We start from the raw sequence: 57,671 nt of genomic DNA on the forward strand, positions 1-57,671 counted from the left end.
AAAATAACTCAACGGACTGTAGTTTGTTACCCGCCTGAAAATGGTTGAAAGGTAGGTGATCGAGTAGCCGCTTTCCTGGGCCAAATCGTTCAATGTTAATTTCTTGTCGGAGTTTTGCTCCATATAGCGAATAAGCTTTTGCACCATTGGGTTTTCTTCTGAAAGGATATCGTCACCTGTTCGCGAAGCAAAAACAAAAGTAGCCAGCAAATGGCCAAAGGTGAAGTTGATGTAGTGCATATTGGCATTATTATACCCACGTGTCAAGTTCGCAAACAGCTCGTCAAAAATCATTTTTCGGTTGGCCACCCGGTTGTTAACCGAAGGAGCCAAATCGCGGACAACGGTAAATTCCTGCTCCATCATTTTCACTTTGCTCCCGTTGAAGTAACATTGTAACAGGGCGGTCGGCTCAATTTCACCCACCTGAAAACGATATTGAAAATCTTTTGGAATAATACAAAACTGCTCCTGGCGCAACCAAACCCGATCGCTGGCAATAGTTAACAGCAATTCTCCTTTGGTGCAATATAAAAGAAGGTAATTTTCGAGTGGGGTTTTTTGCTCCAATATCGAATTTTTACTCAATAGCAGTTCGGTTAATTCGCATAAATACAAATCTTTGGTAAGTTCGTCCTGCAGCTGAGATTCCACGATGAAGGCCGGAATTTTGGAAAATCGTTTCTTAATAATCATTGAGAACTTGTTCAGACTTAAAGAAAGTAAGATATTCCATCTTTATCAAAAAATGTACTATTTTTTTGAAGAGCTTTTGCCGATAAATTTGTGAGCAAACCGAATTAAAATCTGATTTATGAGTAATCTACTAAACCAACTTTCCGAATGTGTTGAATTTGGAAAAGTGAATAAAGCCGCCCCCTTTCCTCCACAGATGAAAGGGATGGATGGTGCCGATGAAATTACCCGCCAGGCGCTCGATACAGGCGTTTCGGCTCAGGATATTCTAACCAACGGATTAATGCCCGGCATGGAACGGGTTGGTGTCAAGTTCCGCGAAAACAAAGTGTTTGTTCCACAGGTTCTCATGTCGGCAAAAGCCATGAGTACGGCCATGGTACACCTGAAACCCTTTTTTGCTTCGGGCGAGGCAAAACAAAAAGGAACCTTTATCATTGGAACGGTATTGGGCGACTTGCACGATATTGGTAAAAATTTGGTGGCCATGATGCTCGAAGGAAATGGCTACAAAGTGGTCGATTTGGGTATCGACGTCAATACCGACAAATACCTTGCGGCTCTGGCCGAACACCCCGATGCAACAGTAGGGCTTTCGGCTTTGCTTACTACCACGATGGCCAATATGGAGCGTATCACAAAAGAAATAAAAGCTGCTTCGCCTTCGACCCTGGTTACTGTAGGCGGCGCTCCGGTGAATAACGATTTTTGCAGGAAGATTGGAGCCGATTATTACGCCCCTGATCCGCAGGGAGTGGTCGAATTTTTGAATTCTACATTAGCCGTTTAATCAGATGAAAGGACTGAACTTATTGGAACGAGCTTTCCGACTCGAGGAGTTGGAGCGAGCACCTTGGGTGCCTTTTGTTGGCGTTCATGGAGGAAGACTGATTGGGGCCGACGCTGAATCGTACCTGAAAGATGCCGGTTTGCTGAAGGCAGGGATTGAAAAGTCCATTGAACTGTACCGACCCGATGGTATTCCCGTAGTTTTTGATCTGCAGGTTGAAGCCGAAATTTTGGGCTGTAAGTTGGTGTGGAGCAAAGAAAATCCACCGGCGGTAGTTTCTCACCCCTTGCATGAGGGAACTCAACTCAGCAAATTAAAATTGCCGGAGTTGACTGACGGTCGCATCCCTGTAGTGCTTGAAGCTACGCGTGCCGTGAAAAATGCTCATCCCGATCTGGCTGTTTACGGGCTGATTACGGGGCCTTTCACCTTGGCGCTGCATTTGCTGGGCACCGAAATATTTATGAAGTTGTTTGAAGACCCTGACTACGTCGCCGAGTTAATGGACTTTTGTACGGATGTGGCTATTCGGTATTCCGAAATGTTACTCGATGCCGGTTGCGACGTGATTGCAGTGGTTGATCCAATGACCAGCCAAATCGATCCCATGTCGTTTGAGACTTTCGTGAGTCCTTACGTTTCACGAATTTTCGACTTTGTGCGTTCCAAACAGAGGTACAGTTCCTTTTTTGTGTGTGGACATGCGCAGCAAAATATTGAAGTGATGTGCGACTGCCGCCCGGATAACATTTCCATCGACGAAAATATTCCGCTCGACTTTGTAAAAGAAATTGCCCTGACCAAAGGAATCAGCTTTGGCGGAAACCTGAAACTGACCAGCGTGCTTTTGTTGGGCAATGAGCTGGACTCGAAAAAAGAGGCTGTAAGCTGTTTGGATCTAGGCGGAACGAAGGGGTTTATTCTGGCTCCGGGGTGCGACCTGCCAATGGATACACCGGTGCAAAACCTGCAGGCCGTGACCGAATTGGTGTACAGCGAATATGCCCGACAAGCCACCCGCGAAATGGAACATGCCGGATCGTTGGAACCCATGAGTCTCGATGGTCATTTTACACCGGAAAAAGTAGTAGTTGATATTATCACCCTCGATTCGGCCTCGTGTGCGCCTTGTCAGTACATGGTTGAAGCGGTAAAGCATGCAGCATCCGATTTTGGAGAACAGGTTGAAGTGATTGAACACAAAATCAAAAATATCGACGGTATCCGGATGATGATGGCGCTGGGAGTACAAAATGTACCCACCACCTGTGTGAACGGGAAAGTCACTTTCATTAGCCAGATACCACCAAAATCTGCCATTGTCGAAGTCATAGAGAAAGAAATGCAGGCATGAGCATTCCCTTGCAGTTGATAACTGGTTTCCTGGGAAGCGGCAAAACGACCTTCCTTCGCCAATACCTGCATGCAACCGCAGGCGGACTGGGGGAGGTCGCCATTATTCAGAATGAATTTTCGCCGGTCAATATGGACGGGCAAAGCTTGAAAAATGACTTTCAATACGAAATGCTGGAGGTGAATATTGGTTCTGTTTTTTGTGTTTGCTTGCTGGGATCGTTCATCGATTCTCTTCGCGCTTTTGCCGAAACTGTAAAACCTGATTTATTGCTGATGGAAGCCTCCGGATTGTCGGACACGTTGGGAGTAGGGCAGGTCTTTCAATCTCAAAAACTACGCGGGAAAATTTACCTCGACAAAGTATGGTGTTTGGTGGATGCGCTTCATTTCAACAGGGCATCGGCTTTGCGCCTGCGTCTCGAACACCAAATACGCAGCGCCGACATTGTTGTGCTCACTAAAATGGATTTGTATGAAGGCTCAGTAGAAAAAATTAAGGCCGAAATTCGAACATTAAATCCTTTTGCCACGTTTGTTCAGGCTGATCACGGACACATTCCCGAATATGGATTGAAAGGTAAACCCCGGTTTTTTCCGGCAGAAAGTCAGGCAGGAGGTCGTCCCGATGTTGAGTCGGTGGTGATACGCAGTTCGCGTGCAATTCGAAAAGAAGCGTTGATCGGCTTCTTAAAAGGATTGAATGGTCAGTGCATTCGGGCGAAAGGTTACGTCAGACTCTTTTCGGGGAAACGTGCTTTTTTGCAGACTGTTTTTGATCAGGTTGAATTGTCGGAACTGGAAGAACAGCAGGATTCGACCGAGCTGGTTCTCATCGGGAATTTCAACAAAAACACTAACTTACAGGTCAGCTTTGACGAACACTGCCGGTTATGATCCACGAACTTTCTTTTGTCTTTGATGAACTCACGATCGACTACGAGATGATTGCCCGGGAATTGGGCTATCCGTTGTCGGACATGCCCGAGCCTTTTCCGCAATACCTGGAAGAAGCCCGGCAATTTGCTTTGGCTGTTCCGGATATAGCCGGTTCGTTTTGCCTGATTGACCCGGTTCATTTTTCGGCTGACAAACGAAGTCTGAAACTAGAAGGGATGGAGTTCCGTGTTGGGAAAACCATCGCTTCGGAATTGGCGAATTCTGAGTCGATCGGCCTGTTTATCTGCACCGCAGGGAAGACTATTAGTGAAGAATCGGAGCGCATGTTGAAATCGGACGATCCGGTGTATGGTTATGTGCTGAATGTTTTGGGTTCGGCCATTGCCGAGTCTGTTGGGGATCGCGTGCAGGATCTAATTCGGATTGAAGCCGGCAATAACGGGCTGAAAATAACGAATCGGTACAGTCCCGGTTATTGCCACTGGGATGTGGCCGATCAGCACAAGCTTTTTTCCTTATTCCACGGAAAAACTGCCGGCGTCCGGCTCACCGGTTCAGCCTTGATGCATCCCGTAAAATCAATCAGCGGGGTGATTGGAATCGGAGAACAGGTGCAGTTTCACGATTATCAATGTAATCTTTGTCAGCTTGAGCATTGTTTTTACAGGGGAATGCATTATCAATGAGTCCTGTGATTCGGAGGTTTTTTTTTGCGAAAAGCCTCATGAACACGAAAAATTCGATCCAAGAGGCTTTTCTATAAGTATGGAATGGTATCCTATTCTTTTGGAATCCGGCACCTGTCCATGCGTCTGGCAAAATCTTGTAGAAATTCCTCGCGCCAGCGGCTCACTGTTTTGGCGCCAATATGGTTGCCTTCAATATAGTCTGGAGATGGAATGTCGGTCCACCAATTTGGATATTTGTCGGAGACTTGTGTCGCTATTTCGGGGGCGGGTATAAATACAGAAACCACTCCGGTTGAACCATTCAGTTCGGTCACGTTACTCTCAATTTCAAATTTGAACAGGCCATCTGCTTTCGGCGAATAGCGAAAACGCAGCGTGTTGTCGGGTGCAAAATAACCACGCAGGGCTTGATTGTCGACTTTCAGAAATGCCTCGGGCTGTTCGGGCAGTTTACCATTAATCGGCAGCGCCAGTTCCATGATGGCAAATTCCTGAATGCTGTCGTTCTCGGTCGGCATACGGTCGAACAGGTAAAAAGGACGTTCCCAGGCCCGAACATATTGTCCGCCCCAGCATGGCTGCGTGGGATCTTCGGGATTGGGGCTATTTAGTAACCAGGCAAGCGATGGCGTATCACCCATTTTGATGGTGCCTTCCAGTTGGGTCATGAAGAAATTGGCCATCGCGCCGCGGCCTGCAATATATTTCTCCGGGAAGCTGGTGTTGCTCCACTCGTCGGATTGATTGCCACCGGTAAACCAGCCACGATAGGTGGCATTCGACTCAATTATCCAGAGATTCGGAAAGCTATCGACAATGTACTGATAAGCATCCGGTGTCCATTTTTTATTGGGACCTCCAATGTAATACACACGCAGTTTTGGTAGAATATCGGGAGCATCGTGCAGCGCCTGGGCCAAATCTTCAATACCGCCCCAAACCAACACATAAAGTGGACGCGGGTCTTCGCGGCGGGCACATGTAATGATCCATTCAGAACCTTCTGTCGGACTCCCAACCCCGGTGTAATCTGCAACTGCTGTTGCTCCTTGTTTGCTAATGCTGCTTAGGGAGTCTGCCGTAGGATAGTTGCCGGAATAACTGACCAAATTCGGATAATCTTTCTCGTACTGATCAATGACGTCCAGAATATTCTTTTTACCTCCCAGCCCGAATGGCGAGGAGATGATCCCCTCCAGATCGATGGTGTCGGCATATAAAAACAGGTGGATCATGGATTGAAAATCATCCGGATCGGTTCCGCCAATATCAGACGAAACGATGATCCGGTAGCGGGATTCCGGAGTGCTTTTAGCTTCCTTTTGTGAACTGCACGATTCGATGATAAAAATGCCCGAAAGCAGCAGGCTAAAGGCGATGAAGAGCTTCTTGGTTGTTCTCATGTCTGAAATTATTTTACGTTGACAATGATTCGCTTGTAGCGGGTTAATCGCGGGGTTCCATGGTCGGTTACTTCCAAAATTAGGTGTATTGTTCCCACCCCGGGTTCCATTATCCGCGAAGTTGGCACCGTAAACCAAGCCTTTTGCTGATCAAAATTTCTAATTTCAATTGGTTGTCCGCTGCGGGCACTTGATACAGGGAAAGTACCGGCTTCGGCGTAGCAAAACCAATTGTACGACAGAGCATCGCCATCGGGATCGGACGAACCGACCGCGCTTAATTCTATGCGGTCGCCTTTTCTAGCTTCGATGAGTTTTTCTCCCTCAATTTTTACAACCGGAGGATGGTTGGCTTTTTCAACCGGCAGAATGGTCCAGTCCATCCGGGCTGCAAAGTCGTTTTGATAAGCTTCGCGCCAGCGCCAGATGGTTTCGTGGTTGCCATCGTGCCAGCGGCCATCAGTGCCCAAAACTTCATCGTCGGCATCCGACCAGATTGACCGGATTTCAGGATAAAGGTGCCATTTCTGCATGCGTGGTGTGTACAATTCGTAACGTCCGCCCCATCCGCCCCAATCGGGATGTTCGGGGTCACTCAAGCCATTGCCGATCAGATTCAAAAAGGAGGGTGTATCGCCTTCCATTAAAAATTCCCAGTCCGGGTATTCAGCACCAAGCGGACCTTTCCGGCGAATGTTCTTTTCGAGCCATTCGTTGGAAACCAACGTAAAATCGGCACCGTCGCAACGGGCGTGAAAGAAGTCGCCGCTGATGCCGCTCCAGGTGGCATGGTGGTATCCGCCTCCGGCATTAAAACCCGGACTCACGATATAAAACAGATCCGGGAATTCTTTGCGGATCCAGGGGCCGCTATCGTCCTGGTCGGAAATGGTGTAAACCCGCAGTTTGGATACAAATTTTTTCAATTCAGCCGGAGAACGGCTTTCCCGTACTTTCCAAAGTGCCTGAGCCAAAACATTGGGGCCGCCCCAGGCCGTTACCCATAGCGGACGTGGGTCGGTTTGGTCAACTGCCTGAATCAGCGCTTCTGATGCCGGAGAATCTTTCCCTTCGCCAACGGCTAACATACCATATTGGGGAAGTCCTTCGGTAATTTTGGAAAGAATAGTTTCACCGGTCGGAAAACCGGGTTCGTGTTTTTCCAGGTTGTCGCGTACTTTTCCATAAGCTTCGGCAATTTTCCGGATTCGTTCGGGCGCCACTCTGTTTTTCTGGTGAATAGAGGTAGTGGCTGCCAATCCTTCAACATCATACTGATTGGCATAAACCAGAAACCGAACCATCGACATGGCATCGTCGGGTTCGTTTTCAATGTCGGTTAACACGAATACCCGAGGTTTATCAAGACCGGAAGCTGATGTAAACACCAATGTAAGCGCGATCAAAAGCAAATTTCTCAAAGCTCTTTTCGATAAGGAAATCAATAGGTTATGCATGGTTCAAACTTTAAATTTTTAATCAATGCTGTTCAGGTATTTCTCCAACATCGTGTATCCGTCTTCTCCAGTTTTATTTCGGTCTGCTGCATCGTTGGGGTTAAGTTTATTCATTGTTTCCCAAGCATCGGGCATACCATCATGATCGGCGTCATCCGGGGCAGGAGCGCTTTTTAGTTCAGGCCATCCGCCCACATCATTCTGTGAATCAATAATACCACACTTCTTCGACGGATCAGCTACTTTATGATCCTTTTCATAGGTCGACCCTTCGTGAGTTGCATAACCATTTCGAACTTCGTCGATCGTCCGAAGATCTACTGTGTCGCGTTTTGGCAATGTAGTTCCGGCGTTTTTAAGAACAGCAGTAAAAGCGTCTTCAGGAGTTTGCTGATTGATTGCCATTGCCGGCCATGGTACATTCAGTTTAAGGCCTTCCAGGTATTCACTGCCATCCTGTGGCTGAACGCCTCCCAGCCAGTTATTTGCTGACACCCATGGGTTTCCTTCGACTATGTTGCCTGAAATATACCATTTGCCATAATCGTCTGCCCTGTTTCTAGACCAGGGAGCTGCTATGCGGTGAGCAATTTGACCCGGTTCCGTGGCAGGTCCGGCTTTGTAGTAGTTTGCTACCATGTTGATGGTAGCGGAGTTAAATTTGTCAGATGCACCCACCTGGACAACTTCTCCTCCATATGTTGACTCGTACCCCCAGTTGTAAACCACGTTGTTTCGGTAATCAACATTACCACAACCTGAAGCAAAGCGGGGATTACGATTGGAATGACTGGCAATTAAATTGTGATGAAAGGTGCTGTAGTCAGATCCCCAGATACCGCCAAAGCCGTGGTTGCCTTTGTGATGGTTGGACTTGTAAAGACTTTCTGAAATTATACACCACTGGACGGTCAAATTCTTACCGTGGTACACCGACATGGTTTCATCGATACTCCAGCTTGCAGACACGTGATCTAAAATAAGATTTGTAGTGAACCGGCTGCTTATTGCATCGGTCTCGTCTCCCGATTCATCTCCCAGTCGAACCCGAATATAACGAACAATAACCTCGTCAGCATCGATTAAAAGAGGTCGACCTCGCAGGGTAATTCCATCTCCCGGTGCAGTTTGCCCGGCAATGGTGATGTTCGGATTTTTAATACTCAGGTTGCTATCCAGTTTTATTGTGCCTGAAACGCGGAATACAACTGTCCTTGGGCCCTCAGCTTCAACAGCTGCACGAAGGCTACCTTCTCCTGAATCATTGAGATTGGTAACTTCATAAACGGTTCCACCGCGTCCTCCAACAGTATATTTCCCGTAACCTTCGGCGGTTGGGAATGCCAGTTGCTGGCTAAAACCAAATAAAGGGACGAGAAATAAAATGACGAGGATTATAGGATTACTAAGGTACTTGTTCATAATGATTAATTTAGATGGTAAAAATCTACTCTTTTGCTGGCCACTCACTTTTTAGCAGAAAGTGAAAAGTACTGTTGATCGCACCAAAATTAGTTTCAATTATTTCAATTTTGTCATTTTGCAACAGTCGAATCATTTCGGCGCCGGCATAAAGTACGGGGCCATAACCGTGCGTCGCATAGATGCTTTTGCCCCGATGATAGTAGTAAGTGTTGTCGTGTGCGAAAGTTGTGCCTTCGCAGGTTCCGTCAACCGCTCCGTTTGCAAGCACCCGCGACCGGGTGGCATTCCAGCCCGTAACGGCAACGGGGCCGTACACGTGGCTAATCCATCCTTCGTTTATGCCTTTGGCAATGGCATAAGTAAACATGGCAGTACACGATGTCTCGGTGTAGCTGTCGTTCTTATCCAGCAGATTATGCCAGAACCCATCGCCATCCTGCAAGTTGGCCAGGCTGCGCACCATCGACCGGTATATGTGTAGAATTTCATCCCGGCCCTCGTAATTTTCAGGCAAAATACTCAATACTTCGGCCATCGACATTAAAGTCCAGCCATTGGCACGTCCCCAGTAAAAGCGCGGGTCGTAGTCGCCCGAAGTTACATTCCAGCCATGATCAAACAATTCCATTTCAGGAATGTAAAGCCTCCCGGCCATTTGAAGCACCTGTTTGACCGCATCATCAAAATACTTGTTGTCACCGGTCAGAACACCCATATTGATTAGAAATGGAACACTCATATACATATCGTCGGCCCAGACCGACTCGTATTGCGGCCGGTTTCTAGCCAGGGTTCCGTCTTCCAAACGAAACTGGTTATGTGAAATGTGTTCTGCTGTCCGGTTGATCAAATTCAGATAGCTGTCATTTTTCGTTTTTAAATAGGTTTTAATCAATGAAGCGCCAATTGAGCCGCAATCGTCCAACGCCTCGAAATCCAAAATCCGACCCCAGCTGCCAATCTTTTCACTGTTGATTTTGTCGGCATTTTGCTGAAAATAGGGTAGGTTCTGAACGACATAATCGAAGAACTTGACGTTGTCGCCGACGAAGGCTTGGTCGCCTGTCACTTTGCTGATATAGTCGAACGCTGAAAGAACAACTCCGTGTGTGTACGAATATTCGCCCGAAAAACCGGGCGATGGCACAGCATTCGGGTTGAATGTGGTGAAATCGGTAATTTTTTTACCGGTTTGGGAATCAACAATGGTTTGCGGGCTGGTTGATTCATAGTACATTTTTACCCTGTTTAAAACATCTTTCACGCCTTCGGGTGTGGGCAGGACGTATGGAATTTCATATTCCGGAACACGACCCGGTGCATCTTCCTGAGCAAGCAATGGTTTATTGATTCCGGCTACAAGAATTAGAATCAAACCAATTTGGTACATCAAACGAGTCGTTGTATTTAAGGGTTGTTTCAATTTTAAATTCTTCATTGTATTTTTTTTCTTTAATAATTTATGTTTTCCATCTAAAAAGCATCAAGCACAAGTACCCAATCGTTGCCCTCACTTTTTTCGCCGGGCGGATCAAAGAGAACTTCATCTTCGTTGGCAAATTCTCCAATCGTTGTTGTTTCGCCGGTTCGAGGATCAAACCAGCCTGCCTTCACTTTTTCTCCTTCCAGCATTCCCATTTGAACGGTAAAGTTTCTGCCATTGTATGTATACACAAAAGCGTATTTATTGCCGCTGGTTGCTGCCAGGAAATCGTAATACATACCCTGCCTCTTTTCAACCAATTTTGAATTGGGCACGCGTTCAAAAAAAGGCCTCGATAAAATCAGTTCTTTCAGAAATTTCATCTGAACAGCTCCGTCTGCCATAAGTGCTGGTTGCCAAGGGAGTCTAGCACCATATGCTCCGGGGGCTTCGCCTTCCTTAAGAAACTGCATCACCGAATTATGGCCGTAGGTATGGCCAAAAGCGCCTTCAATCACCGACCAGTAAGCATATCTGCGCATGTCATTTTCATTCCATTTTGGCTGTAGCGTGTCGTGTAGTCCCTGCGGAATCAACTCGTAAGAAGGTTCTCCATCAATGGTCGGTTTTACAGGTGTCAAGAGGTAGTCTTCGCGAACATATTTGTAATTGTCCTGTCCGAAAGCTTTTTCAGAATCGTCCTGATCGTATCGCCGGTGGCCCGACTGGAACATATTAAAATCAAGCCAGTCTGCGTTGTGAAACCAGGTTGATGATTGTGTTCTTCCGAACGGATGAAATGTAATCAGGTGGTTCGGATCGGCGTTGTTGATTGAATTTCCAAGAGCCAGCCACACCTCCTGCTTACTGTCGCCACGCTTGTCTCCGCCATTCAGCCAGATGATGTTTTTCGAATTTTTGTAACGGTTCCCCAGCCAGGATCCGTAAGCGGTTGCCTGTTCAACGGAGATATCGCCTTCTGTAACATTAGACCCCCAGATGGGCACCATGGCAATATAAAGGCCTTTTTCATTGGCGATTTGAACCACGTAATCCAAATGATCCCAGTAATCGTAGGCGTTTGGTTCTTCAAAATCAATTCCCGAAGTTTCGAGCGGGAGCGAAATATCTCTGTTAACAACAGCCGAATCGCCATAGTAGTTAACAGGTTCTTTCAAATCGTGAATTACCATTATCTGTACTATATTGAATCCGTTTTGCCTGCGGTTTTCGAGATAGAGCTCTGCCTCTTCGCGGCTAAGTTTTTTTAACAGCAGCCAGCCAGTATCGCCCAGCCAGAAAAAAGGTCTGCCATCATTGTACTGAATAAAACGGCCGTTGGGTGATACGACAAGTTTTTCTTGCATATCAGAGCCAGAGTTTTGCAGACATCCACCCGCGAAAATCAGAATTATCAAAACGGCTAATCCTAAAATTTTTTTATCCATAGTTTTTCTTTTAATGAAAATATTACTTCTTATTCAACCTTCACTATAACACGGGCATACCTTGTAAGCGTGGGAAATCCGGAGTCTTTCACCTCACAAATAGTGTGGATATAACTACCTTTTTCAGCATCAACCCAGCGAGATGTTGGAATCTAAATTATTAAATACTGTCAACTAACAATTTAATTATCAACGGGAGTTACGGTAAAATGATCAATATTTACCAATCCTTGTACCTCAATGGCTATTAGCCTGATTACATTTTGCCCAGCTTTCAGTTTAACCTTAGTAGTTGTCGTTGTCCACGCTGTCCAGGCACCTGTAGGTGAAAAATTAAGTGAAGTTGCAACTGTTTCGTTGTTAATTTTTAATTCTGCCGGTCTGATATCCGGTTTTCCATGAACATAGCGTACTCCAAGCTGGTAAAGCCCTTCCTCTGGGGCATGATATTTCACCTCGATAAAACTACCTTTTTCGTTATCAGTATCGACATAACCTTCGCCTGTAAAACCCGAATGTGACCCTTTTTGCTGTGCAATAAAGTCCCAGCAACTGTGGTGGTCTTCTTTTCCGGTGAAATTTCCATCCTCCACTTCGAGTACCTGTGTTCGAGGAAGTGAGCCTGTTGGTATATCGCGAATTTCAGCGATTTTAATGTAATCCATATTAGGCAAACCACCTTCATTTAGTGCCTGAAGGCGAATAACGTTCTTACCTGTCTGCAAATTCACTTCAATAGATTCGGTTTTCCATGCAGGCAGAGCATCTGTTTGTTGCATTGTAAGTGTCGCAACCGAAGTACCATTAATTAATAATTCACCCGGTCGCGGGTCGGATTTGATGTGCGTATAACGAACGGTAATCCGGTGCAAACCCGTCCATTCTGCTTCGTAATTTACTTCTACAAAACTGCCAATTTCATTTTTCGTATCTACGACTCCTCTTCCTGAATGGGTGGAATGAGGCGCATCGGTGAGCATCACATTGTGCCAGCAACTGTGGCGGTCAATAATTCCTGAAAACGTTCCATTCTCAGCTTCAACAATTACCGGAACTGATTTCAAATGTTTAAAATGCCATTTGGGGTATTCCTCCTCAAGCAACGAAGTTGCCCAATCGCCATGATAGTTGTATCCGCTGCGGCGTTCATAACCCACTTCGGAGTAATTGTAACGAAACTTCGAATCCCTGTCGAGATACAGCGGGCGATTGGTTCCAAGTTCGTAAAAGCGTGCCCAAAGAAGCGGTGCATCAGGATCGGCTACAAGAACCCTTTCCGTCCGGCCATCGGTATTTAGCACATTATCCAGCCGAATACCTTTTATGGCAACAGCATTCAACCATGCAACTGCACCTTCAACCGCTCCGATTACTTCAGTAGTTGGATTTTCCAGCCCCATCAGGAAACTAACGATACCTACCGTTTCATCGCCTGAAATTGATGGTGGTTCGTAAGCTCTGGCCCATGCCGGCTCCAGCGTTTTCTCATCATATTGTGCACACCATGCAGTAAGATTATCATTTTGCCTGATTTGCGACTTTAAAATAAAATCGATTCCTGAATTTACTGATGCTTTGGCTTTTTCACGTCGTTTAGTATCAACAAACCTAAAGTTTTCACCGGAATCAGCAACCCCACGCAAAAGTCGCATAACTCGCATCATCGCATCGTCGTTAAAGGTAACGCGTGAGTAGTATGCGTCACCCCGCAATGGCCAAAACTGAGGCCAGCCACCATTTGGGTATTGGGCAGCAAAGAGATAATCGAGTCCGCGATCGAAAGCTGCCCGAAACTTTTTATCGCCGGTGGCAGTAATAACCCGTGCTAAAAATTCCATCGGCAGTGTGGTTGCTTCATTATCGATACTGTTGGCACGGCCTCTACCATCCGGAGGAATATCACCGGCTGTTAAAGGCGTACGGGCAAGGTCGGTGCTTTTCGGCCAGCCACCATATCCAGATTGGTACTGTATTACATTATTGGCTATGGCTATGGCTTCTTTTGACGAATACCATGATTTGGGGTGATTTAACACATCGGTACCCCATCGTTTTATTGGTTTTACACCTGAAATGAAAGGTTTTTCCATAAAACTTTCTATCATGCCTGCAATCTGATTGTGAGTCTGATCAGTCGGAGTAAAGCCGATTATGCATACATGTTCGTTGCCACTCATGCCATATATCTTGTATTTGTGCTCTTTTCCCGTTCGTCCGAAACTGTAAAGATCCATATTGTGAACATTATCTTTCAGAATCTGACGGTGGTTTTCATTTGGCGCATCATCTTCCGGAGTTTTGGCCATAAAAAGCACATTTTTAGCTTTGGGGTCGCCAATATAAAACCATTCAGGAGTAAAATCGTCAAACTCCCCATCCTCTGTAGGAATGTGTTTTTTACCATCGGCAGTTACGAAAAAATCAGCTGCATCAGAAGTTCCGCCAGGAACACACTCAAGTAAAAAATTGTATTCACCTTCTGATTTTAAAACTTTAATGGCAACCCGGTCGGTAAAAAACCAATACTGAAAAGTGAAGATACCATTTGTCGATTCAAGAACCACAAAATCGCCTTCTGTTATTCCATCAACGATTTTGGTAGTTGAATTGCTGTTTCGTCCCGCATGTCCAAAATTGCCAACGCTGTTTGGGAAACCTCGGTAGTCGCCATGTGGACCGGGTTCAAGGTAGGAAGCAATCCAGTCGTTTCCTTCCGGATCGACAAAACTTTTAAACCCTGAAACACCATTATCCTTCTCGAAATAAACAGTTCCCATGGACATTTCAATTTTGAAACATCCAACGCCGTGCCATTGCACTTCGGTTAGTTTCACGCTCTGGGTAAAACCTATTTCAGAATTTAATAAAACAATTAACAGAATGGCAATTTTATAAAAGTAATTATGCATAATATTTAGAATTAATTATCACTTAAGACTAATCCTGGGGTGCTAAATTTCTTTGAAACATTATAGAGAGCCAAAATGCCGCCGTAATGCCGCTTATCTGATTTTAGTACTATTTTACTGTGATAAGCACCCGCTGATATCTGGTCAACTGAGGCAATCCATTGTCGCTTACCTGACAAACAACATGGATGGTGTCGCCGGATTTTGCATCTTCAGGAATAACTAAAGAAGCATCCTGCATCTCAGCATTTACAATTACTATTTGGCCTAAATATGTGTCAACTTCCTGATACTGCCACCAGGTATAGCTCAGTTCATTGCCATCAGGATCGGAAGTGCCTTTTGCGCTCAATTGAATTTTACTGCCCGGCATTTCAGTAATATCCAGAGCATTTGTCAGGCTTACAATTGGTGGATGGTTGGCATCTTCAAAGGAATTTACACACCAGTCGGCACGCGCGGCAAAATCGTTTTGCAAAGCATCGGCCCAGCGGGTAATTGGTTTGAAGTAAGTATTCATCAGATCGGTATTTTCGGGATATTGCTTGCGCATATAGCTTCGTCCCCAGGCGGTTTCGGTGTACCATCTTCCTTCGGGATAACTGTAATTCGCTTCCGGAACGGGATCGAGCCAGGTGTTTTCTCGGACTTTTGCATATCGGCCGCCCCAGCCTCCATAGTCAGGAGATTCCATACTCCGCAGTCCCGTTGGGATGGTATAAATGAAAGCAGGGGAGTCGCCTTCCGAGCGGAAATCGCCTTGGGATTTTGCATCTCCGGCTTTAAAACCTTCCTTATCATTCCCCCCTTTATACGCTTCATACAGGGCGCAAAGCGGACCGTGATCTTCCAAAATATGCGATTTCATCCACTCGCTTCTAAAATAATCGATTTTATCGGCAGGCATAATCTTATCCCATTGGTAAGCCAAAGCCCAAAACTGATCGCAGATGATGGTCGGGATATTGAATTTACCCCAATGTGGACGGATGTATGCCTGATAGGTTGAATCCTGTTCCCAGATAAAAAAGAAACGCATCTTATTAGCCACTTCAGCCATCTTTTCCGGATGTTCTTCTTCGATGGTTTTCAGTGCACGGGCGATGGTGTTTGTACCTCCCCAGGCCTGAATCATAACAGGCCTGTTGTCAGTCTCGTCCAATAGTACTTTCACAATGTGCTGTGATCCCGGAGTAATAGAATCCATTTCGCCTTCGGTTTTGACGTTTCCAAGTAAGGTTACCGATTTTAGGTATTCGGGAGTAGGATAGTGCTTGCTGTGTTTGGTCAGGTTCGGGTAAACTTCGGCATAAGCGGCTAAATACGGATCAATCCAATTGTCGCCAGCCCATTTATGTCCATGCCAGTGGTATTGCGAACTGGAAGTAATTATCCCTTCGATGTCCCATTCATTGGCATACAATAAAAACCTGACCATCGAACACTCATCGTCAATTTCACCATCAGAGGTGACGATTACTCGAATTTTTTTTGTGTGTTCCGGAGGGCCTGCTAATGTTTGGTTAAAACAAAGGACTGTCCAAACTAATCCAATTAAAAAAGTGTAAAAATTTGTTTTCATGGCAGTTACTCTATGTTATTTTTCCAAGTCTGCTTATCGCACTGAAGTATAATCGTCTCACTGATGTTAAGAGTAGATTTATTTGAGTTAGTCGGTTGGTTTTTATTTGTTGAAGAGGGACACCCCGTAACATTGGGTGTCCCTCTTTCTTTATTTAAAGAATTATTATTAATATCCGGGGTTTTGATCTGCTTCTGTTAATCCATCATTTAGAATGATTGCATCTTCTGGTATTGGTCTCCAATCATATTTTGCATCGATATTAACAGTTCCGTTGTAGTCTGTGTTATACTTTTGTAACATGTACCGCAGCATTCCTGTACGTCTAAGCAACTGCCATCTGCCGTTAAACTCACCAAATTGTTCAAGGCCAGATTCAATCAAATAGGCTTCGAGGGCACCTTGCTCAGTGGTTTGACCAATCAGTTGGTTTGGAAGATTTGCTCCAGCAGCATCAACCTTATTTCCGGGCCGGTTAATTACAATCTGAACAACATTGGCAGCATCATCATATGATCCAAGGGCAATCAGAGCTTCAGCTTTCAGGAAGTAGGTTTCGGCTAGTCTCGCCAAAACAATATCTCGCATACTGGCTGTTCGATAGACTACTGTACCCGATGTATTCTCAAGATCATCAAATTTACGAACTACTGGTAAGCGTTCGTCTTTATTGCTGACACCAGCTACCTGGCCATAAACCTGCTCCAGATAATGAGTCTCGTTGTTAGTAATTGGGTATATGTAGATGTTGCTGGCCGGAGTTAGCCCTTGGGCGGCAAGTTCAGCCTCCCACGCTGCGGTGTCAGCCGAAGTGAAGTTTACATTGTCGGAATAAACTCTGGGGAAATACATTCTTACACTCTCGTTAGCCCAAGTAGACTCAGTATAGTAGTTATAATAATTATTTAACAGGAAAGGCATAAAGGTCGTTTGATACCTGGCGTCATTTGGTGTAAGATTCATGTATACAGCATGTGTCGGTAAATACCCTTGGGATGTTTGTTTCCGAAGAATAGTGGTTCCTGAGCTTCCTCCGCTGTAGGTTGCATAAAGAGTACACTGGTTGTTTCCGTCAGTATTAGGGTCAGCGATAGCACCAGATATACTGCTAAACTGAACTGAAAAAATTACTTCCTGGTTGTTTTCATTCGTCGGGTCCCATACATCGGCAAACGAAAGCTGTATACCGCCTTTGCTGGCAATAACGGCATCTGCGTAAGTAATTGCTTTTGTAAAATCAGCATCCGAACCAATATCCCATCCTTTTGTTAAATAAACTTTAGCCAAATAGTGGTTGGCAACATCTTGGTTAACTTGCCCGGATAATGCTAGCGCTGCTGTTTTCAAATCAGGTAGAACCGCTTCCATTTCTGAAATTATGAAATCGTAAGAGTCCTGAAGGCTAGAGCGGGGCATATTCAGTCGAACAACATCGGTAAATTCAGTATTGATAACAATTCCACCCATTTGCTCGAGTATCAGAAAATGGTAAAAAGCTCTCAGGAATCTTAATTCGGCCTGTGCAACTATTTTATCTCCATCGCTCATGTCTGGTAGATCGATGTAATACAGTCCTGCATTGGCATACTGTATACCTTTATAGCACCGTTCATACAGGCTTTCACACTCATCGGCATTAGCTTCAAAATTGTAGTCGGCATAGTTTGAACTGACTCCGTATCCTTTTAAATACAAGTCAGTACCGTCTAATTCCAAAATAGGTGTTTCCTTGTATAGCTCCCGCAACACGGAATAGGTTGAAGTTATAAGCGTTTGGTAGCCTGTTGTAGTACTGTAAAACTCATCATTTTCAATTCCTCCTTTATTATCCTCTTCCAGAAAATTGGAGCAGCCGGTAAAATTTAAATAGGAAAAAATAAAGAATATATAAATAACTATCTTTTTCATTTTAACTAATTTTTAAGATTTAAAACTCCACATTAACACCAAATTGGCATGTAATTGATGAAGGACCATTACCGTTTACAGCTGAAGTAGTGGTGTATTCTGGATCCCATCCAACATAGTTGCTGAAAACAACTGGATCAAGCACATTGAGGTATAATCTGGCCTTGCTCAAACCAATCTTGGAGATTACGTCCTTGCTTAAATTATAGCCAAGCGAAATATTTTTTATTTTAACGAAAGACACTTTTCTGTAATTCATTGCTTCTGCCGAATAATAAGGACCTTGGTAGCTACCGTATGCCGGATATTTTGCGTCAGTGTTTTCCTCGGGAGCAGGACTGAATCCAATACCTGTAATGTTTCCGTTTGTATCTGTGATTGGGTTATCCCAATCCGGCCTTGGGGCATCCTGTGGGTAATAATAGTCCTCTGGATCGGCCCACATCATTTGACTTCTGGAATTACGACTAATGGCATTGGCCGCAAACTGGTCTCGAACAAACCGACCAGTATTGGCGATCAAGCTTAAATTGAGATCAAAGTTTTTGTACTGCACAGATGTTGTAAAACCTCCGATCCATTTAGGATCGGGCGTACCAAGAATGATTTTATCATCGGTTGTAATTGCTCCATCTCCACTCGTATCAACGACCTTTGCATGTCCCGGGTTAGGATTGTAATTTGAAAAAAGCTGATTTCCCGCAGCTGCTTGTGCCTCCGGGGTTGAAAATACACCGTTAAACTGATAGTCGTAGATTACGTTAATCGGCTCCCCGATAAATCGATTTTCCCCAACAACGTCTTCCTTTCTGCCGTATAGCGACACGATTTCGTTTTTGTTTTTTGCAAAGGTGAAAGAGGTGCTCCATCTAAAGTCTCTTGTTTGAATATTTACGGTGTTTAATGATACTTCAATCCCTCTGTTTCTAGCAGAACCAATATTGTCTGTCATTTCCGATACACCTGATTCTATCGCCAGTTTTCTGTCCATTAACAATCCTTCTGACAATCGGTTGTAGACTTCCACTGTACCACTGATTCGTTCACCGAAGAATCCGAAATCTACCCCAAGGTTGTTTTCATTCGTTTTCTCCCAGGTGAGCTTTGTATTTACAGGCACTCCGGGAGTAAATCCACTAACCCCAGTATCGCCATAGTTGTAATAAATTGAACTGGTATACTCTGGCCCTAGGAAAGTTGTATAAGCACTAATATTATTATTTCCAGATTGTCCGTAGCTGTATCTGAGCTTTAAGTTCGACAAAAAGTTGGCTTTCAGGAAACTTTCTTCTGATAGTCGCCATGCAAGAGCGAATGACGAGAAGGTGGCCCATTTGTCGGCCAATTTTGAAGAGCCATCGTACCGCAGCGATGTTGTTAAATAGTATTTTCCTGCATAGTCGTAATTCAGACGTCCCAAATAGGACAACATCTTCACTTCCGAATAGCCAGAGGAGCTGTTGTTCAAATCTAATGTGCCGGAGAATAAATTGTACCATTCAGAGTTGTAGGGCAAGGTGTTTACACTCACCTCCAACGATTCCACTCGTGATGAGAAGACGCTATGGATACCAGTTAACTTAAAGTTGTGCTGGTTGTAGCTTTTATCGTAATTCAGGATATTATCCCAGGTATAATCAAATGTCTCAACGTTGCTCGATTCAGCTGCACGTTGGGACGCACTGGTTGACATTTCTGTATATGAAGCTTCTCTGTTTCGGGTAAACCTCGGTTGGATGACGGACTTGATAGTTACATCCTTAATTGGTTTTAACTGAATAAAAGCGGCTGCTAAAATATCATGTCGCCTTTGATTATCACTTCCATTTTCAATTTCCCAGACGGGATTGGTATTTCCGGTGAAGTTGTTACCCACTCCTCCCATGTTTGCGACCAAACCGGGCTGGATCAATAAATCACCTGCCTCATCGTATATTTTAAAAATTGGCGACATCCGGGTTGTCTGCTGATAGGCCTTTGAGTTTCCAGACTCAATGTTCGACTGGCTCATATTGGCAGTAGCACCGACTTCCACCTTTTCTGAAATTTTGTAATTCAAACTAAGTTTCATGTTGTATCTCTTCAGGTTTTCTTTGATGTAGATACCTTCTTCATCCTGATATCCGATTCCCATATTGAAACTCATTTTACCTGAATTACCTGCTACGTTCAGATAGTGATTATTCTGCATGCCATGCTGTAAAATCTCACCCAGCCAGTCGGTATTTTCTTGATCGTAGGCTCTGCGGGCTGCTTCAGGGTTAGCCATATAAATACCTGAAAGAACAATCTTCCAGTCCTCCATTCCGTTGTCTCCAGCATCCGGGGCATATTGCAAATAAGCATGTGAACGGTAATCAAACCAGTCTCTTCCCGTGTATTGCTTGGGCAAACGAGCTGAAGTTTTTATCCCAACAGAACCAGTGTATGATACAATAGCCTTTCCTTCTTTAACGTCGTTGGCATTTTTTGTCGTTACCAGTACAACACCGTTTGAACCTCGCGAACCGTAAATCGCAGTTGAGGAAGCATCCTTTAAGATGTCGATTTTAATGATGTCTGAAGGATTCAGAAAATTAATATTATCGGATACAATTCCATCAACTACATAGAGAGGTGAAACACTTGATTCAAAACTATTCAACCCTCGAATTTGGATATCAAAGGCAGCACCAGGTCTCGCAGAAGTTCGCGAGATGTTCACACCTGCAATTGATCCCTGCATGGATTCCAGAACTCCAGTAGCACCGCGGGCGACCAAAGCTTCTGCGTCGACTGTGCCTACAGAACCTGTCAAGTCTTTCTTTTTAACAGAGCCATAACCAACAGCCACAACCTCTTCTAGGCCGATTGTTTCTTCTTCCAACTTGACATTGACGACTTCTTGGGCTGTAACTTTTGCTTCGTTTGATTTCATCCCAATGAAAGAAAAAACCAAAACGTCTCCATTTTTCGCATTGATTCTATAGTTACCATCTCCATCGGTAATCGTGCCGGTGGCGGTTCCTTTTACAACAATCGTTACTCCAGGTATTGGCACGTTGTTACTGTCGGTAACTTTCCCTGTGATGGGTTTTTGCTGCCCGACCAAGGAATTTAACACCTCAGAAGAGATTTTCTCTGTGGCAAGTGCAATAATTCGCCCGTTAACACTGTAATTTACATCGGTATTATCAAAGACTGCATCCAATATTTCTTCGATAGATTTCTGCTCAAAATGAAGACTGAGTTTCCGGTCAACGTCAATATTCTCATTGTAAAAAAAGCGAAATTCACTTTGTTCCTCGATCGATTTGAGGATGTTTTCAACACTTGCGTTATTGATAACCAAGTTTAGTTTAGCAGATTGAGAATAGGTTTCATTTGCCAACCCGCTAATAACGCCTACAAAAAGCAGTAAAATAGTTAGTCTCATCTTTCTTAAAAATTGATGATCCTGTGACCACAGGCCACATTTAACCCGTTTTTTTTTCATACCTCTTTAATGTTTAGTTTAATAAATTGCAATCGTTAAATCAGATTTTAAGAAAGGACGGAAGCGCTAACCTCTGTCCCTTCGTTTTTTTAGTTATGCATTGTGTTTTTTAACTTTTATTTTAATAATTCGTGTTTTTTTGTCGTATGTATATTCAATCGGCAAGGTTATTTCGATTATTCCAAGTACCTCTGAAATTGTTTCCATCTCAATTGTTCCTGTAAACCATAAATTCTTGGTTTCTTTTAAATCCAATTCAATTTTTACATTGTACCAGCGTTCCAGCATTTTTACCACTTCGACCAGCGGCTTTCGCACAAAAATGAGCTTGCCGTCTTTCCACGAAACAAATTCGCCAACTTCAACAGCCTGAACCTGTAATTGATTCTTTACATTTAGAAAAGCCTGTTCGCCGGGTTTTAAAGTCTTTTTTCCTGATTTGGTGTTTACTTCCAGCGAGCCTTGTTCTAGCGTAGTGATAAAGTTTTCATTCGGGTAAGCTTTTACATTGAATTCAGTACCGAATACATGGATGTCTCCGTATGTTGTATTTACGATGAATGTACTAGCGTTCTTTTTGACGTCGAAATAGGCTTCGCCCTTCAGTTCAACCTTTCTGTTATTATTAAAATTTGCGGAAAATGCGATCTCGCTTTCCGAATTTAACCACACGTTGGAGCCGTCAGGCAATTCAATGTTTGCTTTTGCTCCGGCAGGGGAGGAAAAATGGTTGGTCAGTTCAGAACCTGCAGATAGATATAATGAATTGTAGAAAAATGCCAATGTTGTAAATAATCCAATGATGAGTACTGCAGCAAGGCGCAAGCTTATCTTGTACAACCGTATGGTTTTTGCTGGTTGCTTGTTCTCACTCAGGGCAATTTGTCGATGAATCCTCCCCAATAAATCGGTATTCGAGGGTGCATCAACCTGAGGCTTTAAAGTATCCCAGCTTTCTCTCATCAGGTCATTTAGAACCATGCTATTTTTCGAATTTCGGAGAATTTCTACGATAAGAAGGTACTCGTCAGGAGTACAGGTGCCATTCAAATATTTTACAAATATTTTTTCCATTTCATTCAATCTACTATATGTTAATACACCAAGTCGGTCGTTTACCCCTGCCCGAAAGAAAAATTAGCGAAAAATTATTTGAAAAAAGATCCAGAGTTCCAGTCCAAGACTTGGTATTCTCTTTTTTAAGAACTTAAGAGCATGGGTCATATGGTCTTCAACGGTCTTGACAGAAATGCTCAGTTCTGCTGCAATTTCAGGATTTGTTTTTCCTTCCTCCCTGCTCATCAGATAGATTCGGCGTCTCTTTTCCGGTAGTTGAAAAATGAATTCATTCACTTTCTCATTAAAATCACGATATTCAATTTCGTGTTGTGTCACGAACTCAGTGCTAACAGAATTAGAGAAGTGGTTCTCCATGAATTGCTCTGACTTTAGTCGCGATCGCATGTCATTTAGGAGGGTGTTTTTTGTAACAGTATAAAGGAATGCGTTGTAGGTGCCTATGTTTTTGATGTTACGACGATTCATCCATACTTTGACAAATACTTCTTGCAGGATATCCTCAATGCCTTCCGTTGTTTTCAAGAACATTTTGGAATAGAAATATAGCTTTGAATAGTATAAGTGATAGAGGCAATCGAAGGCACGTTTGTCATCGTTTGCCATATCTCTTAAAATTACAGCCAAATCTGTTGAGTTTTGCATCCTTTGTTGCATTGGTCCTGACGATAGAACGAAAATGATAAGAAACTCTACTTCAATCTTGTTTCGTATTTAGATCGTCAGAATAGGTTATTCTTCTTTCGCATTAAATTTTTCAATCACTACTGCCAGCAGAATCACAAATCCTTTGATGACTTGTTGCCAGAACGGAGATACGTTGAGCAGGACCAAACCGTTATTCAGCACACCAATAATCAATGCACCCTGTACGGTTCCCATGATGGTTCCTTTACCACCGGAGAGTGACGTACCTCCAATAACAACTGCGGCAATAGAGTCGAGTTCAAAACCGAAACCGGCATTGGGTTGAGCTGAGTCGAGCCTCGAAGTGACTAAAATTCCGCCAATTCCGGCCAATGCACCTGCAATAGAATAAACGATGATTTTAATTTTCTTGATTTTAAGACCGGAAAGTTTGGCTGCGGTTTCGTTGCCTCCGATTGCATATATATGACGACCCAGTGTGGTTTTGTTGGTTAGAATAACTGCTGCCAGAACGATAAAAGCTGAAATCCATACCGGCATTGGAATGCCCAAAAACCAACCAGTACCGATAAAAGCCATGTTGTCGCCAAGTCCGGTGATTGGAAAGCCGCCAGTTAACAGCATGGTGAAACCCCGGGCAATGGTTAGCATGGCAAGCGTTGCAACAAAAGGCGGTACCTTAAACCGGGTGATTGTAAATCCGTTGAACCAGCCAAGCAATGTTCCTACAAGAGTACCTCCAAGCAACGCGCCAAGCAAGGTGAATCCGATGAAGAGATTAGCATCGGTAAATTCGGCGCCAAATTTCAGCATGCCTGCTGTTACTGCTCCGGCAAGTGCCAGTATGGACCCAACCGAAAGATCAATGCCTCCGGTCAGAATCACCAGTGTCATTCCCACCGAAATCACCATGTTGACGGAAATCTGGCGCATGACGTTCCAGCTGTTCTCCGCACTTAGAAAACGGTCGGATAAAATACTTAAAGCGACACACATCACCAGCAAAGCAATGATGGATTGGAATTTAATTAGCTTATGTTTTAGTTCTGTTGTATTCATAGGTTCTTGATTTATTCTTTTTCTGCCAGAGCAGCTTTCATGATAATCTCTTCGGAAGCTTCTTCCCGGCTAAGTTTTGCGGTCAATTTTGATTCGGATAAAACCAGGATGTTGTCGGAGATGGCGAGTATCTCGGGCAATTCGGAAGAAACAAAAATGATCCCCATCCCCTGGGCAGCCAACTCGCTGATCAATTTGTAAATCTCACTTTTTGCTCCAACATCGATTCCCCGGGTTGGCTCATCCAGCAGCAAGACCTTCGGATTGGTAGCCAGCCATTTGGCGATCACCACTTTTTGCTGGTTTCCGCCGCTCAGCTTTTCTACTGCCATTTTCGGTGATGAAACTTTGGTGTTCAGTTTTCGGATAAAAAGTTCGCTGAGTTCGGCTTCCTTTTTATGATCGATGAAGTTAAATTTCGATAGCTGCTTCAAACTGGCCATGCTGGTATTTTTCGCCACACTCATATTCAGCACCAGACCCTGAAGTTTACGGTCTTCAGGAACAAGGGCAATACCTGCGGCAATCGCATCATCCACGTTGCGGATTTTTTGCACTTTTCCTTCGATAATGATCTGACCGGAAACGTGTTGTGGATAAAGTCCGAAAATAGCTTCCAGTACTTCCGTGCGTCCGGCGCCCATTAGTCCGCAAATGCCGAGAACTTCTCCTTCTTTTAAGGTGAAATTGACATCCCGGACCAGGAAATCATTTTTGTTTTCAGGATTGCGGAAATTCAAATTTTCAACGCGCAAGATTTCCTTGTCTCTTGCAGCATTTGTCTTTTGAAAGCTGTCTCTCAGGTCTCGTCCAACCATGAGCCGGATGAGCTGATCTTTCGTCGTTCCCTGCATTCGCCCCGATCCCATACTTCTTCCGTCGCGCAGCACGGCGTAGCGATCAGCGATCTCGAAGAGTTCTTTGAGTTTGTGCGAAATGTAAACAATGGCCACCCCTCGGGATCGGAGTTCGCTGATGATTTTGAACAGCAATTCAACCTCATGATCACTGATGGCTGAAGTCGGTTCATCCATAATCAAAACTTTTGACTCGAGCAGCAGCGCTTTAGCGATTTCGACCAACTGCTGCTGACCAACCCGAAGCTGATTTAATGGCGCTGATGGATGAACATCCAAATGAAGTCGATTTAAAAGCTCTTTCGCCTTTTTGTGCATGGCCGGGTAATCCAGCATGCCGAACCGGTTGGTCTTCTCGTTACCAAGGAACAGGTTTTCGGTGATGCTGAGATAGGGGATGAGGTTCAGTTCCTGGTGGATGATGACTACACCTTGCTGGCCGGCCTCTTTTGGGTTTTTATAGTTTACTTTCTCACCATTCAGAAGCACATCGCCCTCGTAGTCGGGATAAACACCCGAAACGATTTTCATGAGTGTCGATTTGCCTGCTCCGTTTTCACCAATGATAGCGGTTACCTCGCCCGGATAAATTTCAAGGTTAACATCCCGAAGGGCATAAACTCCCGAAAAGTCCTTGGAAACATTTTTGATCTCCAGTACCGGTGCCTGATTGTTATTCTGTTTTTCCATCGGAAATTATTGCTTTAACCGGAACGATACTTAATGCTTCAGGGATGTTTTCATCCTCTCGTAATTCAGCAAATCCGGCAAAATCGATTTGTTTTCCTGTGGCTGCCGATTGCTTCAACCGTGTAATGACTTTCTCTTTCACCAATTTGTTGATGGCCACCGACACATTGTTAAAATCGGTCATATTGACGAACTGATCAATATCAACTTGTCCGGAGCCATCGCGAACAGCGTTTCCAAAAATGAATTCTGTCGCAATTTTAATGGTGTCCCGATTGCAAACTACGGCAATGTATTCTTCCTGAACAGAACTAATTATTCCGTTGCCCTTTATACCGAAGTAGGCTGTTTTCGAAATGCCCAGCTTCTTTCCGTATCGTTGAAAAGCTTGCTCCGGATTTTGATTTAATTGTGTCATCAAAAGGGATGCGTCGGGAGCATCGGCGATGCTGGCAGGGAGACTTTCGGTCCAAAATTGATTGGCATATTCCGTCGCATTAAAAGCAGATGTCTTCGTTCTGAATTGATATTCCTGAAGGTTTTCGATGTTCAGCGAAAAATAAACAACTGCGAGAACTGACGCTGCCACCAGTGAGTAGTTCACTATTTTATTTTTCATATCAGTTCAATTTTCAGGTTGGTATTTCGAAACATTGTCGGCGGTAACCAATTCTACTTCAACCGGCATTTTGTGGTGGATATCGGTTTGTCCGTTTAGATACTGATCCGCTAATTCGGCTGACTTTTTTGCCATCAGAACCGGGAATTGCATCACCGTTGCTGCCAATTTCCCATCGGCGATGGCCTTAATGGCGTCGTTGGAACCATCGAAGCCAAAAACTTTGATTTGATCTGCTTTCCCGGCAGCTAAAACCGCCTGGTAAGCGCCTAATGCCATGGCGTCGTTTCCGCAAAAAACCGCATCAATATCAGGCTGAGCCTGCATGATTGTTTCCATCACATCCATCGCCTTGTTGCGGTCGAAGTCGGCACTTTGCTGAGCAACCATTTTCAGCCCGGGAAATTCATCCACGACACTGTGAAACCCGTTGGAGCGGTTCCAGGTATTGTTGTCGCCCACCAAACCTAAAATTTCAACATAATTGCCTTGCTGATTCATCTGCTTTACAAAGTATTCGCCGAGCTTGACGCAGCCGGTAAAACTGTCGGACAGCAATTGCGAAGCTGCTGCATCGCGTGAGTTGATTTCGCGGTCCATGCAGAAAGTCGGGATGCCGGCCGCTTTTGCTCGTTTGACATTTAAAACAGAACCATCGGCATCGGTGGGATTAAAGAGAATGGCATTGTATCCCATCGCGATGATATTGTCGAAGTGCTCGGCTTCCTTGGCCGAATTGTTCTGCGAGTCGAATACCTGTGCTTCGTAACCCAGTTCGCGGGCCCGTGCAGCTGCTGATTCGCCCAAAACAACAAACCAAGGGTTGTTTAGCGTTGAAATCACGACTGCCATTTTCTTCGGCTGGCCGACCGGTGCGCGGTTACAACTTTCAGTCACTGCAAAAAGTGACAGGAAGATTATAAAAGATAAGATTTGATTTCTGCTCATAAGAATTTTTAGTTCGGTTTAGTTTGACTATTATTTGATCAGTAGCACCCAGTCGTTTTGTTGGTCGGGTGGTGAGAACAAGATCGTTTCGTTTGTTGCCACTGAAATAGGAGCGTTGGTTTGTATATCGCCGTTTATGGTGTTTATCCATTTGCAGCTCGCGTAATTTCCTTTTTCGACTTGAAGATTGAAAGGCTTGCCGGCAATGGAAAAAACCAGATATTGGCGACTCGGCTCGGCCAGGCACCAAACCGCTTTGCTATCGCAACCAGACAAGAGTGAATCGGCCGGATTCATCGTGTAAAATTGAACTTCGGTGTTCATAATATTACTCAGCAGATCGATCTGGCGGGCCGAAGCTTCATAGGGGTTTCCGTCATCGAAGAAAGGCAATCCTTCGGGGCCACGCGCCACCAGCGAATCTTCGCCGGCATGTCCGCACCAGTTAAACGAGGCTCCGGCAGTTACACAGGCCCAGGCCGACTGACGTAAATCAGCCAACGTAGCGTTGGTCCGCTGTTGCCAAAAGCGGCGCCAGAGCGCGTTTCCTTCAATCATATAAACCGGTTTTCCGGGGAAATAGCCAGCTAGACAGGCCTCGTGGTGTGTCCAGGCTTCTTTCCAATAGGGGCGGTCAGCATTGCGGTCTTCCGAAAAGATGGAGTGGTTCTCAATAGCCGCAAAATTATATTCAGGTCGGTTGTACTCGTTTTCAATCGGGTGTTCATCTTCATAGGTACGCAGGTGGTCGAAAACATCATACTTTTGAACCAGTCTGGCCCAGCCCAATTCGGAATCCTCGCGGTTTCCGGGCACTTCCCACACAAAACCCCAGCCTGCAATATTGGCGTAGGGAGCCAGTCGGGCAACCGTGTAGCGAACCAGGAAGTCTTTTTCATCGTCACTCAGATTTGTCCATTCGGGTCCTTCGTTCTTGCTTCCGTCGAAACCCAAAAACAGGTGCAGTCCGATATTGCGGTCGTTCAGCCACGAAACATGTTGCTCCATCATTTTCCACACATCCAGCCGCATGGTGCCCGATGCATCTCCATCGGTGTAGAGCGCAAGATCCTGGGTTGGCGGCGGAGGGCCGTCATGGTAAATTTGGGTGAAACAGCACAGCGACAAGAGCCAGTTCACCTGCAAATGGTTGTAACCGCGGTCAATCATTGGCTGATAGACATTCGCGGTAACCCAATCGAATGGTTGAGCAATGGAGCCGTGACCGCTTTCGTAATATGACTTTAGCCAAACCGGATCGGTTCCGTTGTATGCCAGCCAACGCGGATTATCCTGATAGGCCCGCAGGATACCTTTTCCTGCATTTGTGGTGTCGCACACGAATGACGATTTGCCGCCGGGGGTGCCGTCGCTCCAGATCCATTGATATTGCCATTCACCAACTTCATCGGGAATAAAGCGGATCTTCCAAATCGAACCACTCTCTTTGTTACCTCCACCTGCTCCGTCACCGTCGAAAAAGCCTATGAATTCAGTCTTTTTCCCTGATGGTGCCGTAAAGGTGCAGTTCAGCTCAACATCGGTAAACCGGTTCGTATAGGGAGACTTATTTTCCAATGCCTGCTCAAATGTGCGGTAAAGGCCAACTCTTGTCTTCGGTTGTGTCGTTGTGCAACAGTAGGTAGATAACACGAGCGCAAGAAAAATAAGAATGCTGTTTCTCATCGTTGGTTTAGTTTTATTGGTTCAATATTGGACCGCGAACGGAGCCGCGATTGCCGGAAGAAGTTTGGAATAAACACCCATCCGGAGAGAGGAGAAATTGCCGGTTCTGAAGTCCCGAAGGACAGGCGACACAAAACCGGCAATTTATACTGGAGGAACGTTTAATATAGGCTCATTGGACGAGCGATGCCATCAATCTATGCACCCATTGGTTTTTAAGGTCAGTATTTTTTTGGCCGTTTGTGCTAATCCTTCGGCGGAAATACCATAGTAACCGAATATCTCATTCTGCGATCCGGTAACAGTATCTTCGTCGGGGATGCCGATAATCTTAAACGGAACAATCGCCTGGTTTTGCAGCAGCAGTGAAGCGCAGGCCTCACCCAGACCGCCATGAACACTGTGTTCCTCGACAGTGATGATGGCTTTGCATTTTTTCGCCAGGCGAAGAATGCTTGCTTCATCCAGTGGGCTAATGGTGTGCATACTGACTACTTCGGCAGAAATACCCTGTTCTTCGAGCAATATGGCTGCTTCGTAGGCCGGAGCAACAGTTTCGCCACAGGCAATGAAAGCGACATCGGTTCCTTCGCAAATCACCGATGCTTTACCAATTTCGAAAGTCTCGCTTGCGCGTGGCAAGTGCGGCATGTTCTTCTTCCCGAACTTGATGAAGACCGGTTTTTCAGATTGTGCGGCATAAGTGATTACCTGTCGGGTCTCAAAGTTATCGGACGGAATTAAGATCTGCATGTTATGGATGGCGCGCAAAGCGGCTATATCGTGCAGCGAATGATGGGTCGACCCCAATGCTCCGTAACTGACGCCGGCGCTGATGCCAATCAGGCTGACGGGTTGGTTCGAATAAGCCACATCGTTTTTCACTTGCTCCAGTGAGCGGGTTGCCAGGAAACAGGCCGGTGATACGGCAAATACCGATTTCCCGGTCGAAGCCAATCCCGCGGCAACGCCAACGAGGTTTTGCTCGGCAATGCCTACTTCTACAATTTGCTCGGGCAGTTTTTCGGCGTATGGAACGAGTTTGCCCGATCCGCGCGAGTCGCTGGTAACCGCCAATATATTTGGATTCTTTTCGGCCAACTCAATCAAAGTTGCTGAAAATTCTTCCAGGTTTGCTTTTCCTAAACTTAAAGGTTTCAGACTCATCGGGTTCTATTTATGAGTTTACGGTATTGAGTTGTTTCAAAATTTCAGTTTCCTGTTGGTCGAGTTCGGAAATGGCTTGCTGGTATTCTGCATCCGAAGGAACACCGTGGTGCCATTTTTTAACGTCTTCCATGAAGCTCACACCCTTTCCTTTCACCGTATTGGCAATCACAAAGGTTGGTTTTCCTGAGGCTTCGGGCGCTGCATTAAGCGCTTGGCGCAACTCGCTGATGTTGTTTCCATCGATTGAAACCACATGCCAACCAAAAGCCCTCCACTTTTCATCAATGGGATGGGGCGAACATACTTCGCTGTTACGACCGGTAATTTGGAGGGTATTGTGGTCGAGAATGGCCACTAGGTTGTCGAGCTTGTAATGAGCTGCCAGCATTGCGGCCTCCCAGTTTGAGCCTTCGGCCAGCTCGCCGTCGCCCAGCAATGTGAAAACACGGTAGTCGGCCTTGTCCTTTTTGCCGGCCAGCGCAATTCCTGCACTGATTGGCAATCCGTGTCCTAATGCTCCGGTGTTAAACTCAATACCGTTTACCTTGCGGGTAGGGTGTCCTACATATTTCGATTTGAATTTGCAAAGTGTTTCCAGGTCGGTTTCCGGGTAGAATCCCTTATCGGCCAAGACCACGTAAAGCGATTCAACCGAATGACCTTTACTTTGGATATAGCGGTCGCGAGCAGCATCTTTGAAGTTTTCAGGCGACACATTCATTACATCGTTGTACAGCACATTCAGAATGTCGGTGCAGGAAAGGCTGCCGCCGGTGTGTCCAGCTTTGGCGATTTTAATGTATTTCAGTAATGCTTTACGGTAGCGGACCGACTTTAGCATCAATTCCTGATCGGTGAATTTTTTCATTCAGAATAAATTAATCGATTACTGATGTTTATAGATGTCCCATCCCAAGTAGTTTCCAATGGCTTCTTCCAGAATTTCTGAAACATTTCCGCGGACCATGGCAACGTGGTGTTCGAACCCGTTTTTGCACATGTATTTCATCAGGTTTTGCAGGTTGGGGATTTCGCAAACAGCAATACCGCCATCCATACCGTATGGATCGTCAGTCATGATCCCTTCGCCCAGGTACGATTTTACCGAGCCTTTGGTATCGTCGGTTGAAATGCGAAAATAGGTCATGTTTCCGGCTGCCACTTTGCCTTTCACCGCGCCGAATGTGTCTTCGCTTCCGAGTACAGTTCCGAGTACATCGAGGCTTCCGATTTCGATATCGTTTTGGAAGAAGGACTTGGGGTAGTTGCTACAATGCGTACATACTACTTTATTACGGTCTTCGGCAAAGTTGTTGTTCCAGTCGAGGATGGCCGATGGAGTTTCCGCAGCCAAAGCCAGCGCGTACATCGAAATGGTTCCGGCCACATCGACCTCACAAGCCGACGGCATCAGTTTTTCTCCCATCATACTCATGGTAACACAGGCGGCGCAGCCGTAGTTTTTCTCGATTGATTCCCAGCATTGCAGGGCTGAAATGTCGATGTCGTTCTCATTAATCCAGTTTTCGACGGCCAGACCGAATCGGGCTTGCTTGGCGATTTTCTTTTGCGCGGTAATGGCGCAGCTCCCGTATTCCTGAATCGCTTTTACTTTGGCAACAACAGCCGGGTCGTTTTCGTCGATTTTGTTGGCCGCTGCAATAATTTCCGACATATCAACAGGTACGATGGTAATACCGTATTTCTGCAACAGTTTCTCGCTGTAGCGCATGGTTTGGAAACCGATCGGACGGGTTCCGATAGCCCCAACACGCAGGCCGCTCAATCCTTTTACCACTCGTGCAATGCCTGCAAATTTCAGCAAGTCAGCTTCAAATTCTTTGCTGTCCAAACTGTAGGTGTGGTAAATGGTATCGGTAAATTTAATATCGTACTGATAGAAGTTGTTGCATACCGAAAGCTTTCCGCAGAAAGCATCGCGGCGGCTTTTCACATCCACCTTGTCATTGTCGTCATCTACAGCAACCACCAGGACAGGTACTTTCAGCCCCGACATTTTGATGGAGTTGACCACTCCCAGCTCATCGCCAAAGTTGGGCAGCACGACCAGGATACCGTCGATGATATCGCTGTTTTTGCGGAACAGATCGGCACATTTTACGGCATCGGCATAGCCTTCAATGTTTCCGGTTGGCGTTTCGCTTTCTGCCAGGATAATATGTCCATAGCCCATGCTTTCCAACTTGGTGAGCACCTTTTTACGGGCGTCAACAGCCAATTGGAAGTTGAAGATATTCCGGGTGGCGATAATTACGCCGAAGGTTTGTTTCTTTGTCAATTTCATTCTGATCTATTTTATGTGTTTATATTTTAAAATCATGCGAGACGAGCTCGATTAACAGCTTTTTGCCAACCTTTGACTAACGATTCAACATCGGTTGCACTCATTCTCGGGCTGTAGGTTTTCCCAGCAGTTCGAAGTTCTTTCAATTCCTGCAAGTCTCTCCAAAAACCAAAGGCCAATCCGGCCATATACGCAGAACCTAAAGCTGAAGCCTCTTCAATTTCTGAAGGAGAAACTTCTTGCTGAAGCAGGTCTGATTGAAACTGCATGAGGAATTTGTTCCGGGTTGGGCCACCGTCGACACGGAGTTCTTTCAATTGAATGCCGCCTTTGTTTTCCATCAGGCTAATCAGGTCGTTTACCTGGAAGGCAATACTTTCGAGCGCTGCACGAACAATGTGCGCTTTTGTTGTATTTCGTCCCATACCGGAAAGGCATGCACGGGCCTGGTTGTCCCAATAGGGGGCGCCCAAGCCTACAAATGCAGGAACAAAGTAGACACCGTTATTATCGGAAACTGAGTTTGCCAAGTTTTCGGTCTCGGAAGCCTGTTGAATCATGCCAACATCATTTTTCAGCCAGTTCAAGGTGTCGCCGGTACAATGGATATTTCCTTCGAAAACGTAGTGTATTTGCTTTTTGCAACTGTATCCGATGGAGGTAACCAATCCTTCCGGTGGGGTCAGCGCTTTTTCGCCAATATTCATCATGATCGACGAACCAGTTCCGTAAGTGGCTTTGGCCATTCCCGGTTTGAAGCAATTTTGACCGAATAATGCACCGTGCGAATCACCGATTAATCCGGAAATTGGTTTCGCTTGTTTGAAAAGAATATTGGGTGTGGTGTGGCCAAAAATATCATCGCTGAAGCGTACTTCGGGAAACATGTTTCGGTTCAAGCCAAAGAGATCGATCAGTTCCTGGTCCCATTCCATGCTATGAATATTGAAGAGCATAGTGCGGGAGGCATTGGAATGGTCGGTAGCATGCACTTTCCCATCGGTGAGCTTCCACAATAACCAGCTGTCCATGGTTCCTAAAAGCAATTCTCCTTTCGCTGCAAGTTCCTTTAGTCCGGGCGTGTTTTTCATGATCCAGCTAAGTTTGCTGGCTGAAAAATAGGGATCGATAATTAATCCGGTTTTGCTTCGGATCATCTCTTCAAGACCTTTTCCCTTTAATTCCCGACACATTTCGGTTCCTCGCTGGCACTGCCAAACAGCAGCATTGGCAACCGGTTCTCCGGTTGTTTTATTCCAGATCATTGCCGTTTCGCGCTGGTTTGTAATCGCGATGCCGGCAATTTTTTCCTCACTTATGCTTTGTGTTTCGGTGACTTGGCGGACAGCCTGGCAGGTATTTCCAAAAATTTCAAGTGGATCATGTTCCACGAATCCGTTTTGCGGGTAATATTGTTTATGAGGGATCGTTATTCGGTTGATCAGCTTCCCGTTTCGGCTAAACAAGATCGCTTTAGTGCCTGAAGTACTTTGGTCAATTGCTAGAAGGTATGAGGCTGACTTTTCCATTGTTTTCGCTCAGTTTTTTGTTTGTTAAAATTTGCATTCATTTTCGAAAGCAAAAATAAACAAAAATAAACGAAAGCAAAAGAAAGTGCTTTATAACAATAAAATGAGCAATACAATTTAAGCTCAGTCCCGATTATGGGCTGATAACAAATCGAATTTAACGAACATGAAAAAAAACTAAGCGATTACAAGTTTGATGTCGTTCTTTTCGAAGAGAGTCAAGTCTTCGCGTTTGATTTTTGCGTCGGTTATGATGTAATCAATCAGTGAAAGTGCACCCAGACTGGCAAAGGAGCTTTTGCCGATTTTGCTGGAATCAGCGACAAGGTATACGGTGTTGGCAGATTCAATCATGCTCCGTTTTACGCAAATATCGCTGATGCTGGGGTAGGTGAGACCCGATTTTAAGGTGATACCGGCAGTTGCAAGGAAGAGTTTATCGACGTGCAGATCATTGAAGAAGTCGGCGGCTTTTTGACCTGTCAATGAAAGGGTTGGCGCTTTGAATTCACCGCCAGTCAATACAAGGTTGATCTCCGGATCTGCACCCAGAATCAATGCAATATTTAAAGAATTCGTAATTACAGTCAGGTTTTTATATCCGCTGATTAATTTGGCGATCTCAGTTGTTGTGGAACCGGAATCCAGAATGATTGTATCACCGTCGTTAATGTATTCGAGTGCCTTTTTCGCAATGGCTGCTTTCTCTGCTAGATTTTCCTGATTTTGCAGACTGATGTTTCTCACACTCATTCCAATGTTTTTCAGGTAGGCTCCTCCATGCTCGCGTTCTATAAAACCGTCTTTTTCAAGCTTTTCCAAATCCTGACGAATGGTCACTTCTGTTACTTTGAATATTTTGCTGAGCTGGAGAACCTTGGCGTGTCCGTCTTCACGAATCATTTCCAAAATCTTTTCACGACGTTGATTGGGGAGCATAGGCTTGAGTTTTTAAGTTCTTTAATCGATGCATTTCTTGTCCATGTATTCGAGCACGTGTTTGATGGTTATGAGTTTTATATTCAGCTTTTTAGATAGTTCTACGAGGTCTTCGTAGCGAGCCATCGAGCCATCGTCATTCATAACTTCAACCAAACTTCCTGCCGGTTGTAATCCAGCTAAGCGTGGCAGTAAAACCGCTACCTCGGTATGTCCTTGTCGGGCACGTAAGCCACCCGGATGAGCGATAATTGGGAAGATATGACCGGGGCGTCCTAGTTCTTCAGGATTTGTTGCCGGATTGGTTAAGGCCATGAAGGTTTTCGAACGATCGTGTGCCGAAATTCCGGTGGTACAACCCTGCCCGATGAGGTCGACCGAAACGGTAAAGTTGGTGCTATTGGATGATGTATTTTCTTCGACCATGCGTGGAAGCTTCAGTTCAAGGCAGCGTTCTTCGGTTAAAGCTGCGCAGATTAGGCCTCGACCCTGTTTTGCCATAAAATTAATGACTTCCGGTGTTGTCAACTCTGCTGCTGCAATAAAATCACCTTCATTCTCTCTGTCTTCGTCGTCTGTAACGATGATCACTTTCCCGGCTTTAATATCAAGAATTGCTTCTTCGATCGCCAGACACTGTGCTTCTGTCATATAAATAACTATCGAAAATTAGTTTTGAAACGCAAATATAGCAAAAGAAAGGAAAATTATTTCGGAAATATGGAATGCCGGGCTTTACCGATCGATATAAACACCAATTGTAATTATAACGGTAAAATTGTGTCGGTCGATTTCGGTTATGTCGCATAACTCTGATGTCAGGATTTCTTTTTGTATTCTGAAAATGGTTGGAATAGATACATCCAACTCGTTTGCTAATTTTTTTTAGAGAGAAGTGTTATTTATGCATAGATTCTTGTTCCACAAAAATGATGCTTTGCTTCTTCCGGCGCGAATCCAGTCGGATTGGAGCAGTGTTTTATAACATTTTTTCGCTTCCGCAAAGCTTTCCGCAAAGCTTTGCGGAAAATTGCGATAGGCGAGGTACTTGCTAAAAGTTTCAAATTCAATCAAATTTGTAGAACATAGGGAGGCTAAGATTGAATTTAATCGCTATTGTAAAGCACTTTTGATTCAAAATGATCCGCTGTTGATTGAGGCTTATGGGCAGTTTCATGCCAAAGGAAATACCTAGCCGGAGATTGGGCTGGGGATGAAGGATGTTGGCATCCTTAAATGTGGATATTTACCGGTTAGAAAACTGACTGTTTAGGAATGTGGATACGGTTCTTGATTTTCGATCACGAAGAGGCAATTGAGAACTTGGCAACTAAGCCGCAATATTGTGAATGGGACGCATTCTTTCAAAAAGTATTGAAAGATGAACTTTTGCCTGATGTTCAGTTGTCTTTCGTTTAGGCGCTTATGACTGTTATTTGCCCCGTTTGGCTCAGATTAAGTTCCGAAAGCAATGAGAGAATGGTCAGAAGCTCCGGGGAAGATTTTGAAAATACACGTAGAGTTTTAAACCCATTCTGATGGTCGGATTTGCTTTCGAACCAGAGAAAGTATTCGACATAGAATCATTTTGCTGTTTTCGTTTTACCTTTGGATACCTAACTATTTATTAAATAATTTCGAACCCAGTGCTAACCGTTTTATCCATGAATTATCAAAGAACAATTATTTTTCTTTTTATCCTGTTTTCATCATTCATTACCTTTTCGCAGGTTAAGGTTGACGGAATAACTTGTGAGTTGCTGGACAACCCGGTTGGCATAGAAACACGGCATCCTCGTTTGGGCTGGAAACTTGAAAGCGACCAGCGGAATGTTTTACAAACTGCTTTCCAAATTTTAGTTGCCTCGTCGCCAGATAAATTAAATGAGGATGCAGCCGATTTCTGGAATTCCGGGAAAGTCGCAAGTGGAAAGTCGCAATTAATAGCCTACGAAGGCGATCCGTTGAAAAGTGCAGATAACTGCTATTGGAAAGTAAAAGTTTGGACCAGCAAAGGCGAAAGCGACTGGAGCGAGACTGCGAAATGGAGTATGGGATTGCTGTATTATAAGGATTGGCGAGCCCGCTGGATTGGTTTCGACCGCTCGTTTCCATGGGATGATGACTCGTTTTATTCGCGCTTGTCGGCTCGCTATTTCCGCAAGGAATTTGAGTTGAATAAAGACGTTCAGGAAGCAAAAGCCTACATTATTGGTTTGGGGTTGTACGAATTGTCGCTGAATGGTGAAAAGGTTGGCGAGTCTGTTTTGGCGCCTACACCCACCGATTATCATCAGAATATCATGTACAATATCTACGATTTGACCAAGGAATTGAAAAAAGGTCAGAACGCACTTGGAGTCGTTGTGGGGAACGGTCGTTACTACACCATGCGTCAGCATTATAAAGGATATAAAATCAAGAATTTCGGCTTCCCTAAATTGCTTTTTCAACTGGAAATAAAATATACGGATGGAACGACTGAGTTTATCCTTTCAAACAACAGCTGGAAAGGAACTGCTGATGGCCCTGTTCGTTCGAATAACGAATACGACGGCGAAGAATATGATGCCCGCAAAGAATTACGGGGGTGGAATGCACCTGGTTTTGATGACGGGGATTGGTTGGAGCCCGAATACGTAGAACAACCTGACGGCAAATACGAAGCCCAACTAAACCCGAATATGAAAATATTGAAAAAAATTAAGCCGGTGTCGATCCGGGAGCAGAGTCCCGACAAATATATTCTTGATCTGGGCCAGAATATAGCTGGCTGGCTTCAGCTCAAAGTAAACGGAGCCGAAGGCGATACCATCACCATGCGCTTTGGTGAAATTCAGCAGGAAGACGGCGAGTTATTCACGACCAATTTGCGCGACGCTCAAGCCACTGCGAAATATATTTTAAAAGGCGAAGGCACAGAAACCTGGGAGCCCCGATTTGTGTATTTTGGGTTTCGTTATGTGGAGATTACCGGATGGCCCGGTAAACCAACTGTTGATGATTTTGTGGGCAAAGTGGTTTCGGACGATATGGCTATTCAAGGAACATTTACCACATCAAATCAGCTGATCAACCAAATCTATAAAAATGCTCACTGGGGAATTTTGAGCAATTACAAAGGAATGCCGGTCGATTGTCCGCAACGTAACGAGCGTCAACCTTGGTTGGGAGACCGCACTGTAGGTTGTTACGGCGAAAACTTTCTGTTCGACAATGCTGCTTTATACCGGAAGTGGATCGACGACATTGCCTATTCGCAAAAGTCTGATGGTGCAATTAGCGATGTAGCTCCAGCGTACTGGCGTTACTACAGCGATAATATGAGCTGGTGCGGCACCTTCTTGATGGTTGCTGACATGTTGTACCAACACACTGGCGATACTGAACCGATTGTGAAGCACTACGCGGCCATGAAGAAATGGCTGAACTACATGGAAGACCGTTACCTAGAAGGCGGAATTATGACCAAAGACAGTTACGGCGATTGGTGCGAACCACCGGCAACCATCGAAGAAGGTCGTGGTAAAAGTGCCGATCAGAAATACCCTAGTCAACAGATCTCAACAGCTTATTATTATCATTACATAGAATTGATGCAGCAGTTTGCCAAATTGAGTGGCAATGAGACCGATATCCCGGAATATCAGCAGCAGGCAGCAGTTGTGAAAGACGCATTTCAGCAAACTTTCTATAAGGCGGATCAAAAAGGCTACGGTGAGAATAAACTCACAGAGAATTTATTGGCTGTGGCTATGGGCTTGGTTCCTGAAAACAAGAAGGACGAACTGATGCAGACGATTGTGAAAACCATTGAAGTGACTAACAGCGGGCATTTAAGCACCGGGGTGATTGGTACGCAGTGGATTATGCGGACACTGACACAGAATGGTTACGCGGATCTGGCCTGGAAACTGGCGACGAATACAACATACCCAAGTTGGGGGTACATGGTTGAACAAGGTGCCACAACCATATGGGAATTGTGGAACGGCAACACCGCTGCACCTAAGATGAATTCGTACAACCATGTAATGATGCTTGGGGATTTACTGATCTGGTTTTATGAAGATTTGGCCGGAATAAAATCAAGCGAGAAACAGGTTGGTTTCAAGCAGATCGTTATGAAACCCGAATTAGTCGACGGACTTGATTTTGTGAATGCCTCTTACGAATCGCCATACGGAATCATTGCAAGCAACTGGACCAGGACGAAAAATAAATTTGAATGGAGTATATCGGTTCCGGCAAATACAACTGCACTGATTTCAATTCCGGCTAGATCGTTAAAAGATGTGAGGGAAGGGAATGAAATGATCGATGGTTCTTCAGACGCAAAAACTACCTGGATGGAAGATGAGCGGGTATTTCTGGAAGTAGGCTCGGGCAGTTATAAATTCAGTTCAAAACTGGAATGATAAATTTTTATTTAGCGGAAATCACGGCGATAGGCAGATGGTGTTTTTTTCATTAACTTCTTAAAGTAGTGATTGAAATTGGCCAGGTTGTTATAACCGCAATCGTAGCCAATTTCACTAATCGGTTTACTGGTTTCGGCCAGCAGTTTTACCGCATATCCGATTCTGATTTTAATCAGGTATTCCATGAAGGTTTGGTGGGTTTTTTTCTTGAAAAACCGACAAAATGAACCGGGAGCCATGTTTAGCAAGTCTGCTACTTGATTCAGTTTGATTTCCTCGTGAATGTGTTGGAAGACGTATTCGTAAATCTTATTGATTTGCTTAAAATCTTCATCGAAACCGGTGTTGATAGACGCAGTCTGCGCAATGAATTCCTGTTTTTCGCAACCCAAAAGCAAACTGAATATCTGCAACAGACCGATGTAACTGGCTAGTCCTTGCTGGTGCGTCAGATTCTTCAGTAGGTCTTTAATGATGGGAATTTCGGATCCACTAAAAAACAAACCTGAATCAGCTCTCCTCAGTAAATTAACGATGTCTTCCAGCTCAGGTTTGTTGAAAAAATCAGAAGTGATCAGGTTTTCATAGAAATGAATTACAATGCATTTAGGTGGGGCTTCCGCTTCCGTTTGAATAATTTCCCAGCAGTGGGGCAAGTTCGGGCCTAGCAAAACCAAATCATCCTTTTCAAAACTCGAAATGTTGTTTCCAACAATGCGTTTCCCAGATCCGGATAAAATGAAATTCAGCTCAAAATTTTTGTGCGAGTGAACCCTCGCGGTATTCTTTTTAAGCTCCATTTCGCGTGTGATAAACGAATGTTGACGTGGCACGTAAATCTTTTCGAAAATGTATTCCATTTGTTAAATATTAACAGGCAATGGGGTGAAATGCAAATATATGGAATTGAGTGGTTAAAATATCATGCATTTGGGTTAAGATCTGTGAAAGGAATTTATTTCGATTCACGTTTCTTTGTAAGCGTGCGGAAATGTAAGCGTGATTTTTCAAATTGAATGAATGACATACACGAAAGATAAAAACCATGAATGTGAAATCGAGTCTCGTGAGAGGGATATTTTTTTTATTACTACTAAGCGGCTGCAAAAATGAGAGAACATGGAGAGAAGGAATTTTAAAAGAAGAATTTGTATTTACTTTTCAGGGAGCTCCGTTCAGATCACCGCATGCGGCTACCATTGCCGAAACAGCTGATGGAACTTTGGTTTGCTCATGGTTTGGCGGAACTTACGAGGGTGAACCGGATTGCTGTATTTATGTGACTCGTTTTGTTGACGGGCAATGGACGGCTCCCGAGAATGTAGCGAATGGCATTTTAAATGATTCAACCCGAGTGCCGACCTGGAATCCGGTGCTTTTCCAGGTTCCAAACGGCGAACTTCAACTGTATTATAAAGTTGGTCCGCATCCGCGCGAATGGTGGGGGATGAAAATGACCTCCAACGATGGAGGAAAAACGTGGTCGGATCCTGAAAATTTGCCCGAAGGAATTATCGGGCCGATAAAAAATAAACCGGAACTGGTTAATGGGAAATTGATTTCACCGACCAGCAACGAAGAAGACGGGTGGCGTGTCTATTTCGAAATTTCGGATGATCTGGGTAAAACCTGGCGCAAAACCACGCCGGTGAATGATGGCCACGAAATTATAGCGATTCAACCCAGTATCCTGAAATATGCGGATGGTCGTTTGCAGGCTTTGTGCCGCAGTAAAAACAGGGCAGTTCTGCAAACCTGGTCAGATGATGACGGTGAAACCTGGTCGGAGATGACCAAAGTTGGTTTGCCACAGAACAACTCAGGTACCGATGCGGTTACGCTTGATGATTATACACAGGTGCTGGTATACAATCATGTGCTTCCTCCGGGAGATCATTTTAAAGGAGGTCGCACGCCATTAAACGTTGCCCTTAGTAAAGACGGTGAAAACTGGGGCGCTGCGATCGTGCTGGAAGACACACCCGATTCAAAATTTTCATACCCGGCAGTTATTCAAACAAGCGATGGTTTGGTACACATTCTTTATACCTGGAATCGTGTGAAAATTAAGCATGTGGTTGTTGATCCGTATAAGATGCTACAAACACCAATAATTGACGGGGAATGGCCTAAAATCGAAATAGAAGAACAATAAAAAAAGAGAATAGGCTGCACCCAGAGAAGACATTAGGGACGGCATTCTACAACAATTCTATAATTAATGCAGATGAAACCAAATTTTTCAACGCCACTGAAAGGGATTGTGCCACCGTTGGTAACACCTTTGATTGATAATGACACACTTGATGTTGTCGGCCTTGAGCGGCTGATTGAGCATATTATTGACGGAGGTGCTAATGCCTTGTTTCTGCTAGGAACAACGGGCGAATTTGCCAGTTTGAGCTATAAAATCAGAGAGGAGCTGGTGCTATTGAGTTGCCGTTTTGTAAAAGGACGGGTGCCAGTATTGGTTGGAATTTCGGATTCGGCCTTTACTGAAAGTTTAAATCTGGCTCATAAAGCAGCTAAATACGGAGCCGATGCAGTCGTAATTACGCCACCATATTATTTCTCGTCCGGCCAGCCGGAATTGCTGGAGTACCTGAAACGGATTATGAAGGACATACCTTTACCGCTTTTTATTTACAATATGCCTGTTCATACAAAAGTGATGTTTGCTCCTGAAACAGTGCGTGCCGCAGCCGAAATTCCCGGAATCATCGGGATGAAGGATAGCTCGGCAAATCTGGCATATTTTAACCAGGTTCAATATTTATTGAAAGATCGTCCTGATTTCACCTTTATGGTTGGTCCCGAGGAGATTACCGCTGAGTTTGTTTTGATGGGGGGACACGGAGGAGTGAATGGCGGTGCCAACATGTTCCCGAAATTATATGTCGATTTGTATAACGCGGCCGCTGCGCATGATATGCCCAAAGTATTGGAATTGCGCGGAAAAGTATTACAGATCAGCACTACAATCTATAATGTCGGTCGTTTTGGATCGAGCTACCTAAAAGGACTGAAATGTGCATTGTCGGTAATGGGAATATGCAGTGATTTTATGGCGGAACCTTTCCATCGCTTTAACGAACCAGAACGCAAATTGATAGAGGAAGCGTTGGATAAACTGGATTATAAGTCCCTTCTTTAAAGCTGCAAAACTAAGAAACTTCAAAAAAAATAAAACCCATACCCAAAACCTTCAATCCGAAACATATATGGGCGTTAATTCTCCTAAACGGGAACCGGATTATTTGAATGGAGTTCAACGCCTGCCGTCTGTTCGGCACGTGTTGCGAACGATCATGAAAAAAAGTCGCTGCCGCAGAATCAGAGTTGCGCTGGTTGAAGAAAAAACTAATGAAATAAAATCGAATGAGTAAGCTGGACGTCGCCATTTTTGTTGCCTATCTGCTGGGAATTGTTTTGTTTGGAAGTTCGTTCTACCGAAAGAACAAATCTGCTGAAGCATTCACAATAGGAAATCAAAGTATTCCAACCTGGGTAATTTCACTCTCTATTTTTGCCACTTTTGTCAGTAGTATCAGTTACCTGGCATTACCGGGGCAGGCGTATTTAACTAATTGGAATGCCTTTGCATTTAGCTTGTCCATCCCTTTTGCGTCGTACATGGCCGTTCGGTTTTTTGTGCCATTGTACCGATCGGTAAACAGTCCTTCGGCCTACACTTACCTGGAAAACCGCTTTGGACCATGGGCCAAAGTGTATGTTTCGGTCATGTACTTACTGACACAACTAATGCGGGCAGGTACCATTTTGTTTTTGTTGGCTCTCATGGTGAATACTTTATTGGATTGGGATATTGCAACCATCATCGTTGTCACCGGCTTCAGTGTGATGCTTTATTCACTTCTGGGAGGAATTCAGGCCGTCGTTTGGACCGATGCGATACAAGCAATAATTTTAATACTGGGTGCTGTCTTTTGTATCGGAACATTAGCGTTTTCTATGCCCGAAGGGGTGGGGCAGATTTTTGAAATAGCTGAGGCCAGTCATAAATTCAGCTTGGGCAGTTTCAGCACCGAAATGACAAGCTCAACGTTTTGGGTCGTTTTGATCTATGGGATTTTCATCAACCTGCAAAACTACGGGATCGATCAAAATTACATTCAACGTTATATGACTTCAGAGTCGGAAAACGAGGCAAAAAAATCAGCTTTGGTTGGTGGCTTGCTTTACGTGCCCGTTTCAGCTATGTTTCTGTTCATAGGAACGGCTCTTTTTGCTTTTTATAAGGCGAACAGTGGTTTGTTGCCGGAGGGTACGCAGGCCGATAAAGTTTTCCCCTGGTTTATCGCCAATCAACTGCCGGTTGGTTTTACCGGCTTTCTGATTGCCTCGGTATTCGCTGCCGGAATGAGTACCATTTCAACCAGTGTCAACAGTTCCGCAACCGTTATTCTGACTGACTTCTATAAGCTTTCTGCTGACAATCCGGCGAACGGGAAAAAGTCGATGCGAATTTTGTATGCCGCTTCCTTTTTGTTTAGTGTGTTGAGTATCGGAGTAGCCATTGCCATGATTAATGTTCAAAGTGCGTTGGACGCCTGGTGGAAACTGGCTTCGATATTTAGCGGTGGCATGTTGGGACTTTTTCTCTTGGGCTATTTGTCGAAGAAGGTAACCAGTAAAGCCGCTGTTTGGGGAGTAGTTGCCGGTGTATTGATTATTGGTTGGATGACCCTTTCTCCGATTTGGTTCCCGGGGTGGGGGCTTGCGGAATACGCCAGTCCGTTCCATAGCTATTTGTCGATCGTGTTTGGCACAGTGGCCATTTTCATTACAGGTTTTATTTGCGGCAGTTTCATCTTTCATTTTCAAAAGCATATTACTAAATACCTTTAATCGTATTTCTTCTAAATAGGAGTTTTATCTGGCGATATCCAAATTTTTCTACGAGTCAAGTTTCAGCGCAGTTACAAGTAATTACAGTTGTGCAGGTATTTTCATGAATTGCCGGAGATGTTTTTACCGCGGAACGCCGAATGTTGTCAACTCCATTTTTTAAGGGGATTTGAAAGATTTCCGTCCAGACATACTCAGGTGGGCGTTACATGAAGTATTGCCTTTCAGACTAATCAGGCCACTAGTATCCCTGATGATCTATGATTATCCCAATCCTGGCCTATGCCCCGAAAATTAAGTCAGCAGAAAACGTATGGCAATGGATGAAAGACAAATTAGCTATGAAATTTTTCGAGTCAATCGTAGCATTACAGAATAGGACCACACCAATAATGCACAAGCTCAACCCGATATCTGGGAAAAGCAATATTCGGTTAAGAATCTTCATAAAAACCTATATTGGGTAACTTCGACTGTAAAATGGCAGAACTAGCATAAGAGGTGCCTGTTAGGCATTGATTATAATCTGAGTTCCATTTTGTGTCATACTCCGAGTGAAAATCTGTTGTTGCGTTTCACTTGCCCAAATACTGGTTTAGGTTCGAAGGGCTGCATACTCCGGTAATTAAGTCCAAACTCGCATGTTAGCTTTTCCGGGCAATTTGCCAAACCCGGTTTAGGCTATGGTTGTCTTTAGTGGTTCGATTTCACTAGTACCTACGACATTTCTCCAGCAGATGGAAGCCCTTTTAGTTTTGTACGCAGGATATGCTCACCTGATTTTGAAGTTCAGCGTATCTTTAATTTTTTCTTTCCCTAATATGCCAGAGTTTTTCCCGTCGGACAAATTAGAAAAGCTGCCAGTAAGTGGTATGAATTTCCACTTTCAACCAAAAAGTATTTACGCCTCATCAGTGTGGAATTCTGTTTGGCTTTCAGTTGGGGTTAGGTGTATTGGCAGATCGACGTTACTTCTCCGATATTTTATTCATTTTCGTCAATAGGACACCAGACCGTTTTTTTTTTTTGCATGACTAACATATACGAGTCCAGTTGTTTCATCTCCAATACTATAGTGATTCATAACGCGATTGATTTTTTTAACGAAAGTGTATCGAAAATCATGAAGCAGCCAGTTTATTTGGCATTTTGAGAATCCTGTCCCGCATTTTGATACGCAATAACAAGTCAATCAAACCGTCTTCATGTAGATTTGTACTGAATATAAAATCGAAAAATGAAAACACGGATACCAATTTTGATCTTAGTCGTTTTTTTGAGTTGCAACTCGAAAAAAGATGAAAAAAAAACTGAGTCAGGGCAACAAAAGCTATGGTCTGTTCAATTTGCAGAAACAGTAATGCATGAAGCAGATAGTTTGATATACTTCCAGCGAGAAGAGCCCAAATATGAATATGATTATGCATTTCTTGGAGATGCTATATTTGAACTTCGTGACATAGATCCGAAATTCGGAGAATATCTGAAAACCTACATAGACTTTTTCCTCCAGGAGAATGGTGAAATAGGCGGGTACAAATTATCGGACTATAATATCGATCGTGTCCGTCCGGGGAATAGTATGATTTCGCTTTACAAACAATATGGAGATGAAAAATACAGAGTCGGAATTGAAACACTAGTCAAACAAATGGAAACACAACCTCGGACTAAATCCGGTGGATTTTGGCACAAAAAAATTTATCCATCCCAAATGTGGTTGGATGGCTTATACATGGCCTCTCCGTTTTTGGCTCGATATGCCAAAGAATTCAACCAGCCAAAATGGTTTGATGAGGTAACGTTCCAACTGAAAGAAGTATATAAAAATACCGTGGATGAAAAAACCGGATTGGTTTATCACGCATGGGATGAAAGTCGGGAACAGCGATGGAGTAATTCCGAAACCGGGCAATCGAAACATTTCTGGAGCCGTGGAACAGGTTGGTACATGATGGCTTTAGTCGATGTTTTGGAATATCTCCCCGAAGATCATCCGGAACGTGGAGATTTAATTTCAATATTGAACCACTTAAGTGAAGCTTTGCTAAAGGTCAGAGACGCAGAAACCGGATTGTGGTACCAGGTGCTCGACAAGGCTGGTGAGGAACGTAATTACCTGGAAGCTTCCGGTTCGGCCATGTTTATTTATGCTTTTGCCAAAGGAGTAAATACTAATTGGTTAGATGATAAATACCTAATCGTTGCCAACGAAGGTTTTGAAAGTTTGGTTAATAACCTGGTGGTAAAAGACGAAGATGGATTTGTAGTGCTTAAAAATACATGTGGCGCTTGCGGATTGGGTGGAGATCCGTATCGGGAAGCAGACTACAATTATTATGTTACCGAAGAAATCGTTGACAATGATCAAAAAGGAGTTGCACCTGTTATTCTGGCTGCCATTGAGTTAAATAAATAAACGGATTTATGCGAAGACTAATTCTATACATAGCATGCCTGGCATTTGTTGCTATGGCTTGTCAATCTAAAAAAACAAAAAGAAACGAACCAGCACCGGAAAATCACAGAACCCAGGCTTACTTGGGAATTAAAGAAGGTGGCGAATGGAAGTGGGTTACCAAAAGTAATGGCAACGAACAGTGGGAGTATCAAGGTGGTGTATTTAAGTCTGTAAGTAGTTTGCATGTGAGTGAGAAACATACAGACCATTCGTTTGATATTCAGTTTGAAGGCCCCGGTTGGGAATCAGATAAAGTAGGTTATCGTTTATACCTTGACTGGAGAAATGCCATCGATATTTTTGGAAAGAAAACTGGTACATTGGTACTTCACCAAGTAGGGTTGGATGGATTTGATTCCTATCATGACGTTTCCGACTGGGGGGTTGACGTTCTAAAAGTTGGGGCATCATTGGGTATGGGCTCTATCGCTTTTTGGGATGGTAAACAAGCGATCCGGGTGGAGAAAACAGACAGTCTGAATTGCACAACTGAAAATGAACTGAAAAAATCAAACGTGACAGTTACTTACCACGGATGGCAAATCAACAACACAAAAACGATTTTACAGTCAAGCTTTGAAATCGAGGAAGGGAGTTACCTTACCCAATGCGACCACCAGTTTACTGAAGTTTTGCCGAATCTGGCTACCGGCCTCGTGAAACACAAAGGGACTGAAGTTCAGCTGTTCAACGATTTGAAAGAAGGGTGGAGCTGCCTGGCAACATTCGGGGTGCAAACCCTGCAAAATGATAAAATGGGGATGTGCGTCTTTTTCAGGGACGATCAAATCATCGAACTTACTGAAGATGAACATAGTCATGTCATTGTACTTGAGCCCGAAAACAATGAATTGACCTATTATTTTGGCGCTGCGTGGGAACGGGATGCTTCCGCTGTCTCAACCATGGAAGAATTTAAATCCTTACTTAGCGAACAGGCAAAATACATTCGATGAAAACATTAATCATTTTTCTATTTTTCGTGCCTTTCTTGGGGTTTTCCCAGGAAAGGGCCATTGATTTTCCAAAAGATACCACGTTCAACGTAAAAAGTGCAGCAAGAAAAATAGCCAGCGATTTTCCGCAAGCTGTTCCGGTTGGTGAGTATAAAATTTCAGCAGTTAAAGAAAAAAGAGAACTGGTATATCATTCTTTTGGAGAGAGAAAATTACACCTCGATATTTTTTATCCTGAAATAAAAAAAAGGGAAACGGTACCGGGTGTGTTATTAATTCATGGAGGAGGATGGGCATCAGGCTCGAAATCACATTTAATCCCCATGGCTCAAAAGCTGGCCGAAAATGGGTATGTTGCTGCATCGGTGGAGTATCGGTTATCCCCCGAAGCCAGATACCCTGCTGGTATTATCGATCTTAAAACGGCGATTAAATGGCTAAAAATAAACGCCACTGAATTTGGCATTGACACAAGCAGGATCGTCACGTTGGGTACCTCTGCAGGTGCGACACTGGCTTCATTACTGGGAACAACGGCCGGGTGTTCACTGTTCCCGTCACATGCTGTTGCGATGCCAGTCAGCGATGCAGTGCATGCCATTGTCAATATTGATGGAGCACTTGACTTTACGAACGACGCCGAAAGCGGGAAAGACGAAGATCCGGCCAGGCCATCAGCTGGGGCTCGTTGGTTTGGATATACATACAAGCAAAAACCAGAACTGTGGGTTGAAGCATCGCCTGTAAACTACGTATGCAAAAATACGCCACCAACTATTTTTATAAACAGCTCCCTGCCACGTTTTCACGTTGGGAGAGATCAGTATATTGAAGTTCTGAATGCAAACAACATTTATAACGAAGTACATACTATTGCGGAAACGCCGCATCCATTTTGGCTATTTCAACCATGGTTTGATGAAACTGTGCCCCTGATCGTCGACTTTCTGGATCAGGTTTTTAAAGAATAATCAAAGCGCTTCATCTGTTTAATCGTCTTGAAAAGTGTTTGCCCAGTCTCCAAGAATTTTTTGAACAGCGTATTTTTTTGCTTGTTTTTTGCTCAACTGAAATGACCAGTTTACCCTGTTTTTAAGATTTGCACCAGTTCCGGTATTCATATATTCACCGTAATAAGTAGTTGAAAGATTGTCTTTGTTGCTCCACTCCTTCCACCCCTCGGGTACAATGTGATCCCCGAGTTCACAACGAATGAAAACTGTTTTGGCGTAAGGGCGCCACGGTCGCCCGAGATAAACTTCTGATACATTTTCGCTTGCATGCAGCCAGCATTTCAAAAACACAAAACCAAATTCCTTCCCTTTTGGAGTGCTGGCTGCTGTTGTAAATGAGTTAGCTTTACTGATGATGCTACATTCGTAGAAAACAACTGTTGCTGAACCAAAAATAAAGTCGGTAGTGCCTTCAATAGTACAATTCTGGAATAGTTGGTTGCTGTTCTCACCTGACAGATAGGCTGTGTCCTGATTTCCTGACAGTATACAATTTTTAAACACACACCGGTTTCCTTCAACATGCAATGCAACAGCCTGACCAACGGGCCCTGCAGTGTTTTTTATAGTAAGGTTTTTAGCAAAAAAATCATCAGCTTCAATTTTAAGGGTATAAGTAAAAAAAGTACTGTTCCTGCCTCGACCGATTTTATCGAAATAGTCATCCCAGATTACGATGGTTTTTTCAACGTTTTCACCAACTAGCGACAACAAAGTATTCCAGGATGGAACCAGTACCTTTTCCCTGTAAATGCCATTTTTTATGAAGATTGAAATTCGTTTGTCGGGAAAAGCCTTAGTGGCATCAATAGCATCCTGAATGTGTGTGAAATCCCCACTTCCATCTTGAGAAACAATCAGGTTATACTTCGTGTCATTCTCAGCTTTTCCTAATAGATTCGATAATAAAAAGAGAAAAAGTAAAGCTAACTTAGTCATTTGAACGTGAATTATTTTTTTTAAGAATTTACTTGGTTTTCTGAATTCCAACCAGCAACGATGTGCCTTTGAAACCTGCAACATTCAATCCACTATTTTCGTTTTTTAAAGTGCGATCCACTATAAGTGGCTGGTATGCGCCCAAAAAGTCTGGCTGTTATGATCCTCGCGGGGTGTACATAGATCACTTTCCCACCTCGTTCGCCAGCAACATATTTACCGTGTCCTTCAGCTCCGGGGAAGGGCACGGTAATTTTTCAGTGTAGAGCATATTTTTTTGACTGAATAAGCTGACACGAATACCAGTTGAACGAATAGTGAAACCAAAATCATGTTTAAGAATAGCTTCATTTTTTACTATTCAGCTGTTTTCTTTTCGATAATTCAGGTATAGTTTCAGTTATGGCTTCGATTGCCAGTTGCGCAACTATATTGGCTCCATCAAAAGATAAATGCGTGTCATCTTTTCGGCCTTCAGGGAAATGTTCATTTGGCTCAGTCCATAGATACACATTTTTTGATTCCGTGTCGCCCAGTCGATTTACGAAAGCTTCGGTCAAAGTCTGTAAGTCGATCAGCGGGACATTTAACTCGGCGGCAACTTTCCTGGTCGCTATGGGATAATCCCCATGAGTATCAGTTAGTTTTCCATCCTCTCCAAATTTTCTTCTAACGATTGATGTAAAAAGAACAGGATAGGCTCCCTTGTCCCTGGTTTCCTGAATGAATTTAATTAAGTTTTCAGAATATGTCTCAAAGGGTAACGTGTGTCGCGTTGTATCTTGAGCCTTTTGATCATTATGGCCAAATTGAATAAAGACAAAATCACCTTTTTGCAGACTATCCAATACATGCGTCCATCTGCCTTCATCGATAAAACTTTTGCTACTCCGACCATTCATCGCATGGTTTTTTATGGTCACGGTTTCATTAAAATAGTTTCCGGCCACCTGACACCACCCTGTTTCGGGATACACTTCAGCTTTTTTATTTGCCATGGTTGAATCGCCAATGGTGAATATAGTGATGTGTTTTTCACTTTTGCAAGTAACAAAAACAGCGAAGAACCACACGATTATGATAATAATTCGGTGCATCTTATAAGTAATTTGATTTAAAATTTCACTGAATCCTTTAAAACCTCATTTCCGATTCTGGTAAATCGCTCTAACTCATTGATCGGCGATAAAATGGATATATTCTCAGATTCAGCACCTTCAATTAAAATTGCTTCCGGTGAGTTAAAGTTGTAATCAATATCTTCAACTTCGACATTCTTGCAGTTGAATAACTTCAAAGCCCTATTATCGTCGGTTGTTAAACTAATATTGCTGATCTTTAATCCATTCACGTCAAAAGCAGTGAGGCCGCTTTTTGCTTCAAGAATCATGTTTTCCAACTCAACACTCTCAAGGTTCATCTCAGGCAAACCCTGCAGGAAAATAGCCTGTTGTGCACCTTTTAGGGTTATGCCAGATATTTTTATTTTTTTGAATTGAGGTGTTTTTTCATCAATCGGGAACAATTCGGTTGAACCTTTCATTTGTCCTTCTTCAAGCGCTTCAGAAACAGAAAGTCCGCCATAGTACATGTTGAACGAAATGCCAATTGTTGGTATGTCCATCATTTTAATATCGGAGACAAAGACATTTTCGACGACACCACCCCTGCCACGTGTACTTTTAAAACGTAAACCAACATCGGTTCCAATAAACGTACAATTGGAAACATGCATATTTTTAACACCACCTGACATCTCGCTACCAACAACTACACCTCCATGGCCGTGGTATACCACATTGTTTTTGATAATGATGTTTTCACAGGGGATGCCTCTGCGTCGGCCATCTTCATCTTTCCCCGATTTAACGCATATTGCATCATCGCCAACATCGAAATTGCAGTTTTCAACGAGGACATTTTTACATGACTCGATGTCAAGTCCATCACCATTTTGAGAGTACCAGGGATTGCGAACGGTGATGTTTTTGATGGTCAGGTGTTCAACCACTAGCGGATGTATACACCATGCGGGGGAATTTTGAAAACCCGGTCCGTCAAACAATACTCTTTTACTGTTTTGAATACTGACCATGACAGGACGCAAAAAATCACGGATGGCCTCAAAGTCTTCCTTTGTATTTAGATCATTTCTTACGTTCAAACTCCCTGTTCCAGCCATCCCTTTTCTATATTGTTCTGATGGGTACCATTCATCTCCGTTTTCACTAACAATCCCTCCTGAGGCGACCAATTTTTTCCATTGGCTAGCATTGAGCTTACTACGTTTAACAAATCGCCATGAATCTCCGGAGCCGTCCCAGATACCCATCCCAGTAAATGCGATGTTTTCAACATTTTTGCCATATATCGGCGAAATGCATCGCCAGGTATCCAAGCCTTCAAAACTAGTTTCGATAATCGGATACAGATCTTTGTCCGTGGAAAATACAATTAAAGCACCTGATTCAGCATGTAGTTCGAGGTTACTCTTTAGTATGATTGGTCCTGTTAGCCAAATTCCGGGTGGTATCACCACTTTACCTCCACCTTTGCTTGAAACAGCACTTATTGCATCGGCAAAGGCTTGTGTGTTCAAAATATGCCCCCCGCTTTTTGCTCCAAAGTCTTTGATGGATACAGTATAATCAGGAATTGCAGGTTCCTGAATATCCGGCATTTCAAATTCGAGTTTGTTTTCCGGGGCGTATTGAATAGGAACTTTTTTAGAACTTTGGTTAGCATATCCTGTTGATACAACAGAGGATAACACAAATATTTTAATGAATGATCTGACTTTCATATAATTATTATTTTAGGTTTTGAAATAGTCTTACATCTGTTGCCCAGTTTCCCAGAATATTTTCTACCGTGTAACTTTGAGCTTGTTCTTTGTTTAGTTGATATGACCAGGTTACTCGCTGGTTCTCTATTGCCCCTTCTCCATAATTATCAAACTCGGCAAAAAAGGCAGTCTTTTCTTTTTGAGGATCATTCCAATTATGCCAACCTTCCGGCTTTATGTGCTTGCCAAGTTGACATCTAATAAATACCGATTTACCGTAAGGTCTCCAAGGCCTGCCCAAGTAAAATGTATTTTCCGAGGCATTCCCTGTAATTTTGCAATTCAGGAAAACAAAACCATAGTCGGTATATTGCTCGGTTGAAGGAGCTGTTATATAACCATGCTCTTTACAATAAATAAGGCAATCATCAAAAACTACAGTTGACCAACCAAAAATGAAATCAACGGTTCCTTCGATGTAGCAGTTTCTGTAATATTGTCGACTTTTTTTCCCGGACGGGTAAAGTGTATCCTGGCAGCCAATGAAACGGCAATTGTTGAATGCAACACGATCGCCGTCAATACGAACAGCAACCGCTTGTCCAACCGGGCCTGCAGAATTTTCGAAAGTGATGTTTTCGGCTGTAAAGCTTTCTCCAAAAATAAAAAAGGACGATGAGCCGGTTGTGCCGATTTCTTCACCAAATCGGTTTTTCTTTGACGCAAAATCATCATAGGTCAATATCGTCCTGTCTCTTTCTTCGCCCAGAAAATAAACGTTGGTTTTACTGGATGCTAACACCAGTTTCTCTTTATAAATTCCTGCTTTGATATAGATAAGTGTCCTGTTTTTTCTGAAATCGGGGGTGGCATCGATTGCTTCCTGGACCGTTGTAAAATCACCGCTACCGTCTTGGGCTACCACAAAATCGAAGTCACTTGCGAAAGAAACCCCACCTACGATAAAAAAAAACAATATACAAAATGCTTGTTTCATCTTTCAATACTTTTTTGAGTTGCCAACTCCAACAGTCCTTCATAAACCAATTTTGAGACCACATCAGCACCTTCCGGCTGAAAATGGGTGTTGTCAGTTTCACCTTCCGGATAAGCCGGGTATTTTCCGGGGGAAAGGTTCATGAAATAATGATCTGATACATAGTCACGCCCTTTATCCGTAAAATAATCAATTGATCGTCGGTTTAAATCAATAAATAAAGTTTGAGTTTCTTCTGCAATTTCGATCACACACTCGGGGTAATTGCCATGTACATTTTTAAGCTCATGGTCTTCCCAAGGATAGTTGCGGGCAACAGGTGTAATCAGTATGGGGACGGCCTGCTTTTGCTTGGTTTGATGAATGAACAAGCGTAAAAACTCCTTGTATCCTTCTTCGTTTACATATCGTTCTGTTTTGTTTTCAGCAGCATCGTTATGTCCAAATTGCATCAAAACAAAATCGCCTTTCTGCAAGCCTTCATATACCTGACGCCATCGACCTTCTTGAAAAAAAGTACGCGTACTTCTCCCACCTCTGGCATGGTTTTCCACGATTATACTGTCCGCGTTAATTAGCGACTGAATCTTTTGCAAGGATTGACCTGACATGTATGGTTGGAACACTTGTCCCCATCCGGTAACCGGATACCGGTCGGTTTCGTAGTTGTCGTATTTTGTATAATCAGCCACAGTTGAATCACCAATCAGCCAGACTTTGGCGATATTCTTCGCTGTTTCCTGTTCTTGTTTTGAGCCTCCACATCCGGCAATTGAAAACATCATGAAAGCAAAAAGGTATTTTTTTATTTTGTTCATTCTTAAAAATTTCAGAAGTTGATTTGTAAAGCTCGAGGAACAACCATCTATTCGTTTAGGGGTGAGGCGGAAGCTTCCTTTAAAAGCTATTTCACCTCATTTGTTTTTTCGATCCTAAACCAATCAATATCTACCGTGCCCGAGTCGTTTGTTATTTCTTCGCCAAGAGCAAAATACCCTATTTTAGAGCCGATCCAGCGTCCTGGCTTTGCCTTCAAATCATCTCCAACTGGTTCGAAATGTTTACCATCTTCACTATAACTAAAGCTACAAATTGCACCTTTGTCAACCTGTATACGGAAAAAGACTTCATTTCCATTAAAAGTTTCCGAATGAAGCTCTTCTTCCTGACCACCGGTGCGGGCATTTTCACACTTAACGACTCTGATAATCAGCCTATCTTCTTTTTGCTTTAATGAAATGTATTGATAATCTTCACCCATCACCACAAAGCCGACTTCTTCATTTTCTGTTCGAGGAGTAAACCTCAGTTTTGTAGTGGCACTAAACTCTTCGGCCGGAAATTTTTGCATCAGAAGGTTGGGAACCATCCAAAGGCCATGATTAGTTGCTGGACGAACAACACAGTTCAATCTAAAAAAACCGAGATTGCCTGAAGGGAAACCATACGAGTAATGTGGATTGGCATGCCATTGCCACTGAAGCCCCATAGAACTTCCATTAAATTCATCGCTTACCGGAGGTGCAGCTATGGGGTATATTTTTCCTACATTTGGTTTTTTGCAAACAAGAACAGGCTGCCCAACTCCATCACGATCTTCATCAATTCCAATAACTGGCCAATCATCTGTCCATGTCATCGGATTCAGATGAACAATTCGACCATAAGCTTCCTTGTCCTGAAAATGGATAAACCAGTGTTCTCCGGTTTTTGTATCAACCCAAGCTCCCTGATGGGGCCCGTTGATATCCGTTTTGCCTTGTGTCATTACTGTCCTAACTTCGTAAGGGCCAAACACATTTTTTGAACGCAGCACAATTTGCCATCCGGTAGAGACACCACCTGCAGGGGCAAAAATGTAATAATACCCATTAGCTTTGTATAATTTCGGGCCTTCAACAGTTGGGTGTTCATCGTGGCCGTCAAAAACGATTACTTCGCTGCCAACAACGGATGCTCCATCGGTGGTCATTTCCTGCACCATGACAACACTTTTAACACGTGCTCGGCTGCCAGCAAAAGCAAATGTCAGATAAGCCCTGCCATCATCATCCCAAAGCGGAGATGGATCAATCAACCCTTTGCCACCTTTAACCAAAACCGGAGTAGACCAGGGGCCCTCAGGAATTGCGGCTTTGGTAAAGTAGATTCCAAAATCCGGATCCGGGTAGTAAATGTAAAACTCATCGTTATGGTAACGAATACTGGGAGCCCATACACCGTTTCCATGCTGAGGAATGTTAAAAACATCATCTGGAATCTGTTTCTCCAGCGCATAGCCAATGAGATTCCAGTTGACCAAATCTTTTGAATGAAGGATAGGTAGTCCTGGCACACAATTAAAAGAAGATGAAGTCATGTAGTAGTCCTCTCCAACACGCACAACGTCAGGATCGGAATAGTCAGCGTGAAGGATTGGATTTGTGTATGTTCCATCACCATTGTCAGCGGTCCAAGCATTTGAAACGTCGGTTTGACTATAAACAACAATTGATTGTAGTATTCCAGCCAAAATGATAAGGGTCGCTAGTGTTTTTTTCTTATTCATAGCTTTTTTGATTAACTAATGAGTTAATGTAAACCTCGATATTTGTGTAATTTCTATCTATGTTTTTTGCATTGTTATCTGCAGTCTGAAAATCTGAATTGTTTTGTTCTTCCCATTGGTCAGGCATTCCATCGTTATCGGAATCAGGAAGTGGAGTTTTGGATTTGAGCTCCGGCCAGCCACCGACATCATTTTGTGAGTCAATGATACCATTTCGACCACCACGATAACTTTTCCCAAATGTTTCTCTGCCGGATTTCAGTTCTGCAACAATGCGTTTGTCTACAGCATCGCGATATAAATTTGCTCCAACATACCGTACTATTTTGCGGTAAGCAGCTTCTGCTTTATCGGTTTTAATAGCAGTTTGAATGATTGGTTTGCTAAGTTTTGACCTGCTTTTAATATTTTCCGTAATTGCTTCTCCCTGCACCCCTTCTTCCCAATTATTATTGGAAACAGCAGGAAACCCTACAACAACATTACCGTCAATGTAAAACCAGCCTGCACCCAGAACATCCGGATTACGACTTTCATCGAAGAAACTCTGGGTGAGGTCTAAAATTCGGTTTCGAATACTTTTTTTTGTGGCCGGTCCGGCTTTGAAGTAATTGTTTACAATGTTGTAATGGCCTTCTTCTCCTCCATAAATACTGTTATCTCCCCAATTGTAAATTACGTTGTTCCGGATATCAGCTTTTTCTTTTTCAGGATTGTTGGTGTACCTCGAACCATGTAACCTCGGATTCCTGCTTGTGTGGTCGGTTATGAGATTGTGATGGAAACTTGCATTTAGTCCGCCCCAGATACCTCCATAACCATGTTCGCCTTTATGGTGAGTTGATTTGTAAAAACTTTCACTGATTATACACCATTGCATCGTAAAGTTTTCATTATCATAGAATGAAGCTACTTCGTCGTTTGACCAACTAAAACTACAATGGTCAATGATAACATTTTTAGTACGTATTCCAGTAATAGCATCTTGTTCATCTTTTACGGTGTCACCTGGTCGAATCCGTATGTATCTAATAATTATATTGTCTGCATCGATTCTGAGTCCATAATTTTTTAAGCAAATACCGTCTCCGGGAGCAGTTTGTCCGGCTATCGTCAGGGCGCCGTTTTTAATGTGTATTGGTTTTTGTAGCTCAATGGTTCCGGAAACACGAAAGATGATGGTTCTTGCACCTTCTGCTTCAATAGCTTTCCGGAAGCTGCCATAGCCATGATCGTTGAGGTTATCGACAAACAAAACTACACCACTACGACCGCCACTAGTGTATTTTCCACCTCCTTCAGCTCCTGGAAAAGCGATTATTTGTTGCGCCGAAGCCACACAAGAAAAAGAAATCAGTATTATAACGACAGCATACTTCATTTGATTTGAATTTGTATTATTGAATTCACCATATTATTTTTAATAGAAAAATGAGAAGGAGAACGATGTGCAGTATCAAGAGAGGAGATTGATGTTACCATAATCAATCTCGACTCTCTAAAGTTTTAGTAGACTCCTTTCATTAGCGATGATATTCTTTCAAGATTTAAAATTAAGGAACGATTAACGAATGTGACATACAGGCTTTCCCAAAATCAACTGCAAGTATTCCCCGATGAGGGGAAATATTCCCCAATAGCGGGATTTCTGTACACAAACACCCATGTAGGCAGCCTGTGCATAGAAGTTTGGTGTT

43 protein-coding genes (1 of these 43 cut by a window edge) are annotated in these 57,671 nt (G+C 43.8%); 11 read left to right on the top strand and 32 right to left on the bottom strand.

Going from position 1 to position 57,671, the window contains the following annotated elements:
* Positions 1-696, bottom strand: the 5' portion of a protein-coding gene (locus tag ABZD21_RS02360; RefSeq protein ID WP_372772613.1) for a helix-turn-helix domain-containing protein. It extends 168 nt beyond the left edge of the window; 696 of the gene's 864 nt are visible here — the first part of the coding sequence; it begins with the start codon at positions 694-696; its stop codon lies beyond the left edge, outside the window.
* Positions 697-814: 118 nt separating this feature from the next.
* Between ABZD21_RS02360 and ABZD21_RS02365 the strand changes: the two genes are divergently transcribed.
* From ABZD21_RS02365 to ABZD21_RS02380, 4 genes are read left to right on the top strand one after another with little or no spacing between them, the layout of a single operon-like run.
* Positions 815-1,486 carry a B12-binding domain-containing protein gene (locus ABZD21_RS02365; protein ID WP_372772615.1) on the top strand — a complete coding sequence of 224 codons (672 nt, stop codon included), beginning with the start codon at positions 815-817 and terminating at the stop codon, positions 1,484-1,486.
* A gap of 4 nt (positions 1,487-1,490) precedes the next feature.
* Positions 1,491-2,840 carry a uroporphyrinogen decarboxylase family protein gene (locus ABZD21_RS02370; RefSeq protein WP_372772616.1) on the top strand — a complete coding sequence of 450 codons (1,350 nt, stop codon included), beginning with the start codon at positions 1,491-1,493 and terminating at the stop codon, positions 2,838-2,840.
* The gene (locus ABZD21_RS02375; protein WP_372772618.1) at positions 2,837-3,736 is read left to right on the top strand and encodes a GTP-binding protein; all 900 of its coding nucleotides are present in this window, start codon (positions 2,837-2,839) and stop codon (positions 3,734-3,736) included. The genes ABZD21_RS02370 and ABZD21_RS02375 overlap by 4 nt, the downstream gene beginning before the upstream one ends.
* On the top strand, positions 3,733-4,425 hold the full coding sequence (locus ABZD21_RS02380) for a vitamin B12 dependent-methionine synthase activation domain-containing protein (protein ID WP_372772619.1): 693 nt from the start codon (positions 3,733-3,735) through the stop codon (positions 4,423-4,425). The genes ABZD21_RS02375 and ABZD21_RS02380 overlap by 4 nt, the downstream gene beginning before the upstream one ends.
* Before the next feature lie 92 nt (positions 4,426-4,517).
* Here ABZD21_RS02380 and ABZD21_RS02385 read toward each other — a convergent pair whose 3' ends face one another.
* The 23 genes from ABZD21_RS02385 to ribB all read right to left on the bottom strand — a co-directional run bounded on the left by ABZD21_RS02385 (position 4,518) and on the right by ribB (position 35,636).
* A complete protein-coding gene (locus ABZD21_RS02385; RefSeq protein ID WP_372772620.1) occupies positions 4,518-5,831 on the bottom strand; it encodes a DUF1593 domain-containing protein in 1,314 nt (437 codons plus the stop codon).
* An 8-nt stretch (positions 5,832-5,839) separates the two neighbouring features.
* Positions 5,840-7,288: a nucleoside hydrolase-like domain-containing protein gene (locus ABZD21_RS02390; RefSeq protein ID WP_372772622.1), complete on the bottom strand. Its 1,449-nt coding sequence runs from the start codon at positions 7,286-7,288 to the stop codon at positions 5,840-5,842.
* An 18-nt stretch (positions 7,289-7,306) separates the two neighbouring features.
* On the bottom strand, positions 7,307-8,710 hold the full coding sequence (locus tag ABZD21_RS02395; protein ID WP_372772623.1) for a polysaccharide lyase family 1 protein: 1,404 nt from the start codon (positions 8,708-8,710) through the stop codon (positions 7,307-7,309).
* Between the two features lie 25 nt (positions 8,711-8,735).
* The gene (locus tag ABZD21_RS02400) at positions 8,736-10,151 is read right to left on the bottom strand and encodes a glycoside hydrolase family 105 protein (RefSeq protein WP_372772625.1); all 1,416 of its coding nucleotides are present in this window, start codon (positions 10,149-10,151) and stop codon (positions 8,736-8,738) included.
* A gap of 35 nt (positions 10,152-10,186) precedes the next feature.
* Positions 10,187-11,584 (bottom strand): glycoside hydrolase family 140 protein, encoded by a 1,398-nt coding sequence (locus ABZD21_RS02405; RefSeq protein ID WP_372772626.1) that lies wholly within the window; start codon positions 11,582-11,584, stop codon positions 10,187-10,189.
* Positions 11,585-11,613: 29 nt separating this feature from the next.
* Positions 11,614-11,736: a hypothetical protein gene (locus tag ABZD21_RS02410; RefSeq protein WP_372772694.1), complete on the bottom strand. Its 123-nt coding sequence runs from the start codon at positions 11,734-11,736 to the stop codon at positions 11,614-11,616.
* A 30-nt stretch (positions 11,737-11,766) separates the two neighbouring features.
* Positions 11,767-14,493 (bottom strand): pectate lyase, encoded by a 2,727-nt coding sequence (pelA, locus tag ABZD21_RS02415; protein WP_372772627.1) that lies wholly within the window; start codon positions 14,491-14,493, stop codon positions 11,767-11,769.
* A 109-nt stretch (positions 14,494-14,602) separates the two neighbouring features.
* Positions 14,603-16,075 (bottom strand): nucleoside hydrolase-like domain-containing protein, encoded by a 1,473-nt coding sequence (locus ABZD21_RS02420; protein WP_372772629.1) that lies wholly within the window; start codon positions 16,073-16,075, stop codon positions 14,603-14,605.
* 168 nt (positions 16,076-16,243) lie between these two features.
* Positions 16,244-17,983, bottom strand: a complete 1,740-nt coding sequence (locus tag ABZD21_RS02425) for a RagB/SusD family nutrient uptake outer membrane protein (protein ID WP_372772631.1) — start codon at positions 17,981-17,983, stop codon at positions 16,244-16,246.
* A 19-nt stretch (positions 17,984-18,002) separates the two neighbouring features.
* Positions 18,003-21,398 (bottom strand): TonB-dependent receptor, encoded by a 3,396-nt coding sequence (locus tag ABZD21_RS02430; protein WP_372772633.1) that lies wholly within the window; start codon positions 21,396-21,398, stop codon positions 18,003-18,005.
* Positions 21,399-21,551: 153 nt separating this feature from the next.
* Positions 21,552-22,532, bottom strand: a complete 981-nt coding sequence (locus tag ABZD21_RS02435) for a FecR family protein (RefSeq protein WP_372772635.1) — start codon at positions 22,530-22,532, stop codon at positions 21,552-21,554.
* Positions 22,533-22,595: 63 nt separating this feature from the next.
* Positions 22,596-23,180, bottom strand: coding sequence for an RNA polymerase sigma-70 factor (locus tag ABZD21_RS02440; protein ID WP_372772636.1), 585 nt, complete (start codon positions 23,178-23,180; stop codon positions 22,596-22,598).
* Between the two features lie 87 nt (positions 23,181-23,267).
* The gene (locus ABZD21_RS02445) at positions 23,268-24,242 is read right to left on the bottom strand and encodes an ABC transporter permease (RefSeq protein WP_372772638.1); all 975 of its coding nucleotides are present in this window, start codon (positions 24,240-24,242) and stop codon (positions 23,268-23,270) included.
* Positions 24,243-24,253: 11 nt separating this feature from the next.
* Positions 24,254-25,789 carry a sugar ABC transporter ATP-binding protein gene (locus tag ABZD21_RS02450; RefSeq protein ID WP_372772640.1) on the bottom strand — a complete coding sequence of 512 codons (1,536 nt, stop codon included), beginning with the start codon at positions 25,787-25,789 and terminating at the stop codon, positions 24,254-24,256.
* Positions 25,773-26,408, bottom strand: a complete 636-nt coding sequence (locus ABZD21_RS02455; protein WP_372772642.1) for a DUF2291 family protein — start codon at positions 26,406-26,408, stop codon at positions 25,773-25,775. Before ABZD21_RS02455 ends, ABZD21_RS02450 begins: the two co-directional genes overlap by 17 nt.
* Before the next feature lie 6 nt (positions 26,409-26,414).
* Positions 26,415-27,356 carry a D-ribose ABC transporter substrate-binding protein gene (locus ABZD21_RS02460; RefSeq protein WP_372772643.1) on the bottom strand — a complete coding sequence of 314 codons (942 nt, stop codon included), beginning with the start codon at positions 27,354-27,356 and terminating at the stop codon, positions 26,415-26,417.
* Positions 27,357-27,386: 30 nt separating this feature from the next.
* Positions 27,387-29,042 carry a DUF5060 domain-containing protein gene (locus tag ABZD21_RS02465; protein WP_372772644.1) on the bottom strand — a complete coding sequence of 552 codons (1,656 nt, stop codon included), beginning with the start codon at positions 29,040-29,042 and terminating at the stop codon, positions 27,387-27,389.
* Between the two features lie 192 nt (positions 29,043-29,234).
* Positions 29,235-30,209 (bottom strand): transketolase family protein, encoded by a 975-nt coding sequence (locus tag ABZD21_RS02470; RefSeq protein ID WP_372772646.1) that lies wholly within the window; start codon positions 30,207-30,209, stop codon positions 29,235-29,237.
* A gap of 10 nt (positions 30,210-30,219) precedes the next feature.
* A complete protein-coding gene (locus ABZD21_RS02475; protein WP_372772648.1) occupies positions 30,220-31,080 on the bottom strand; it encodes a transketolase in 861 nt (286 codons plus the stop codon).
* 18 nt (positions 31,081-31,098) lie between these two features.
* Positions 31,099-32,517, bottom strand: coding sequence for an L-fucose/L-arabinose isomerase family protein (locus ABZD21_RS02480; protein WP_372772649.1), 1,419 nt, complete (start codon positions 32,515-32,517; stop codon positions 31,099-31,101).
* Between the two features lie 32 nt (positions 32,518-32,549).
* Positions 32,550-34,046, bottom strand: coding sequence for a glycerol kinase GlpK (gene glpK, locus ABZD21_RS02485; protein WP_372772651.1), 1,497 nt, complete (start codon positions 34,044-34,046; stop codon positions 32,550-32,552).
* Positions 34,047-34,223: 177 nt separating this feature from the next.
* Positions 34,224-34,985 carry a DeoR/GlpR family DNA-binding transcription regulator gene (locus ABZD21_RS02490; protein ID WP_372772652.1) on the bottom strand — a complete coding sequence of 254 codons (762 nt, stop codon included), beginning with the start codon at positions 34,983-34,985 and terminating at the stop codon, positions 34,224-34,226.
* A 21-nt stretch (positions 34,986-35,006) separates the two neighbouring features.
* Entirely contained in the window at positions 35,007-35,636 is a 630-nt protein-coding gene (ribB, locus tag ABZD21_RS02495) for a 3,4-dihydroxy-2-butanone-4-phosphate synthase (RefSeq protein WP_372772654.1), read from the bottom strand.
* Between the two features lie 1,013 nt (positions 35,637-36,649).
* Between ribB and ABZD21_RS02500 the strand changes: the two genes are divergently transcribed.
* The gene (locus ABZD21_RS02500) at positions 36,650-39,403 is read left to right on the top strand and encodes a family 78 glycoside hydrolase catalytic domain (protein WP_372772656.1); all 2,754 of its coding nucleotides are present in this window, start codon (positions 36,650-36,652) and stop codon (positions 39,401-39,403) included.
* A gap of 11 nt (positions 39,404-39,414) precedes the next feature.
* Here ABZD21_RS02500 and ABZD21_RS02505 read toward each other — a convergent pair whose 3' ends face one another.
* Positions 39,415-40,266, bottom strand: coding sequence for an AraC family transcriptional regulator (locus tag ABZD21_RS02505; RefSeq protein ID WP_372772657.1), 852 nt, complete (start codon positions 40,264-40,266; stop codon positions 39,415-39,417).
* 206 nt (positions 40,267-40,472) lie between these two features.
* On the opposite strand from ABZD21_RS02505, the gene ABZD21_RS02510 reads away from it, so the two are divergent.
* From ABZD21_RS02510 to ABZD21_RS02535, 6 genes are all read left to right on the top strand, one after another.
* Complete coding sequence (locus ABZD21_RS02510) at positions 40,473-41,561, top strand: exo-alpha-sialidase (protein WP_372772659.1); 1,089 nt, start codon at positions 40,473-40,475, stop codon at positions 41,559-41,561.
* A gap of 72 nt (positions 41,562-41,633) precedes the next feature.
* Entirely contained in the window at positions 41,634-42,560 is a 927-nt protein-coding gene (locus ABZD21_RS02515) for a dihydrodipicolinate synthase family protein (RefSeq protein WP_372772661.1), read from the top strand.
* Between the two features lie 224 nt (positions 42,561-42,784).
* A complete protein-coding gene (locus ABZD21_RS02520; RefSeq protein WP_372772663.1) occupies positions 42,785-44,275 on the top strand; it encodes a sodium:solute symporter in 1,491 nt (496 codons plus the stop codon).
* Positions 44,276-45,512: 1,237 nt separating this feature from the next.
* The gene (locus ABZD21_RS02525; RefSeq protein ID WP_372772665.1) at positions 45,513-46,694 is read left to right on the top strand and encodes a glycoside hydrolase family 105 protein; all 1,182 of its coding nucleotides are present in this window, start codon (positions 45,513-45,515) and stop codon (positions 46,692-46,694) included.
* A gap of 8 nt (positions 46,695-46,702) precedes the next feature.
* Positions 46,703-47,692: a DUF4861 family protein gene (locus ABZD21_RS02530; protein ID WP_372772667.1), complete on the top strand. Its 990-nt coding sequence runs from the start codon at positions 46,703-46,705 to the stop codon at positions 47,690-47,692.
* Positions 47,689-48,663: an alpha/beta hydrolase fold domain-containing protein gene (locus ABZD21_RS02535; RefSeq protein WP_372772668.1), complete on the top strand. Its 975-nt coding sequence runs from the start codon at positions 47,689-47,691 to the stop codon at positions 48,661-48,663. Before ABZD21_RS02530 ends, ABZD21_RS02535 begins: the two co-directional genes overlap by 4 nt.
* Positions 48,664-48,681: 18 nt before the next feature.
* On the opposite strand, the gene ABZD21_RS02540 is transcribed toward ABZD21_RS02535, so the two are convergent.
* The 7 genes from ABZD21_RS02540 to ABZD21_RS02570 form a co-directional block, all read right to left on the bottom strand.
* A complete protein-coding gene (locus ABZD21_RS02540) occupies positions 48,682-49,644 on the bottom strand; it encodes a pectinesterase family protein (protein ID WP_372772670.1) in 963 nt (320 codons plus the stop codon).
* A gap of 347 nt (positions 49,645-49,991) precedes the next feature.
* Positions 49,992-50,741 carry a rhamnogalacturonan acetylesterase gene (locus ABZD21_RS02545; protein WP_372772672.1) on the bottom strand — a complete coding sequence of 250 codons (750 nt, stop codon included), beginning with the start codon at positions 50,739-50,741 and terminating at the stop codon, positions 49,992-49,994.
* A gap of 17 nt (positions 50,742-50,758) precedes the next feature.
* Positions 50,759-52,447, bottom strand: a complete 1,689-nt coding sequence (locus ABZD21_RS02550) for a glycoside hydrolase family 28 protein (protein ID WP_372772674.1) — start codon at positions 52,445-52,447, stop codon at positions 50,759-50,761.
* 7 nt (positions 52,448-52,454) lie between these two features.
* A complete protein-coding gene (locus ABZD21_RS02555; protein WP_372772675.1) occupies positions 52,455-53,426 on the bottom strand; it encodes a pectinesterase family protein in 972 nt (323 codons plus the stop codon).
* Positions 53,423-54,244: a rhamnogalacturonan acetylesterase gene (locus tag ABZD21_RS02560; protein WP_372772676.1), complete on the bottom strand. Its 822-nt coding sequence runs from the start codon at positions 54,242-54,244 to the stop codon at positions 53,423-53,425. Before ABZD21_RS02560 ends, ABZD21_RS02555 begins: the two co-directional genes overlap by 4 nt.
* Positions 54,245-54,330: 86 nt before the next feature.
* On the bottom strand, positions 54,331-55,974 hold the full coding sequence (locus ABZD21_RS02565) for a glycoside hydrolase 43 family protein (protein WP_372772678.1): 1,644 nt from the start codon (positions 55,972-55,974) through the stop codon (positions 54,331-54,333).
* A complete protein-coding gene (locus ABZD21_RS02570) occupies positions 55,967-57,355 on the bottom strand; it encodes a polysaccharide lyase family 1 protein (protein ID WP_372772680.1) in 1,389 nt (462 codons plus the stop codon). The genes ABZD21_RS02565 and ABZD21_RS02570 overlap by 8 nt, the downstream gene beginning before the upstream one ends.
* Between the last annotated feature and the right edge of the window lie 316 nt (positions 57,356-57,671).

This window comes from Mangrovibacterium sp. (genome assembly GCF_041596335.1).
In the GTDB taxonomy this organism is placed as follows: Bacteria; Bacteroidota; Bacteroidia; order Bacteroidales; family Prolixibacteraceae; genus Mangrovibacterium.

Coding starts and splice junctions, on each gene's coding strand:
- ABZD21_RS02550 (WP_372772674.1), bottom strand. CDS start 52,447: ATGAAAGTCAGATCATTCATTAAAATATTTGTGTTATCCTCTGTTGTA.
- ABZD21_RS02480 (WP_372772649.1), bottom strand. CDS start 32,517: ATGAAATTGACAAAGAAACAAACCTTCGGCGTAATTATCGCCACCCGG.
- ABZD21_RS02500 (WP_372772656.1), top strand. CDS start 36,650: ATGAATTATCAAAGAACAATTATTTTTCTTTTTATCCTGTTTTCATCA.
- ABZD21_RS02540 (WP_372772670.1), bottom strand. CDS start 49,644: ATGACTAAGTTAGCTTTACTTTTTCTCTTTTTATTATCGAATCTATTA.
- glpK (WP_372772651.1), bottom strand. CDS start 34,046: ATGGAAAAGTCAGCCTCATACCTTCTAGCAATTGACCAAAGTACTTCA.
- ABZD21_RS02375 (WP_372772618.1), top strand. CDS start 2,837: ATGAGCATTCCCTTGCAGTTGATAACTGGTTTCCTGGGAAGCGGCAAA.
- ribB (WP_372772654.1), bottom strand. CDS start 35,636: ATGACAGAAGCACAGTGTCTGGCGATCGAAGAAGCAATTCTTGATATT.
- ABZD21_RS02465 (WP_372772644.1), bottom strand. CDS start 29,042: ATGAGAAACAGCATTCTTATTTTTCTTGCGCTCGTGTTATCTACCTAC.
- ABZD21_RS02390 (WP_372772622.1), bottom strand. CDS start 7,288: ATGCATAACCTATTGATTTCCTTATCGAAAAGAGCTTTGAGAAATTTG.
- ABZD21_RS02515 (WP_372772661.1), top strand. CDS start 41,634: ATGAAACCAAATTTTTCAACGCCACTGAAAGGGATTGTGCCACCGTTG.
- ABZD21_RS02535 (WP_372772668.1), top strand. CDS start 47,689: ATGAAAACATTAATCATTTTTCTATTTTTCGTGCCTTTCTTGGGGTTT.
- ABZD21_RS02545 (WP_372772672.1), bottom strand. CDS start 50,741: ATGCACCGAATTATTATCATAATCGTGTGGTTCTTCGCTGTTTTTGTT.
- ABZD21_RS02505 (WP_372772657.1), bottom strand. CDS start 40,266: ATGGAATACATTTTCGAAAAGATTTACGTGCCACGTCAACATTCGTTT.
- ABZD21_RS02365 (WP_372772615.1), top strand. CDS start 815: ATGAGTAATCTACTAAACCAACTTTCCGAATGTGTTGAATTTGGAAAA.
- ABZD21_RS02385 (WP_372772620.1), bottom strand. CDS start 5,831: ATGAGAACAACCAAGAAGCTCTTCATCGCCTTTAGCCTGCTGCTTTCG.
- ABZD21_RS02430 (WP_372772633.1), bottom strand. CDS start 21,398: ATGAGACTAACTATTTTACTGCTTTTTGTAGGCGTTATTAGCGGGTTG.
- ABZD21_RS02380 (WP_372772619.1), top strand. CDS start 3,733: ATGATCCACGAACTTTCTTTTGTCTTTGATGAACTCACGATCGACTAC.
- ABZD21_RS02475 (WP_372772648.1), bottom strand. CDS start 31,080: ATGAAAAAATTCACCGATCAGGAATTGATGCTAAAGTCGGTCCGCTAC.
- ABZD21_RS02520 (WP_372772663.1), top strand. CDS start 42,785: ATGAGTAAGCTGGACGTCGCCATTTTTGTTGCCTATCTGCTGGGAATT.
- ABZD21_RS02525 (WP_372772665.1), top strand. CDS start 45,513: ATGAAAACACGGATACCAATTTTGATCTTAGTCGTTTTTTTGAGTTGC.
- ABZD21_RS02470 (WP_372772646.1), bottom strand. CDS start 30,209: ATGAGTCTGAAACCTTTAAGTTTAGGAAAAGCAAACCTGGAAGAATTT.
- ABZD21_RS02420 (WP_372772629.1), bottom strand. CDS start 16,075: ATGAAAACAAATTTTTACACTTTTTTAATTGGATTAGTTTGGACAGTC.
- ABZD21_RS02455 (WP_372772642.1), bottom strand. CDS start 26,408: ATGAAAAATAAAATAGTGAACTACTCACTGGTGGCAGCGTCAGTTCTC.
- ABZD21_RS02450 (WP_372772640.1), bottom strand. CDS start 25,789: ATGGAAAAACAGAATAACAATCAGGCACCGGTACTGGAGATCAAAAAT.
- ABZD21_RS02425 (WP_372772631.1), bottom strand. CDS start 17,983: ATGAAAAAGATAGTTATTTATATATTCTTTATTTTTTCCTATTTAAAT.
- ABZD21_RS02460 (WP_372772643.1), bottom strand. CDS start 27,356: ATGAGCAGAAATCAAATCTTATCTTTTATAATCTTCCTGTCACTTTTT.
- ABZD21_RS02395 (WP_372772623.1), bottom strand. CDS start 8,710: ATGAACAAGTACCTTAGTAATCCTATAATCCTCGTCATTTTATTTCTC.
- ABZD21_RS02560 (WP_372772676.1), bottom strand. CDS start 54,244: ATGAACAAAATAAAAAAATACCTTTTTGCTTTCATGATGTTTTCAATT.
- ABZD21_RS02440 (WP_372772636.1), bottom strand. CDS start 23,180: ATGCAAAACTCAACAGATTTGGCTGTAATTTTAAGAGATATGGCAAAC.
- ABZD21_RS02565 (WP_372772678.1), bottom strand. CDS start 55,974: ATGAATAAGAAAAAAACACTAGCGACCCTTATCATTTTGGCTGGAATA.
- ABZD21_RS02570 (WP_372772680.1), bottom strand. CDS start 57,355: ATGAAGTATGCTGTCGTTATAATACTGATTTCTTTTTCTTGTGTGGCT.
- ABZD21_RS02445 (WP_372772638.1), bottom strand. CDS start 24,242: ATGAATACAACAGAACTAAAACATAAGCTAATTAAATTCCAATCCATC.
- ABZD21_RS02555 (WP_372772675.1), bottom strand. CDS start 53,426: ATGAAACAAGCATTTTGTATATTGTTTTTTTTTATCGTAGGTGGGGTT.
- pelA (WP_372772627.1), bottom strand. CDS start 14,493: ATGCATAATTACTTTTATAAAATTGCCATTCTGTTAATTGTTTTATTA.
- ABZD21_RS02435 (WP_372772635.1), bottom strand. CDS start 22,532: ATGGAAAAAATATTTGTAAAATATTTGAATGGCACCTGTACTCCTGAC.
- ABZD21_RS02370 (WP_372772616.1), top strand. CDS start 1,491: ATGAAAGGACTGAACTTATTGGAACGAGCTTTCCGACTCGAGGAGTTG.
- ABZD21_RS02405 (WP_372772626.1), bottom strand. CDS start 11,584: ATGGATAAAAAAATTTTAGGATTAGCCGTTTTGATAATTCTGATTTTC.
- ABZD21_RS02530 (WP_372772667.1), top strand. CDS start 46,703: ATGCGAAGACTAATTCTATACATAGCATGCCTGGCATTTGTTGCTATG.
- ABZD21_RS02400 (WP_372772625.1), bottom strand. CDS start 10,151: ATGAAGAATTTAAAATTGAAACAACCCTTAAATACAACGACTCGTTTG.
- ABZD21_RS02490 (WP_372772652.1), bottom strand. CDS start 34,985: ATGCTCCCCAATCAACGTCGTGAAAAGATTTTGGAAATGATTCGTGAA.